The sequence below is a fragment of the Streptomyces sp. NPDC056061 genome, from assembly GCF_042266885.1.
Classification (GTDB): Bacteria; Actinomycetota; Actinomycetes; order Streptomycetales; family Streptomycetaceae; genus Streptomyces.
The window spans coordinates 110,850-168,520 of record NZ_JBHJWQ010000017.1 but is presented as its reverse complement, the minus strand read 5'-3'; the positions used below and the strand labels follow the sequence as shown (position 1 = coordinate 168,520).

50 protein-coding genes, 1 pseudogene and 1 riboswitch (2 of these 52 cut by a window edge) are annotated in these 57,671 nt (G+C 71.4%); of the genes and pseudogenes, 33 read left to right on the top strand and 18 right to left on the bottom strand.

Annotated features, from left to right (window positions below; all coding sequences use genetic code 11):
* From ACFC79_RS23755 to galE, 3 genes are all read right to left on the bottom strand, one after another.
* A protein-coding gene (locus tag ACFC79_RS23755) for a GNAT family N-acetyltransferase (protein WP_376243193.1) crosses the window boundary here: on the bottom strand, positions 1-310 show its beginning. The gene continues 986 nt to the left of window position 1, outside the view; the window shows 310 of its 1,296 coding nt (coding positions 1-310); its start codon is at positions 308-310; its stop codon lies beyond the left edge, outside the window.
* 208 nt (positions 311-518) lie between these two features.
* On the bottom strand, positions 519-1,460 hold the full coding sequence (locus ACFC79_RS23750; RefSeq protein ID WP_376243190.1) for a cation diffusion facilitator family transporter: 942 nt from the start codon (positions 1,458-1,460) through the stop codon (positions 519-521).
* 165 nt (positions 1,461-1,625) lie between these two features.
* Positions 1,626-2,606, bottom strand: coding sequence for a UDP-glucose 4-epimerase GalE (gene galE, locus ACFC79_RS23745; protein ID WP_376243188.1), 981 nt, complete (start codon positions 2,604-2,606; stop codon positions 1,626-1,628).
* 421 nt (positions 2,607-3,027) lie between these two features.
* On the opposite strand from galE, the gene ACFC79_RS23740 reads away from it, so the two are divergent.
* From ACFC79_RS23740 to ACFC79_RS23660, 17 genes are all read left to right on the top strand, one after another.
* Positions 3,028-4,788 (top strand): DUF5941 domain-containing protein, encoded by a 1,761-nt coding sequence (locus ACFC79_RS23740; protein ID WP_376243272.1) that lies wholly within the window; start codon positions 3,028-3,030, stop codon positions 4,786-4,788.
* Entirely contained in the window at positions 4,785-5,522 is a 738-nt protein-coding gene (locus ACFC79_RS23735) for a sugar phosphate nucleotidyltransferase (RefSeq protein WP_376243185.1), read from the top strand. The genes ACFC79_RS23740 and ACFC79_RS23735 overlap by 4 nt, the downstream gene beginning before the upstream one ends.
* On the top strand, positions 5,510-6,571 hold the full coding sequence (locus ACFC79_RS23730; protein WP_376243182.1) for an iron-containing alcohol dehydrogenase family protein: 1,062 nt from the start codon (positions 5,510-5,512) through the stop codon (positions 6,569-6,571). Before ACFC79_RS23735 ends, ACFC79_RS23730 begins: the two co-directional genes overlap by 13 nt.
* Positions 6,549-7,328, top strand: a complete 780-nt coding sequence (locus ACFC79_RS23725) for a CDP-alcohol phosphatidyltransferase family protein (protein ID WP_376243179.1) — start codon at positions 6,549-6,551, stop codon at positions 7,326-7,328. The genes ACFC79_RS23730 and ACFC79_RS23725 overlap by 23 nt, the downstream gene beginning before the upstream one ends.
* 8 nt (positions 7,329-7,336) lie before the next feature.
* Complete coding sequence (locus tag ACFC79_RS23720) at positions 7,337-8,209, top strand: glycosyltransferase family 2 protein (protein ID WP_376243176.1); 873 nt, start codon at positions 7,337-7,339, stop codon at positions 8,207-8,209.
* Between the two features lie 119 nt (positions 8,210-8,328).
* A complete protein-coding gene (locus ACFC79_RS23715; protein ID WP_376243173.1) occupies positions 8,329-9,258 on the top strand; it encodes an ABC transporter permease in 930 nt (309 codons plus the stop codon).
* Positions 9,251-10,039: an ABC transporter ATP-binding protein gene (locus ACFC79_RS23710; RefSeq protein WP_376243170.1), complete on the top strand. Its 789-nt coding sequence runs from the start codon at positions 9,251-9,253 to the stop codon at positions 10,037-10,039. The genes ACFC79_RS23715 and ACFC79_RS23710 overlap by 8 nt, the downstream gene beginning before the upstream one ends.
* Before the next feature lie 446 nt (positions 10,040-10,485).
* Complete coding sequence (hpnC, locus tag ACFC79_RS23705; protein WP_376243168.1) at positions 10,486-11,406, top strand: squalene synthase HpnC; 921 nt, start codon at positions 10,486-10,488, stop codon at positions 11,404-11,406.
* A 29-nt stretch (positions 11,407-11,435) separates the two neighbouring features.
* Positions 11,436-12,356: a presqualene diphosphate synthase HpnD gene (hpnD, locus tag ACFC79_RS23700; RefSeq protein WP_376243269.1), complete on the top strand. Its 921-nt coding sequence runs from the start codon at positions 11,436-11,438 to the stop codon at positions 12,354-12,356.
* 103 nt (positions 12,357-12,459) lie between these two features.
* Positions 12,460-13,863: a hydroxysqualene dehydroxylase HpnE gene (hpnE, locus tag ACFC79_RS23695; protein WP_376243165.1), complete on the top strand. Its 1,404-nt coding sequence runs from the start codon at positions 12,460-12,462 to the stop codon at positions 13,861-13,863.
* Entirely contained in the window at positions 13,860-14,963 is a 1,104-nt protein-coding gene (locus ACFC79_RS23690) for a polyprenyl synthetase family protein (protein WP_376243162.1), read from the top strand. The genes hpnE and ACFC79_RS23690 overlap by 4 nt, the downstream gene beginning before the upstream one ends.
* 107 nt (positions 14,964-15,070) lie before the next feature.
* A complete protein-coding gene (gene shc, locus ACFC79_RS23685; RefSeq protein WP_376243159.1) occupies positions 15,071-17,071 on the top strand; it encodes a squalene--hopene cyclase in 2,001 nt (666 codons plus the stop codon).
* A complete protein-coding gene (locus ACFC79_RS23680; RefSeq protein WP_376243156.1) occupies positions 17,071-17,730 on the top strand; it encodes a 1-hydroxy-2-methyl-2-butenyl 4-diphosphate reductase in 660 nt (219 codons plus the stop codon). Before shc ends, ACFC79_RS23680 begins: the two co-directional genes overlap by 1 nt.
* A 5-nt stretch (positions 17,731-17,735) precedes the next feature.
* Complete coding sequence (gene hpnH / locus ACFC79_RS23675; RefSeq protein WP_376243153.1) at positions 17,736-18,755, top strand: adenosyl-hopene transferase HpnH; 1,020 nt, start codon at positions 17,736-17,738, stop codon at positions 18,753-18,755.
* 285 nt (positions 18,756-19,040) lie between these two features.
* Complete coding sequence (locus tag ACFC79_RS23670; RefSeq protein WP_376243150.1) at positions 19,041-20,438, top strand: aspartate aminotransferase family protein; 1,398 nt, start codon at positions 19,041-19,043, stop codon at positions 20,436-20,438.
* An 86-nt stretch (positions 20,439-20,524) separates the two neighbouring features.
* On the top strand, positions 20,525-21,133 hold the full coding sequence (locus ACFC79_RS23665) for a helix-turn-helix domain-containing protein (protein WP_376243148.1): 609 nt from the start codon (positions 20,525-20,527) through the stop codon (positions 21,131-21,133).
* Between the two features lie 35 nt (positions 21,134-21,168).
* Complete coding sequence (locus ACFC79_RS23660) at positions 21,169-21,336, top strand: DUF6126 family protein (protein ID WP_376243145.1); 168 nt, start codon at positions 21,169-21,171, stop codon at positions 21,334-21,336.
* Positions 21,337-21,361: 25 nt separating this feature from the next.
* Here the strand turns inward: ACFC79_RS23660 and ACFC79_RS23655 are convergent, their stop codons facing one another.
* The gene (locus ACFC79_RS23655) at positions 21,362-22,171 is read right to left on the bottom strand and encodes a tyrosine-protein phosphatase (protein ID WP_376243143.1); all 810 of its coding nucleotides are present in this window, start codon (positions 22,169-22,171) and stop codon (positions 21,362-21,364) included.
* Between the two features lie 226 nt (positions 22,172-22,397).
* On the opposite strand from ACFC79_RS23655, the gene ACFC79_RS23650 reads away from it, so the two are divergent.
* From ACFC79_RS23650 to ACFC79_RS23640, 3 genes are all read left to right on the top strand, one after another.
* On the top strand, positions 22,398-24,494 hold the full coding sequence (locus tag ACFC79_RS23650; RefSeq protein ID WP_376243141.1) for an alpha-galactosidase: 2,097 nt from the start codon (positions 22,398-22,400) through the stop codon (positions 24,492-24,494).
* Positions 24,495-24,797: 303 nt separating this feature from the next.
* Positions 24,798-24,956: riboswitch (cyclic di-AMP (ydaO/yuaA leader) on the top strand.
* A gap of 5 nt (positions 24,957-24,961) precedes the next feature.
* Positions 24,962-25,897, top strand: a complete 936-nt coding sequence (locus ACFC79_RS23645; protein ID WP_376243138.1) for a peptidoglycan DD-metalloendopeptidase family protein — start codon at positions 24,962-24,964, stop codon at positions 25,895-25,897.
* Between the two features lie 286 nt (positions 25,898-26,183).
* Positions 26,184-27,029: an SGNH/GDSL hydrolase family protein gene (locus tag ACFC79_RS23640; protein WP_376243135.1), complete on the top strand. Its 846-nt coding sequence runs from the start codon at positions 26,184-26,186 to the stop codon at positions 27,027-27,029.
* 67 nt (positions 27,030-27,096) lie between these two features.
* On the opposite strand, the pseudogene ACFC79_RS23635 reads toward ACFC79_RS23640, so the two are convergent.
* From ACFC79_RS23635 to ACFC79_RS23610, 6 genes and pseudogenes are all read right to left on the bottom strand, one after another.
* A pseudogene (locus tag ACFC79_RS23635) lies at positions 27,097-27,998 on the bottom strand (STM4011 family radical SAM protein); the annotation flags it as partial.
* Between the two features lie 7 nt (positions 27,999-28,005).
* Entirely contained in the window at positions 28,006-29,370 is a 1,365-nt protein-coding gene (locus tag ACFC79_RS23630; RefSeq protein WP_376243132.1) for an STM4012 family radical SAM protein, read from the bottom strand.
* Positions 29,367-30,182 carry an STM4013/SEN3800 family hydrolase gene (locus tag ACFC79_RS23625; protein ID WP_376243266.1) on the bottom strand — a complete coding sequence of 272 codons (816 nt, stop codon included), beginning with the start codon at positions 30,180-30,182 and terminating at the stop codon, positions 29,367-29,369. The genes ACFC79_RS23630 and ACFC79_RS23625 overlap by 4 nt, the downstream gene beginning before the upstream one ends.
* A gap of 61 nt (positions 30,183-30,243) precedes the next feature.
* The gene (locus ACFC79_RS23620) at positions 30,244-31,404 is read right to left on the bottom strand and encodes an STM4014 family protein (RefSeq protein WP_376243130.1); all 1,161 of its coding nucleotides are present in this window, start codon (positions 31,402-31,404) and stop codon (positions 30,244-30,246) included.
* Positions 31,385-32,353: an STM4015 family protein gene (locus tag ACFC79_RS23615; protein ID WP_376243128.1), complete on the bottom strand. Its 969-nt coding sequence runs from the start codon at positions 32,351-32,353 to the stop codon at positions 31,385-31,387. The genes ACFC79_RS23620 and ACFC79_RS23615 overlap by 20 nt, the downstream gene beginning before the upstream one ends.
* A 6-nt stretch (positions 32,354-32,359) precedes the next feature.
* Positions 32,360-33,316 (bottom strand): STM4015 family protein, encoded by a 957-nt coding sequence (locus ACFC79_RS23610; RefSeq protein WP_376243126.1) that lies wholly within the window; start codon positions 33,314-33,316, stop codon positions 32,360-32,362.
* A gap of 199 nt (positions 33,317-33,515) precedes the next feature.
* Between ACFC79_RS23610 and ACFC79_RS23605 the strand changes: the two genes are divergently transcribed.
* Positions 33,516-33,842: a hypothetical protein gene (locus tag ACFC79_RS23605; RefSeq protein WP_376243124.1), complete on the top strand. Its 327-nt coding sequence runs from the start codon at positions 33,516-33,518 to the stop codon at positions 33,840-33,842.
* 81 nt (positions 33,843-33,923) lie between these two features.
* Positions 33,924-34,925: a DUF6745 domain-containing protein gene (locus tag ACFC79_RS23600; protein ID WP_376243263.1), complete on the top strand. Its 1,002-nt coding sequence runs from the start codon at positions 33,924-33,926 to the stop codon at positions 34,923-34,925.
* Positions 34,926-35,189: 264 nt separating this feature from the next.
* On the opposite strand, the gene ACFC79_RS23595 is transcribed toward ACFC79_RS23600, so the two are convergent.
* Positions 35,190-35,780 (bottom strand): carboxymuconolactone decarboxylase family protein, encoded by a 591-nt coding sequence (locus ACFC79_RS23595; RefSeq protein WP_376243123.1) that lies wholly within the window; start codon positions 35,778-35,780, stop codon positions 35,190-35,192.
* Between the two features lie 161 nt (positions 35,781-35,941).
* On the opposite strand from ACFC79_RS23595, the gene ACFC79_RS23590 reads away from it, so the two are divergent.
* The 7 genes from ACFC79_RS23590 (at position 35,942) to ACFC79_RS23560 (ending at position 42,517) form a co-directional block, all read left to right on the top strand.
* Positions 35,942-36,382 (top strand): PPOX class F420-dependent oxidoreductase, encoded by a 441-nt coding sequence (locus tag ACFC79_RS23590; RefSeq protein WP_376243121.1) that lies wholly within the window; start codon positions 35,942-35,944, stop codon positions 36,380-36,382.
* 99 nt (positions 36,383-36,481) lie between these two features.
* Complete coding sequence (locus ACFC79_RS23585; protein ID WP_376243119.1) at positions 36,482-37,726, top strand: MBL fold metallo-hydrolase; 1,245 nt, start codon at positions 36,482-36,484, stop codon at positions 37,724-37,726.
* Between the two features lie 591 nt (positions 37,727-38,317).
* Positions 38,318-40,273: an ATP-binding protein gene (locus ACFC79_RS23580; protein WP_376243117.1), complete on the top strand. Its 1,956-nt coding sequence runs from the start codon at positions 38,318-38,320 to the stop codon at positions 40,271-40,273.
* A gap of 7 nt (positions 40,274-40,280) precedes the next feature.
* A complete protein-coding gene (locus tag ACFC79_RS23575; protein ID WP_376243115.1) occupies positions 40,281-40,715 on the top strand; it encodes a roadblock/LC7 domain-containing protein in 435 nt (144 codons plus the stop codon).
* A gap of 2 nt (positions 40,716-40,717) precedes the next feature.
* Positions 40,718-41,089, top strand: a complete 372-nt coding sequence (locus tag ACFC79_RS23570) for a DUF742 domain-containing protein (RefSeq protein WP_376243113.1) — start codon at positions 40,718-40,720, stop codon at positions 41,087-41,089.
* Positions 41,090-41,372: 283 nt separating this feature from the next.
* Complete coding sequence (locus ACFC79_RS23565; protein ID WP_376243260.1) at positions 41,373-41,933, top strand: ATP/GTP-binding protein; 561 nt, start codon at positions 41,373-41,375, stop codon at positions 41,931-41,933.
* Positions 41,930-42,517, top strand: coding sequence for a GAF domain-containing protein (locus ACFC79_RS23560; RefSeq protein ID WP_376243111.1), 588 nt, complete (start codon positions 41,930-41,932; stop codon positions 42,515-42,517). Before ACFC79_RS23565 ends, ACFC79_RS23560 begins: the two co-directional genes overlap by 4 nt.
* Positions 42,518-42,599: 82 nt before the next feature.
* On the opposite strand, the gene ACFC79_RS23555 is transcribed toward ACFC79_RS23560, so the two are convergent.
* The 5 genes from ACFC79_RS23555 to ACFC79_RS23535 form a co-directional block, all read right to left on the bottom strand.
* Entirely contained in the window at positions 42,600-44,510 is a 1,911-nt protein-coding gene (locus ACFC79_RS23555) for a DUF2264 domain-containing protein (RefSeq protein ID WP_376243109.1), read from the bottom strand.
* A gap of 92 nt (positions 44,511-44,602) precedes the next feature.
* Positions 44,603-47,035, bottom strand: coding sequence for a polysaccharide lyase 8 family protein (locus ACFC79_RS23550; RefSeq protein WP_376243107.1), 2,433 nt, complete (start codon positions 47,033-47,035; stop codon positions 44,603-44,605).
* A gap of 22 nt (positions 47,036-47,057) precedes the next feature.
* Positions 47,058-48,497: a M60 family metallopeptidase gene (locus ACFC79_RS23545; RefSeq protein ID WP_376243105.1), complete on the bottom strand. Its 1,440-nt coding sequence runs from the start codon at positions 48,495-48,497 to the stop codon at positions 47,058-47,060.
* A 158-nt stretch (positions 48,498-48,655) separates the two neighbouring features.
* A complete protein-coding gene (locus tag ACFC79_RS23540; protein ID WP_376243103.1) occupies positions 48,656-49,750 on the bottom strand; it encodes a LacI family DNA-binding transcriptional regulator in 1,095 nt (364 codons plus the stop codon).
* 62 nt (positions 49,751-49,812) lie between these two features.
* The gene (locus tag ACFC79_RS23535) at positions 49,813-50,799 is read right to left on the bottom strand and encodes a hydroxyacid dehydrogenase (RefSeq protein WP_376243101.1); all 987 of its coding nucleotides are present in this window, start codon (positions 50,797-50,799) and stop codon (positions 49,813-49,815) included.
* 339 nt (positions 50,800-51,138) lie between these two features.
* Here ACFC79_RS23535 and ACFC79_RS23530 point away from each other — a divergent pair, with 339 nt between their 5' ends.
* The 4 genes from ACFC79_RS23530 to ACFC79_RS23515 all read left to right on the top strand — a co-directional run bounded on the left by ACFC79_RS23530 (position 51,139) and on the right by ACFC79_RS23515 (position 56,340).
* On the top strand, positions 51,139-52,152 hold the full coding sequence (locus ACFC79_RS23530) for an ABC transporter permease (protein WP_376243099.1): 1,014 nt from the start codon (positions 51,139-51,141) through the stop codon (positions 52,150-52,152).
* Between the two features lie 82 nt (positions 52,153-52,234).
* Positions 52,235-53,095, top strand: a complete 861-nt coding sequence (locus tag ACFC79_RS23525) for a carbohydrate ABC transporter permease (RefSeq protein ID WP_376243257.1) — start codon at positions 52,235-52,237, stop codon at positions 53,093-53,095.
* 105 nt (positions 53,096-53,200) lie between these two features.
* Complete coding sequence (locus ACFC79_RS23520) at positions 53,201-54,874, top strand: extracellular solute-binding protein (protein ID WP_376243097.1); 1,674 nt, start codon at positions 53,201-53,203, stop codon at positions 54,872-54,874.
* Complete coding sequence (locus tag ACFC79_RS23515; protein WP_376243095.1) at positions 54,871-56,340, top strand: M1 family metallopeptidase; 1,470 nt, start codon at positions 54,871-54,873, stop codon at positions 56,338-56,340. Before ACFC79_RS23520 ends, ACFC79_RS23515 begins: the two co-directional genes overlap by 4 nt.
* A gap of 327 nt (positions 56,341-56,667) precedes the next feature.
* Here ACFC79_RS23515 and ACFC79_RS23510 read toward each other — a convergent pair whose 3' ends face one another.
* Positions 56,668-57,570 carry a transketolase family protein gene (locus ACFC79_RS23510; RefSeq protein ID WP_376243093.1) on the bottom strand — a complete coding sequence of 301 codons (903 nt, stop codon included), beginning with the start codon at positions 57,568-57,570 and terminating at the stop codon, positions 56,668-56,670.
* An 89-nt stretch (positions 57,571-57,659) separates the two neighbouring features.
* Positions 57,660-57,671: the final stretch of a transketolase gene (locus tag ACFC79_RS23505; RefSeq protein ID WP_376243091.1), read on the bottom strand. The gene runs 690 nt beyond the window's last position; only the last 12 of its 702 coding nucleotides appear in the window; the start codon falls outside the window, past its right edge; its stop codon occupies positions 57,660-57,662.

Below are 57,671 nucleotides of genomic sequence, written 5' to 3'. Positions count from 1 at the left end.
CGTCGAGCCCGCGGGCACGGGCCGCCTCGCGCAGTTCTTCGAGGAACGGCTCGTGGAGGTCGACGGCGGTCACCTCGGCACCTGCCTCGGCGGCGAGCAGCAGCGAGGCGCGGCCGGGCCCGCAGCCCAGGTCCAGGACGCGCGGACGCCGCGGCAGCGGGCCGGTGAACTCCAGCAGCCCGCGGGTGGTGGCGTCGGAGCCGGGGCTCTGCCGGGGCAGGCCGTGGTGCAGGGAGAAGAAGGCCGCAGTACGCACGGCGTTCTCATCGGTGGTGTGCGTGGTACGAGTGGTGCGGTCGTTGTCGGTCAACGTGGAAAACCCTTGTGGACGAGGGCTTCGGCCGACGGGTCGACCCGGTACGGACCGGGGCGCTAGCCGAGAGCCCGGGAGACGAGGAGGGATCGGATGCTGCGCCGGGCAGGCGCCGTCGCGACGGTCATCGACCTCAGCTCCACTCTCGACAGGGGAGGCCACTCGCCTCGCCGGACACCCTACACCGGCCGTACCGGCCCGGCCCTCAGTGGCAGAGCCCCGCCTCGTGCTCGGCGTGGCCGCTGGGTTCCAGCTGGAACGTGCAGTGCTCCACGTCGAAGTGGGTGCCCAGACACCCCTGGAGGTCGTGGAGCAGCTTCTCGTGACCGATCGAATCCAGCACGTCCCGGCTGACCACCACATGGGCGGAGAGCACCGGCATCCCCGACGTGATCGTCCAGGCGTGCAGGTCGTGCACGTCCAGTACGCCGGGCAGCGCGGTGATGTGGGCGCGCACCTCCCCGATGTCCACGCCCTTCGGTGCCGCCTCCAGCAGCACGTTGAGCGTCTCCCTGAGTAGTTTCACGGTCCGGGGGACGATCATCAGGCCGATCACCAGCGAGGCGATCGGGTCGGCGGCCTGCCAGCCGGTGGCCAGGATGATGCCCGCCGAGATCAGCACGGCGACGGATCCGAGGGTGTCGGCGAGCACCTCCAGATAGGCGCCGCGCACGTTGAGGCTGGCCTGCTGCCCGCGCAGCAGCAGCGACAGCGAGATCATGTTGGCGACCAGGCCGACCAGGGCGAAGACGATCGTCAGACCGCCGTCGGTCTCGGCCGGGGTGATGAACCGCCCGATCGCCTCGACCAGCAGGAAGCCACCCACGCCGAGCAGCAGCAGGCAGTTCGCCAGGGCGGCCAGGATCTCGGCGCGGGCGAAGCCGAAGGTGCGGTTGAGCCCGGCGGGCCGGTTGGCGAAGTGGATCGCCAGCAGCGCCATGCCCAGCCCCAGCGCGTCGGTCGCCATGTGCGCCGCGTCGGCGATCAGGGCGAGCGAACCGGCGAGCAGTCCACCGACGATCTCCATCACCGTCACGGTGAGCGTGATGCACAGCGCGATGCGCAGACGCCCCCGGTACGCGGCGGCCGCCGTGCCGGTGGGCGGCGGCCCGTTATGCGTGTGTCCGTGATCGTGCCCTGCCCCCATGGGGACGCCTCCCGGTCGTCTCGCGGACTCGGGCGCGGTCGGCCCGAGCACTGCCAGTGAACTACGGGTGGGGGGTATGGGGCAACACGGTACTGAACACCGTTGTCATCCCCCTGACCTGCGGAAACGTTCGCAGATCAGGGGGATGGGAGTGAGCCTCGGCCGTTAGTTCGTGCGCGCCTCGGGATGCTGGAGACACCAGCCCTCCCAGGCGGACGCGACCATGTCGCGCACCCCGCGCCGAGCCGTCCAGCCGAGCTCCCGGGAGATTCGCTCGGCGGATGCCACGGCCCTCGCGGCATCGCCGGGGCGCCGCGCCTCCACCACGGGCTCCACGTGCCTGCCGGTGATCTCGCCCACCAGATCGGCGAGCTCGCGCACCGAGACCCCCGTGCCGCGGCCGACGTTCACGGTAAGGTCGCCGCCCGCCCACCCGGCAAGCACCCGGGCGACGGCGAGGTGCGCGTCGGCGAGATCCGCGACATGGACGTAGTCGCGGACGCAGGTGCCGTCGGGCGTCGGGTAGTCGTCACCGAAGATCCGGGGGGCCTCGCCCCGGGTCAGCCGCTCGAAGAACATCGGAATGACGTTGGCGGCGCCCGTGTCCGACAGTTCCGGCGCCGCGGCCCCGGCCACGTTGAAGTAGCGCAGGCATCCGGTGGACAGCCCGTGCGCCCTCCCGGCGGCGCGGACCAGCCACTCCCCGGCGAGCTTCGTCTCGCCGTAGGGGTTGATCGGGAGGCACGGGGTGTCCTCGGTGACGAGTTCTCCGCCCGGTACCCCGTACACCGCGGCGGAGGACGAGAACAGGAAGCGGCGCACCCCGGCGGCGACGACCGCCTCCAGGAGGACGGTCAGCCCTGCCACGTTCTCCCGGTAGTACAGCAGCGGCTTCTCGACGGACTCACCGACCTGCTTCTTCGCCGCGAGATGCACCACACCCGTCACATCGTGTCGCTCCAGCACCCGGTCGAGCAGCGCGCGGTCGGCGCACGAGCCCTCGACCAGCGGCACATCGGCCGGGAGCCGTGAGGTGACCCCGCTCGACAGGTCGTCGAGGGCAACCACCCGCTCACCGGCACCTCTCATGGACCGCACCACGTGTGCGCCGATGTATCCCGCCCCACCTGTGATCAGCCATGTCATACGAGTCAGCCTAAGGGCTGCCCCGTGATCCCCGACGGGCCACGGATCACGGCACGGCCCTCGGGCCGTGCTCCCGGAACGCCGTCCTCGGCCCGGGGCGGGCGGCCGGTCGCAGGCCCTGCCCGAATGGGGCGGAAGGGCCCGGAAGGACCGGGGCGGGGCCCTCGCGTTTTGTCAGGCGGGGCGGGGATCGACGATGATGATCGCGGACGGCGCGGCAGATGCCGGTCCGCCCCGAGCGGAGCGCAAACAGGCAGTGAACTCCCGCTTCCGTTCATCCGATAGCCTCTGCCGACGTGCCGCCGGCCCGCCGAGGGCCGTGCCTTCGCGCGCCGACCCCGTCAGCACCAAGGAGTGAGTTCGTCTGTCGACCGCCATTCTCACCGGTGCTCCGGTACCCGGATCGTCGCTCGCCGACGATCTGCGGTCACTGGGCTTCGACGTACAGGTCGCCGCCGATGTGACCGAGGCCGCACGGCTTCTCTCCGCCGCCCCGGCCGATCGCCGCGTCGCACTGGTCGACCCCCGCTTCGTCGGTCATGTTCATGCCCTCCGGCTCGGACTGACCGACCCGCGCTTTTCCGCCGCCGCCGTACCCGGAGCGCTCACCGCGCAGCCGGAGGCCAGGCCCGCGCTCGTCCGGGCCCTGGACGCCGCGGCAGCGGACGACGGCATTCCCGCGGAACCGGGTCCCACCGCCGCCGACGGAACCGTGCCCGGCCGGCTCGCCGTGGTCATGGACGCCGGGGGCACCCCCGTGCAGCGCCCCGAGCTCGGGTCGCTGGTCGCCGCGGTGCCGACCGACGCGGCCTCGCGCGCGGCGGCGGAGAGCGGCCTCGCCGCGGTCGACGACGAGGCGGTGCGGCTGCGCAGCGCCGTGAAGGCGCACGACGGCTTCTTCACCACGTTCTTCATCAGCCCGTACTCCCGCTACATCGCGCGCTGGTGCGCCCGGCGCGGCCTCACCCCGAACCAGGTCACCACCGCGTCCCTGCTGACCGCGCTGATCGCGGCCGGCAGTGCCGCGACCGGCACCCGCGGCGGCTTCGTCGCCGCAGGCGTGCTGCTGCTCCTCTCCTTCGTCCTGGACTGCACCGACGGGCAGCTCGCCCGTTACTCGCTGCAGTACTCGACGCTGGGCGCCTGGCTGGACGCCACCTTCGACCGGGCCAAGGAATACGCGTACTACGCGGGCCTGGCCCTCGGCGCCGCCCGCGGCGGCGACGACGTCTGGGCCCTCGCCCTCGGCGCCATGGTGCTCCAGGCATGCCGCCACGTCATCGACTTCTCGTTCAACGAGGCCAACCACGACGCCGTGGCGAACTCGAGCCCCACGGCCGCACTCTCCAGCAGGCTCGACAGCGTCGGCTGGACGGTCTGGCTGCGCCGGATGATAGTGCTGCCGATCGGGGAGCGCTGGGCGATGATCGCGGTGCTCACCGCGGTGACCACCCCTCGGATCGTCTTCTACGCGTTGCTCGTCGGCTGCTCCTTCGCGGCCTGCTACACGACCGCGGGACGGCTGCTGCGTTCGTTGACCCGCAAGGCCGAGCGCACCGACCGTGCCGCCCGGGCCCTGGCCGATCTCGCCGACTGCGGTCCCCTGAACGAGGCCGTCGCCACGTTCGGACCCCGGCTCGGCGGCAGCTGGAGCGCCCCGGTCACGGCCCTGCTCGCCGGAGCGCTCATGATCGCCTCCGCGCTCTCGCAGCCCTTCGGCAGCTGGCACACCATCCTGGCGGCGGTGGTCTACGCGATGTTCTCCGGCATGGCCGTCTCCCGCCCCCTCAAGGGAGCGCTGGACTGGCTCGTGCCCCCGATATTCAGGGCGGCCGAGTACTGCACCGTCCTGATCCTCGCCGCCCGCAGCGACGTGCCCGGGGCACTTCCGGCGGCGTTCGGGCTGGTCTCGGCCGTCGCCTACCATCACTACGACACGGTGTACCGCATTCGCGGGGGCACCGGTGCGCCGCCCCGGTGGCTGGTACGCACGATCGGTGGCCACGAGGGCCGCACCCTGGTGGTGACCGTACTCGCCGCCGTATGCGCCCGGCACACGGCGTTCACCGTGGCACTGACCGCGTTCGCGGCGGCCGTGGCACTGGTGGTGCTCGTGGAGTCCATCCGCTTCTGGGTGTCCTCCGGAGCACCCGCCGTTCACGACGAAGGAGAACCCGCATGATCGGCCTCGTACTGGCAGCCGGTGCCGGACGGCGACTGCGCCCCTACACCGACACGCTCCCGAAGGCCCTCGTGCCTGTCGACGGCGAGAAGACCGTCCTGGACCTCACGCTGGCGAACTTCGCGGAGATCGGCCTCACCGAGGTCGCCGTCGTGGTCGGCTACCGCAAGGAGGCCGTGTACGCCCGCAAGGCCGAGTTCGAGGCGACGTACGGCGTCACCCTCACCCTGATCGACAACGACAAGGCCGAGGAGTGGAACAACGCCTACTCCCTGTGGTGCGCCCGTGACGTCCTGACGCGCGGCGTCATCCTGGCGAACGGCGACACCGTCCACCCGGTCTCCGTCGAGCGGACCCTCCTGGACGCCCGCGGCGACGGGCAGAAGATCATCCTCGCGCTGGACACGGTGAAGAATCTCGCCGACGAGGAGATGAAGGTCGTCACCGAGGACGGCAAGGGTGTGCGACGCATCACGAAGCTGATGGACCCGGCCGCCGCGACCGGGGAGTACATCGGCGTCACCCTCATCGAGCCGGAGGCCGCCGCCGATCTCGCCGACGCCCTGCGGACGACGTTCGAGCGCGACCCGGACCTCTACTACGAGGACGGCTACCAGGAACTCGTGAACCGCGGCTTCGCCATCGACGTGGCGCCCATCGGCGACGTGGCGTGGGTCGAGATCGACAACCACGACGACCTCGCGAAGGGCCGTGAGATCGCGTGCCAGTACTGACCCGGCTCATCCCGTCCCCGGTCGTCGTCGACATCAGCCGCGGAGCCCTGGACGAGCTGGCCGGCCTCCTCGCCGACCAGCGGATCTCCGCATCGGGCAAGCTCGCCGTCGCGATCAGCGACGGGTCGGGGCGCGCCCTGCGCGAGCGGCTGGCCCCGGCGATGCCCGGAGCCCACTGGTACCCGGTCGCCGACGGCACCCTCGACTCGGCGGTCAAGCTCGCCGACGACATCAAGGGCAACCGGTACGACGCCGTGGTCGGTCTCGGCGGCGGCAAGATCATCGACGTGGCGAAGTACGCCGCCGCGCGCGTCGGGCTGCCGATGGTGGCGGTGGCGACGAACCTCGCCCACGACGGGCTCTGCTCGCCGGTCGCGACCCTGGACAACGACAACGGCCGCGGTTCCTACGGGGTCCCCACCCCGATCGCCGTCGTCATCGACCTCGACGTCATCCGCCGGGCCCCGGCCCGCTTCGTGCGCTCCGGCATCGGTGACGCGGTCTCCAACATCTCCTGCGTGGCCGACTGGGAGCTGGCCCACGAGGTCAGGGGCGACGAGATCGACGGACTTGCCGCGGCCATGGCCCGGCAGGCCGGCGAGGCCGTGCTGCGCCACCCCGGCGGGATCGGCGACGACGGCTTCCTCAAGGTGCTGGCCGAGGGCCTCGTGCTGACCGGCATCTCCATGTCGGTGGCAGGCGACTCCCGGCCCGCCTCGGGCGCCTGCCACGAGATCAACCACGCCTTCGACCTGCTGTACCCCAGGCGAGCCGCGAGCCACGGCGAGCAGGTCGGCGTCGGCGCCTGCTTCGCCATGTACCTGCGCGGCGCCCGCGAGGAGTCGCTGCTCATGGCGGCCACCCTGCGGCGCCACGGTCTGCCCGTCCTGCCCGGAGAGATCGGTTTCACCACCGACGAGTTCGTCCGGGCCGTCGACTACGCCCCGCAGACCCGGCCGGGACGCTTCACCATCCTCGAACACCTCAACCTGTCCACCGACCAGATCAGGGACGCGTACGCCGACTATGCAAAAGCCATCCATAGCTGAACTCCGCCCGGTCGTGCACCCCCCGGGCGTGAAGGACCGGCGCAGTGGCGAGCACTGGGCGGGTCGGCTCTACATGCGCGAGATCTCCCTGCGGGTGGACCGGCACCTGGTGAACACCAGGATCACGCCCAACCAGCTGACCTACGTGATGACCGTCGCGGGCGTGCTCGCCGCGCCGGCCCTGCTCGTGCCGGGCATCCCCGGGGCACTGCTCGGCGTGCTCATGGTCCAGCTCTACCTGCTGCTCGACTGTGTCGACGGCGAGGTGGCCCGCTGGAAGAAGCAGTTCTCACTGGGCGGGGTCTACCTGGACCGGGTCGGCGCCTACCTCTGCGACGCGGCCGTGCTGGTCGGCTTCGGCCTGCGCGCCGCCGACCCGTGGGGCTCCGGGCGCATCGACTGGTTGTGGGCCTTCCTGGGCACGCTCGCGGCCCTCGGCGCCATCCTGATCAAGGCCGAGACCGACCTCGTGGGCGTGGCGCGCCACCAGGGCGGGCTGCCGCCGGTCAAGGAGGCCGCCTCCGAGCCGCGCTCGTCCGGCATGGCGCTCGCCCGCCGGGCCGCCGCCGCGCTCAAGTTCCACCGGCTGATCCTCGGCGTCGAGGCGTCCCTGGTCGTCCTGGCGGCGGCCGTCCTCGACGCGGTGCGGGACGACCTGTTCTTCAGCCGTCTCATGGTCGCGGTCCTGGCCGGCATCGCCCTGCTGCAGACGCTCCTGCACCTCGTGTCGATCCTCGCGTCGAGCAGGCTGAAGTGAGCACCTCCATGAAGCTCGGCGCAGTCATCATCACGATGGGCAACCGGCCCGCGGAACTGCGTGCCCTCCTCGATTCGGTCGCCGGGCAGCAGGGTGACCGGATCGAGGTGGTCGTGGTCGGCAACGGCGCCCCCGTACCGGACGTCCCCGCCGGGGTGCGCACCGTCGAACTGCCCGAGAACCTGGGCATCCCCGGCGGCCGCAACGTCGGCATCGAGGCGTTCGGCCCGTCCGGCACCGACGTGGACGCCCTGCTCTTCCTCGACGACGACGGCCTGCTCCCGCTCTCCGACACCGCGGAGCTGTGCCGGCAGGCATTCGAGGCCGATCCCGAGCTGGGCATCATCAGCTTCCGCATCGCCGACCCGGACACCGGGGTCACCCAGCGCCGCCACGTACCGCGCCTGCGCGCCTCCGACCCGATGCGCTCCTCGCGGGTGACCACCTTCCTCGGTGGTGCCAACGCCGTGCGCACCAAGGTCGTCGCCGAGGTCGGACCGTTGCCCGGCCAGTTCTTCTACGCGCACGAGGAGACCGACCTCGCCTGGCGCGCGCTGGACGCCGGCTGGATGATCGACTACCGCGCCGACATGGTCCTCAGCCATCCGACCACCGCCCCGTCGCGGCACGCGGTCTACCACCGCATGGTGGCGCGCAACCGGGTGTGGCTGGCCAGGCGCAACCTGCCCGCGCCGCTGGTCCCCGTCTACCTCGGGGTGTGGCTGCTGCTGACCCTGCTGCGCAAGCCCTCCGGCCCGGCCCTGAAGGCGTGGTTCGGCGGCTTCAAGGAGGGCTGGTCCACGCCGTGCGGCACCCGGCGTCCGATGAAGTGGCGGACGGTGTGGCGGCTGACCAGGCTCGGCCGACCTCCTGTGATCTGAGAGCCTCTTCTCTGAGAGCATGGGACGTGATTCCTCTGCATCACCTTCTCCACGGGACCTGTCCGCTCCGAGCCGCGCCCGCGACCGGCCGCGCATCTTGAATACGAGAGTTTCATCTGGTGAGTGACACAACCCACGATGGTGCGGTCGCGCTGAGCACCGCACGATCCGCCGACGAGGGCCTGAGCGCGGCCGAGACCGCCGCCAAGTACGGCTTGGCGGTGAGCGGCGCCCGGCCCGGGCTCGTCGAGTACATCCGCCAGCTCTGGGGCCGGCGCCACTTCATCGTGGCGTTCTCCCGGGCGAAGCTGACCGCCCAGTACAGCCAGGCGAAGCTGGGGCAGCTGTGGCAGGTGGCCACCCCGCTGCTCAACGCCGCGGTCTACTTCCTGATCTTCGGGCTGATCCTGGGGACCAGGAAGGGAATGACCCAGGACGTCTTCATCCCGTTCCTGGTGACGGGTGTCTTCGTGTTCACCTTCACCCAGAGTTCGGTGATGGCGGGCGTGCGGGCCATCTCCGGGAACCTGGGACTGGTCCGGGCCCTGCACTTCCCGCGCGCCTCGCTGCCGATCTCGTTCTCGCTCCAGCAGCTCCAGCAGCTGCTGTACTCCATGATCGTGCTCGCGATCGTCGCCATCGCCTTCGGCAGCTACCCGGGGCTGTCCTGGCTGCTGATCATTCCGGCGCTGGCCATGCAGTTCGTCTTCAACACCGGACTGGCGCTGATCATGGCCAGGCTGGGCAGCAAGACGCCCGACCTCGCCCAGCTGATGCCGTTCATCATGCGGACCTGGATGTACGCGTCGGGCGTCATGTTCTCCATCCCGGTGATGCTCAAGGACAAGCCGGCCTGGATTGCCGACGTGCTCCAGTACAACCCGGCGGCCATCTACATGGACCTGATGCGCTTCGCGCTGATCGACGGCTACGGCTCCGAGAACCTTCCGGCGCATGTCTGGGTGATCGGGCTGGCCTGGGCGGTCCTCATCGGCGTGGTGGGATTCGTGTACTTCTGGAAGGCAGAGGAACGGTACGGCCGTGGCTGAGGACAACACTTCGGGACGCGTCCCCACCGTCATCGCCGACGACGTGCACATCGTGTACCGCGTCAACGGCGGCGGCGGAGGAGGCAAGGGGAGCGCCACCGCGGCGCTGAGCCGGATACTGCGCCGCGGCAAGGGCGAACCGCGAGGGGTGCGGAAGGTCCACGCGGTGCGCGGCGTCTCGTTCACCGCGTACCGCGGCGAGGCGATCGGCCTCATCGGGACCAACGGCTCCGGCAAGTCGACCCTGCTGCGGGCCATCGCCGGTCTGCTCCCCACCGAGAGCGGCAAGGTGTACACGGACGGGCAGCCGTCGCTGCTGGGCGTGAACGCGGCGCTGATGGGCGATCTGACCGGGGAGCGCAACGTGGTGCTCGGCGGCCTCGCGATGGGCATGTCGCGCGAGGAGATCCGCGAGCGCTACCAGGACATCGTCGACTTCTCCGGCATCAACGAGAAGGGCGACTTCATCACCCTGCCGATGCGGACGTACTCCTCCGGCATGGGGGCCCGGCTCCGGTTCTCGATCGCGGCGGCGAAGAACCACGACGTCCTCATGATCGACGAGGCGCTGGCGACGGGAGACCGCAAGTTCCAGATCCGCTCCGAGCAGCGCATCAGGGAACTGCGCAAGGAGGCCGGCACGGTCTTCCTGGTCAGCCACAGCAACAAGTCCATCAGGGACACCTGCGACCGGGTGCTGTGGCTGGAGAAGGGCGAACTCCTGATGGACGGCCCGTCGGACGAGGTCCTCAAGGCGTACGAGCGCGAGACCGGCAAGTAGCCCGTCACCGGGTTCCGCGACACCGGCGCGGCCTTCGCAGGAGTCTTCCGGCGGAGGCCGCACCGGTGTCCGGAGAGCGGACGCGCCGTGGCGTTCTGCACGCCCGGCGGTATGCGCGGGACAAGATCTCCTCCCGTCGGATGAGGCCAATTTCCTTGCGCACGGGGAAAGTTGACGGGGTGGAGCGCGTTGCGGGACAGGGCGCGGCACCCCGCCGTATCGATGAGCGTTGTACAACGTAAGCTGTACCGGTGCTGATTCGTTGCAAGTGGGGCGATACTGCCGGGCCGTACGGCCCGCGGGTGTGCTCCGCACTCGGCAGAGCGGGCGGCGTGTCCGGAATGGGATGTTTTGGGTCAGCAGTGTAGAACGGGAGATGTGACGGCAATGACGGAAGATCTCCAGCTCCGAGGTGCCCACGCCGTCCCAGTACCGGGTGGTCAGCGGTGACCGCCTCCCCGCAGGCGCGGCTCGACGCGGTCGTGCCCGCCACCCTCGACAAGGCCGCGCACGAGAACTTCCCCGTAGCCCCCTTCTTCCTCCCGCGAGCCTGGCGGGACGACCTGATGGCCGTCTACGGCTTCGCCCGCCTCGTCGACGACATCGGCGACGGCGATCTCGCCCCCGGCGGTGCGGACGCCCGCCATCTGGGACTCGACCCGGAGTCGGCCGACGACCGGCTCGCCATGCTCGACGCTCTGGAGGCCGACCTGCGCCGGGTCTTCGCGAGCACGGGCGACGGCCCGGGCCACCCCCTGCTGCGGGTGCTGCGCCCCACCGTGCGACGCCGCGCCCTCGGCCCCGAGCCCTTTCTCGGTCTCATCGAGGCGAACCGTCAGGACCAGAAGGTCCGGCGCTACGGGACGTACGACGAGCTGGCGGCCTACTGCGAGCTCTCCGCCAACCCCGTCGGCAGACTGGTCCTGCAGATCACCGGGACCGCCACGCCCGAACGCGTCCGCCGCTCCGACGCCGTCTGCACGGCCCTCCAGATCGTCGAACACCTCCAGGACGTCGCGGAGGACCTCGGCCGCGACCGGATCTATCTGCCCGCGGACGACATGGCCCGGTTCCACGTCCGGGAATCCGACCTCGCCGCCCCTTCGGGGGGTGCAGCGGTGCGTTCACTGGTCGCGTACGAAGCGGAACGTGCCCGGGAACTGCTGGATGAGGGCGCCCCCCTGGTGGGCAGCGTCCACGGCAGACTCAGGCTGCTTCTCGCCGGATTCGTGGGAGGAGGGCGTGCTGCCCTCACCGCGATCGCGGCCGCCGGGTTCGACGTACTGCCCGGCCCGCCCAAGCCCACCGGGCCGGGCCTGCTGCGCGAAGTGGGAGTTGTCTTGCGAAGAGCGCGGAGAGAGGGGTGAGCCGGACCGTGGAGGGACAGACGACGTACATGTCGGCACCGGTACAGGCCGCATACGGGTACTGCGAGGCGGTCACCGGACAGCAGGCACGCAACTTCGCCTACGGCATCAGACTGCTGCCGGCCGAGAAGCGGCAGGCCATGTCGGCGTTGTACGCCTTCTCCCGTCGTGTCGACGACATCGGTGACGGCGATCTGGCACCGGAGACCAAGCACAAGCGCCTGGAGAGCACCCGCACGGTCCTGGACCGGATCCGCGACGGCGCGATCGACGAGGACGACACCGATCCGGTGGCCGTCGCGCTCGCCGACGCCGCGCGGAGGTTCCCGCTCCCGCTCGGCGGGCTCGACGAGCTCATCGACGGCGTGCTGATGGACGTGCGCGGGGCGACGTACGAGACCTGGGACGACCTCAAGGTCTACTGCCGCTGCGTCGCCGGCGCCATCGGCCGACTCAGCCTGGGTATCTTCGGCACCCAGCCCGGCGCCCCCGGAGCCGACCGCGCCGCGGAGTACGCCGACACGCTGGGGCTCGCGCTCCAGCTGACGAACATCCTGCGCGACGTCCGCGAGGACGCGGGCAACGGGCGCACCTACCTGCCCGCCGACGACCTCGCCAAGTTCGGCTGCTCGGCAGGCTTCCACCGGTCCACCCCGCCCGCCGGCGCCGACTTCGCTGGGCTGGTCCACTTCGAGGTGCGCCGCGCCCGCACGCTGTTCGCCGAGGGGTACCGGCTGCTGCCGATGCTGGACCGGCGCAGCGGCGCCTGCGTCGCGGCCATGGCGGGCATCTACCGGAGGCTGCTCGACCGGATCGAGCGCGACCCGGAGGCGGTGCTGCGCGGCCGGGTCTCGTTGCCCGGCCACGAGAAGGCGTACGTGGCGGTCCGCGGCCTCTCCGGTCTCGACACCCGGCACGTCTCCCGACGGACGGCCGGGAGGCGCGTCTGATGCGCCGCACGGACATCTCACGCACCATGTGCATCACGGACGAGCCTTTTGACCGGCGGTCAACCCTCCGGCGCAAGGACGCGTCCTTGATCGAAGTGACCCGATGAAAGGAGGGCGCGTGACGGACGACGCCCTGCGCTCCTCCCGTGCGGTGGTGATCGGCGGCGGAATCGCCGGCGTCACCGCGGCGTTGCGTCTCGCGGACGCCGGACTTGACGTGACCCTGCTGGAAGGGCGGCCGCGGCTCGGCGGACTCGCCTTCTCCTTCCGGCGCGGGGAACTGGCGGTCGACAACGGACAGCATGTCTACCTGCGCTGCTGCACCGCCTACCGATGGTTCCTGGACCGCGTCGGCGCAACGAGCCTGGCGCCCCTGCAAAACCGTTTGGACGTGCCCGTTCTCGACGTCGGCCGGATCGCGGGACCCCGGCTGGGACGGCTGCGCCGCAACGCGCTGCCGGTGCCGTTCCACCTCGCGGCCGGACTCGCCGCCTATCCGCACCTCTCGCTCGCCGAGCGGGCGAGCGTCTCGCGTGCCGCACTCGCGCTGGGCCGCCTGGACCCGGACGATCCCGCACTCGACACCGTCGACTTCGGCAGCTGGCTCGCCCGGCACGGCCAGTCGCCCCGCACGATCGAGGCCCTCTGGGACCTCGTCGGCGTCGCCACCCTCAACGCCACCGCGCCGAACGCCTCGCTCGCGCTCGCCGCGAAGGTCTTCCGGACCGGGCTCCTCTCCGAGCCCGGCGCCGCCGACATCGGCTGGGCGGGCGTGCCCCTCGGCGAGATTCACGACACGCTGGCCCGCACGGCGCTGGACGCCGCCGGGGTCCGCACCGAACTGCGGACCAGGGCGACCTCGCTCACCCGTACGGAGCAGGGCGGGTGGACCGTCGGCACACAGGGCGAACGGATCGACGCCGACACCGTCGTCCTCGCCGTTCCGCAGCGCGAGACCCACGACCTGCTGCCCGTGGGAGCGCTCGACGCCCCGGAACGGCTGCTCGACATCGGCACCTCGCCGATTCTCAACGTGCACGTCGTCTACGACCGCAAGGTGCTGCGCCGTCCGTTCTTCGCCGCGCTCGGCTCCCCGGTCCAATGGGTCTTCGACCGCACGGAGGCATCCGGGCTCACCGGCCCCGGACAGTACCTCGCGGTGTCCCAGTCCGCAGCGGGCGAGGAGATCGACCTCCCCGTCGCCGAACTGCGCGCACGGTACCTGCCCGAGCTCGAACGGCTCCTCCCGGCTGCCCGCACCGCCGGGATCAGGGATTTCTTCGTCACCCGGGAACGCACGGCGACCTTCGCCCCTGCGCCCGGCGTCGGCAGGCTGCGTCCCGGAGCCCGGACCCGGGCCGAGGGCCTGGCCCTGGCCGGCGCGTGGACGGCCACCGGCTGGCCCGCGACGATGGAGGGTGCCGTCCGCAGCGGGTTCAGCGCCGCGGACGTCGCTCTGAGGGCGCTGGGCCGCTCCCATGAACATCCGCTGCAGGAGGCGGCATGAGCAGTACCACCGGAACAAGAGGAGAGTCAGTGACCCCGGCGAATCCGGCTTTCGACACCGTGGCCGACACCACGGACGTCACCGCGCTTCTGGAGCGCGGGCGGGCCCTTTCCACGCCGGTGCTCCGGGCCGCTGTGAACCGGCTCGCACCGCCCATGGACACCGTCGCCGCCTACCACTTCGGCTGGATCGACGCCCAGGGACGGCCCGCGGAGGGCGACGGCGGCAAGGCCGTCCGTCCGGCGCTGGCCCTGCTGTCCGCGGAGGCGGCGGGCGCCGTCCCCGAGGCGGGCGTCCCCGGCGCCGTGGCCGTCGAACTCGTGCACAACTTCTCGTTGCTGCACGACGATTTGATGGACGGCGACGAACAGCGCCGCCACCGCGACACCGTCTGGAAGCTGCACGGCCCCGCCCAGGCGATCCTGGTCGGCGACGCGCTCTTCGCGCTCGCCAACGAGATCCTGCTGGAGCTCGGCACCGTCGAGGCGGGCCGGGCGGCACGCCGTCTGACGGTCGCCACCCGCAAGCTCATCGACGGGCAGGCCCAGGACATCTCCTACGAGCACCGCGAGCGGGTCACCGTCGAGGAGTGCCTGGAGATGGAGGGCAACAAGACCGGGGCCCTGCTCGCCTGCGCCTGCTCCATCGGTGCGGTCCTCGGCGGCGCCGACGACCGCACCGCCGACACCCTGGAGGCGTACGGCTACCACCTCGGCCTCGCCTTCCAGGCGGTGGACGACCTGCTCGGCATCTGGGGCGACCCCGAGTCCACCGGCAAGCAGACCTGGAGCGACCTGCGCCAGCGCAAGAAGTCGTTGCCGGTCGTCGCCGCGCTCGCCGCGGGCGGAACGGCCTCGGAGCGGCTCGGCGACCTGCTGGCCGCCGATGCCAAGAGCAGCGATTTCGACAGCTTCTCCGAAGAGGAGTTCGCCGCCCGCGCGGCGCTCATCGAGGAGGCGGGCGGCCGTGAGTGGACCGCCCAGGAGGCCCGTCGGCAGCACGCGGTCGCCATCGAGGCGCTGCACCGCGTCGACATGCCGCAGGCCGTGCGGGCGCAGCTCACGGCGCTCGCGGACTTCGTCGTCGTACGAAAGAGATGATCACCATCTGGTCCATATGACTCGCAGTCGCCGGCCGGCGCCCCCACCGGGCGCCGGCCGACGGAGACCCCAGCACAGCAGAGGAACCACTGCACGAAGGGGAAGCCATGACAGCGACGACCGACGGAAGCACCGGGTCCGTGAATCCCCGTGCAGCCGCGGCCAGCAATCCGACCGACACGACCCTCGCCGCGGACGATGTGCTCAAGTCCGCGCGGTACGCCGCGGAGCGCTCGGTGGAGCACCTCCTCGGCAGGCAGGACGAGCAGGGCTGGTGGAAGGGCGACCTCGCCACCAACGTCACGATGGACGCCGAGGACCTGCTGCTCCGTCAATTCCTCGGAATCCAGGACCCGGCCGTCGTGGAGGCGGCCGGCCGCTTCATCCGCGGCGAACAGCGCGGCGACGGCACCTGGGCCACCTTCCACGGCGGGCCCGGCGAGCTCTCCGCCACCATCGAGGCGTATGTGGCCCTGCGACTGGCCGGGGACGGGCCGGACGAACCGCACATGGCCCGCTCCGCACGCTGGATCAGGGAGCGGGGCGGCATCGCCGAGAGCCGCGTCTTCACCCGCATCTGGCTCGCCCTCTTCGGCTGGTGGAGCTGGGAGGACCTGCCGGAGCTCCCGCCCGAGCTGATGTTCTTCCCCAAGTGGGTTCCGCTCAACATCTACGAATTCGGCTGCTGGGCGCGCCAGACCATCGTGCCGCTCACCGTCGTCTCGGCGAAGCGGCCGGTGCGCCCGGCCCCGTTCCCGCTCGACGAACTGCACACCGACCCGCGCCGTCCGAACCCGCCCCGGCGTGCCGCACCCGCCGCCAGTTGGGACGGGGTCTTCCAGCGCCTCGACAAGGCCCTGCACCTGTACCACCGGGTGGCCCCGCGCCGCCTGCGCCGGATCGCCATGAACGCCGCGGCCCGCTGGATCGTCGAACGCCAGGAGAACGACGGCTGCTGGGGCGGCATCCAGCCGCCCGCCGTGTACTCCATCATCGCCCTGCACCTGCTCGGCTACGATCTGGACCACCCGGTGATGCGGGCGGGCCTCGCCTCGCTCGACCGGTTCGCCGTCCGGCGCGAGGACGGTGCCCGGATGATCGAGGCATGTCAATCCCCGGTCTGGGACACCTGCCTGGCCACCATCGCCCTGGCCGACGCGGGGGTGAGACCCGACCACCCGGCCCTGGTGCGGGCCGCGGACTGGATGCTCGGCGAGGAGATCGACCGGCCCGGTGACTGGGCCGTGCGCCGTCCCCGGCTCCAGCCGGGCGGCTGGGCGTTCGAGTTCCACAACGACAACTACCCGGACATCGACGACACCGCGGAGGTCGTCCTCGCCCTGCGCCGGGTCCGCCACCCCGACGCCTCGCGCATCGAGGCGGCCATCGGGCGCGGCGTGCGCTGGAACCTCGGCATGCAGTCCCGCAACGGGGCCTGGGGCGCGTTCGACGCCGACAACACCAGCCCGTTCCCCAATCGGCTGCCCTTCTGCGACTTCGGCGAGGTCATCGACCCGCCGTCCGCCGACGTCACCGGGCACGTGGTGGAGATGCTCGCCGTCGAGGGACGCTCCGGGCACCCCGCCACCCGGCGCGGCATCGCGTGGCTGCTCGCCGAACAGGATGCCTGCGGCGGCTGGTACGGCCGCTGGGGCGTCAACTACGTCTACGGCACGGGATCGGTGGTGCCCGCCCTGGTCGCCGCCGGACTTCCCGCCGCACACCCGGCGATCCGCCGCGCGGTCGCCTGGCTGGAGTCCGTGCAGAACGACGACGGCGGCTGGGGCGAGGATCTGCGTTCGTACCGCGAGGACAAGTGGATCGGCCACGGCGCCTCCACCGCCTCCCAGACCGCGTGGGCGCTGCTCGCCCTGCTCGCCGCGGGGCGGCGGGACAGCGTGGCGGTGCGCCGGGGAATCGCCTGGCTCACCGACACCCAGCGGGCCGACGGTTCCTGGGACGAGCCGTACTTCACCGGCACCGGCTTTCCCTGGGACTTCTCCATCAACTACCACCTCTACCGGCAGGTCTTCCCGCTCACCGCACTCGGGAGGTATGTGTACGGCGAACCGTTCGCCGACCGCACGGCCGGCCGCAAGGGCGCCTGATGGGCGATGGTCCAGGGCACGCCGGTCCCGCGACCCCGCTGCTGATCGCCTGCGCGCTGGGGATCGAACAGTTCGCCCTGCGCAGCGGCAGGCGGAGGGCCGGCGCGGCTCCCGGCCCGGTGACCGTTCTCCGCACGGGCATGGGCCCCAGGGCGACCGAGGCAGCCGTGTCGCGGGCACTCGGCCGGGACCGGGCGCCCGGCACCGCGGTCCTCGCCTCCGGCTTCTGCGCCGGGCTGTCACCCGGCATGCACCCCGGCGACCTGGTCGTCGCCGACGAGACCCGGGGCGCCGGTGCCCCGACGCCCTGCACCGGCACGGGGCTGCTCGCCGAAGCCCTCGCCCGGGTGGTGCCCGGCCGCACTGTCCACATCGGCCCGCTGACCGGCTCCGCCCATGTCGTGCACGGGCAGGAGCGGGCCGAGCTGCTGGCCGCCGGAGCCATCGCGGTGGACATGGAGTCCGCCGCCACCCTCGACGCGGCCCTGCGGTCCGGGCCGCGCCCGGTCGCCGCCGTACGGGTGATCGTGGACGCTCCGGAGCACGAGCTCATCCGTATCGGCACGATACGCGGTGGAATATCGGCTTTCCGTGTTCTCCGTGCCGTCCTGCCGGCTTTCTATGAATGGCACCGATCCTTGCTGCTCCCCAGGAGGTGAGCCAGATGGCCATGCCGCTCCGTCAGTCCATCAAGGTTGCGACGTATCTGATGGAACAGAAGCTCCGCAAGCGGGACAAGTTCCCGCTCATCGTGGAACTGGAGCCGTTGTTCGCCTGCAATCTCGCGTGCGAGGGCTGCGGGAAGATCCAGCATCCGGCAGGAGTGCTGAAGCAGCGCATGCCGGTCGCCCAGGCGGTGGGCGCCGTCCTCGAATCGGGTGCCCCGATGGTCTCCATCGCCGGTGGCGAGCCGTTGATGCATCCGCAGATCGACGAAATCGTCCGGCAATTGGTGGCGCGGAAGAAATACGTGTTCCTCTGCACCAATGCCATGCTGCTGCGGAAGAAGATCGAGAAATTCACGCCCTCCCCGTTCTTCGCCTTCGCCGTGCACATCGACGGACTGCGCGAGCGGCACGACGAGTCCGTCGCCAAGGAAGGCGTCTTCGACGAGGCGGTGGCGGCGATCAAGGAGGCCAAGCGGCGCGGTTTCCGGGTCACCACGAACTCCACCTTCTTCAACACCGACACCCCGCAGACCGTCATCGAGGTCCTCAACTACCTCAACGACGAACTGAAGGTCGACGAGATGATGATCTCGCCCGCCTACGCGTACGAGAAGGCGCCCGACCAGGAGCACTTCCTCGGTGTCGAGCAGACCCGCGAACTGTTCAAGAAGTCGTTCGCGGGCGGCAACCGGCGGCGCTGGCGGCTGAACCACTCGCCGCTCTTCCTGGACTTCCTGGAGGGCCGGGCGGACTTCCCCTGCACCGCGTGGGCCATCCCGAACTACTCGCTCTTCGGCTGGCAGCGGCCCTGCTACCTGATGAGCGACGGATACGTGCCCACGTATCGCGAACTCATCGAGAAGACCGACTGGGACAAGTACGGCCGCGGCAAGGACCCGCGGTGCGCCAACTGCATGGCGCACTGCGGCTACGAGCCCACCGCCGTCCTCGCCACCATGGGATCACTGAAGGAGTCCCTGCGCGCCGCGCGCGACACCGTCTCGGGGAACCGCTGACACACGGCCGGCCGCCGGGGAACCGGCCGTCGGCCCGGGGCAGGGAGGACGCGGGAACCCCGTCGGGGGGTTCCCGCCGTCACCGTGAGCCGATCAGGACCGGAGAGGGGGCCGGGCGTGACGATTCCCGACAGCATCCGGGGGTCGCACGATCTTTGGGCGGCGGACCGCGAGGAGCCGACGGACATTCGGACTCGTCCCGGTCGGGACCGCCGGACGGACCGGCGCCGATCCGGACACCGGGCGAACGGCACGACGGAGCGAGGAGAGCGAGGAGAGCGTGGGATGAAGGACGACGGACCCAGGGGTTTCGACCTGGCACAGCTTCTCGCGGAGCGCGGCGCCGAGCGCTACGAACTGCACACCAGGCACCTCAACCACCAACTGCCCCGGATGCTCCGCACGATCGGCTTCGACAAGGTCTACGAACGGGCCGAGGGCGCGTACTTCTGGGACGAGGAGGGCAACGACTACCTCGACATGCTCGCCGGATTCGGCGTGATGGGCCTCGGTCGCCACCACCCCGTCGTGCGCAGGGCGCTGCACGACGTCCTCGACGCCTCGCTCGCCGACCTGACCCGCTTCGACTGCCAGCCGCTGCCCGGACTGCTCGCCGAGCGCCTGCTCGCGCACAGCCCGCACCTGGACCGGGTCTTCTTCGGCAACAGCGGCACGGAGGCCGTGGAGACCGCGCTGAAGTTCGCCCGGTACGCCACCGGCCGCCCCAGGATCCTCTACTGCTCCCATGCCTTCCACGGGCTGACGACCGGCTCGCTCTCGGTCAACGGCGAGAGCGGATTCCGGGACGGCTTCGCCCCGCTGCTGCCGGACACCGCCGTCGCGCTCGGCGACCTCGACGCGCTGGCGCGGGAGCTGCGGCGCGGCGACGTCGCCGCGTTGGTCGTCGAGCCGATCCAGGGCAAGGGCGTCCATGCCGCGCCGCCCGGCTACCTGCGGGACGCGCAGGGGCTGCTGCACCGGCACGGGGCGCTGCTGATCGCCGACGAGGTGCAGACCGGCCTCGGCCGGACCGGGGACTTCTACGCGTACCAGCACGAGGAGGGCGTCGAGCCCGACCTGGTCTGCGTCGCGAAGGCCCTCTCCGGCGGCTACGTGCCGGTCGGGGCGACGCTCGGCAGGGACTGGATCTTCAAGAAGGTCTACTCCTCGATGGACCGGGTCCTGGTCCACTCCGCGAGCTTCGGTTCCAACGCCCAGGCGATGGCGGCGGGGCTCGCGGTCCTCGCGGTGATGGAGGACGAGGAGATCGTCGCGGGCGCCCGCCGTACCGGTGATCTGCTGCGTGAACGGCTCGCCGCGCTGGTCGACCGGTACGAGCTGTTGCACGAGGTGCGCGGGCGTGGGCTGATGATCGGCATCGAGTTCGGCAGGCCGTCGTCGTGGAGGCTGCGCAGCCGCTGGGCGATGCTGCAGGCGGCCCGCAAGGGCCTCTTCGCGCAGATGGTGGTGGTGCCCCTGCTCCGCGAGCACCGCATCCTCACCCAGGTCTCGGGCGACCACCTGGAAGTGATCAAGCTGATTCCGCCCCTGGTGATCGGGGAGCCGGAGGTCGACCGGTTCGTCACGGCGTTCACCGCGGTGATGGACGACGCCCACAGCGGCGGCGGGCTGATGTGGGACTTCGGGCGGACCTTGGTGAAACAGGCAGTCGCCCACCGCTGACCGCACGGCGGGGTGGCGCGGACGAGATCTTTTGCCTCACAGGCAAGGGATTTGCCTGTGAGGAAAGATTTTGGCTCAATGGAGTCATGAACACTCCAGACGGAGCGGTGGCCGACGAGCTGCCCGAGGTCGCGCCGAGGCTGCGCGACCTGCGTCGGGGCCGCGGTCTCACCCTGGAGGCCGCCGCCCAGCGGGCCGGGCTGTCGCCCGCCCATCTCTCCCGGCTCGAAACGGGCCGTCGGCAGCCCTCGCTGCCGATGCTGCTCGGTCTTGCCAGGATCTACGGTACGACGGTCTCCGAGCTGCTCGGCGAGACACCCCCCGAACGGGAGGCGATCATCCGCGGCGGAGCGTTCGAGGGCGCCGAGGCCGATGGCTGGCTGTACCAACGGACCGGTGGCTCCGGCCGGGCGATGCAGGCACTGCGCGTCCGGGTGCTGTACGGCGCGCAGAGCGACCTGGTGCGGGTGCACCCCGGCGAGGAGTGGCTGTACGTGCTCGCAGGCCACTTGCGGGTCACGCTCGGGGACACCCTGCACGATCTCGCCCCGGGCGACAGCGCGCACTTCGACTCGCTCACCCCGCACCGGATCTCCGCCGTCGACCGTGACGGCGCCGAACTCCTCTTCGTCCACACCCTGCTGCAGAGCCCCGCCGCCGAGCTGTGCCTCGGCGGCGGCATCCACCGTCACTGAGACCGGCTCGCGGCCGGTCACCAGAGAGGACTGTCATGTCCGATTCGGAAAACTTCGACCCGCTCGGGTCGACCAAGAAGTACGAGGCCCAGGAGCGGAAGTTCCCGCGCGGCGTGGTGATCCGGCTGTTCGCGTATCTCATCGCCGGACATGTCTTCGCGGCCTTCCTCTACCTGCTGTTCGCGGTGGCCGGCAAGGGCTGACCGCCGTCGCCGCGGACGGCTGACGTCAGACCGTGTCGAGCAGCCGGTCGCGCAGCCGCTCACGGGTCCCGGCGGTGAGACCCAGGCCCTCGGACAGATAGCGCTCCGTACTGCCCCAGGTCTCCTCCATGGTGGTGAAGGCGGCGGAGAGGTAGTCCGCGTGGGCGCCGAAGAGCGGATTGAGCAGTTCCAGCACCTCGGCGGACATGCCGTCCGCCGAGGTGTCGTTGCGACGGATCCGGTACCGGCGGTGCGCGTCGTTGGACTTCAGGTAGTCGGCCTCGATGGCTTCGCGCTCGACGCCGACCGCGAGCAGGGACACGGCGATCGACAGCCCGGCCCGGTCCTTGCCCGCGGCGCAGTGCATCAGCGCCGGGACGCTGTCCTCGGCAAGGGCGTGCAGCACCCTGCTGTGCTCGGCGGTGCGCTCCAGGACGATCGAACGGTACGAGGCGATCATCCGGTTCACCCCCTTGCCGTCGGCGAGGAGCGAGCGCAACTGGTCGAGGTCGCCGTCGCGCACCATCCGCCAGAACTCGGCGCCGTCGGCCGGGTCGGAGAGCGGAATGCTCAGGTTGCGAACGCCCGGCAGCTCCACGTCGAGACCGTCGAGTCGGCGGTCGGCCGCATTGCGGAAGTCGAAGATCGTGTGCAGCCCGAGACCGCCGAGGAAGGCGGTGTCCTCGGCCGTGGCGTGCGCGAGGTGCCCGCTGCGGAAGAGCCTGCCGTACCGCACCCGCCGTCCGTCCGCGGTGGGCAGTCCGCCCACGTCGCGGAAATTGCGGACGCCCGCCAGTTCGGGTTCCGTCGACGGGATCTGCGGCTGCTGCGGCACGGTGACTCCTGGGGTGTCTGGCGTCGACGCGAGTCGCCGACAAGGCCACCCCCGCGACGATACGACATCGGTTCCTCAGGCAATCATCTCGTCCCATTCCCTGTCGAGACCCCGGCCAATTCCCGTGCCGCGGCCGTGAGTCCGTCGGTGGATCACTCGCCGCAACCGTTGCCCCGCCGACGGCGATGGTCGATGATGTGCGGAACTGTTGGAATGTGGGGATGCGATGATCGAGACGGGCGACACCGGCCGGACCTGGCTGCTCACCGGGGCGAGCAGCAGCTACGCACTACAGCTCACGGAGCGGGACGAACTCGTCCATCTGCACTGGGGGCCGCAGATCTCCCTCGCGGCGGCCGAAGCCCTGGCCGCCGCGCCTCAGCCGCCGCCCAGGGGGTTCGAGTCCGCGCTCGACGGCCGCGAGGAGTATCCCGTCGAGGGCGGCCCCCGGTTCGTGCGCCCGGCTCTGTCGGTACGCACCGAGGAGGTCCGCGGCACCGAGTGGGTCCTCGCCGGTGCCGCGGTGGACGGTGACGAGCTGCGGATCGGTTTCACCGACCCGGTGCACCGGCTCGCCCTCGACCTGCACTACCGGATGCGGGACGACTCCGACGTGATCGAGCGCTGGGCCACCGTCGCCCACACCGGGCCGGACGGACCGCCGCTGGAACTGCTGCGCGCCGACGCCGCCGCCTGGACGCTGCCCGCCCGGGACGGCTGGCGGATGAGCCGGCTGCACGGCCGATGGGCGGCGGAGACACAGATCGCCCGGACGGAGCTGACCTACGGCGAGAGCGTCATCTCCAGCAGGCGCGGCCACACCGGGCACCAGCACCTGCCCTGGGTGGCCCTGGACGCGGACGGCACGGCCACCGAGGAGCACGGCGAGGTCTACGGCTGCGCGCTCGGCTGGTCCGGATCGTGGCGGATCTCCGTACAGCAACTCCCCGACGGGATCGTGCAGATCACCGGAGGAGCCGGCCACGACGACGCGGGACTGCTGCGGCTCGCGCCGGGGGAGTCGTACACCACCCCCGTCTTCGCCGGCCTGTGGAGCGGGGCGGGCTTCGGCGGGGCGAGTCGCGCCTGGCACGCCTGGCAACTGGCCCACGTCGTCCCGGACGCGGAGCGGTTGCGACCGGTGCTCTACAACTCCTGGGAGGCGACCGGATTCGACATCTCGCAGGACCAGCAACGCGCCCTGGCCGAGCGCGCGGCCGCCATGGGAGTCGAACTGTTCGTCGTGGACGACGCCTGGTTCGGGCGGCGCACCGACGACCGGGCCGGTCTCGGGGACTGGACGCCGAATCCGGACCGCTTCCCCGCCGGGTTGAAACCGCTCGCCGACGAAGTGCACGGCCTCGGTATGCAGTTCGGCATCTGGGTCGAACCGGAAATGGTCAACCCCGACAGCGATCTTTATCGCGCGCATCCCGACTGGGTTCAGCATTTCCCGGGGCGTACGCGGACCGAGTTCCGTCATCAACTGGTTCTCAATCTCGCCCGGAACGATGTGCGCGAGTATCTGTGGGAACAACTGGACGCCCTGCTGACCAGTGCTCCGATCGACTATGTGAAATGGGACTTCAACCGCAGTTTCACGGACGCCGGCTGGCCCGGTGAGGAGTATGCGCAGAAACTCTGGGTCGAGCATGTCGACGGCCTCTACGCGTTGATCGACCGATTGCGGGCCGCGCATCCCTCGGTGGCGTTCGAATCCTGCTCGGGCGGCGGCGGCCGGGTCGACCTGGGCATTCTCTCCCGTACCGACCAGGTGTGGACCTCGGACAACACCGATCCGCTCGACCGCCTCGTCATCCAGGAGGGCTTCAGTCAGATCCATCCGGCCCGGGTGATGGCCGCCTGGGTCACCGACAGCCCGAACGTGCAGCTCAACGACCGGGTCAGCTCGCTGCGCTTCCGCTTCGTGAGCGCGATGGCCGGGGTGCTCGGCGTGGGCGGGGACCTCACCGAGTGGAGCGCGGAGGAACTGGCCGAGGCGCGGAGCTGGGTGGACCTCTACAAGGAGATCCGGCCGCACGTGCAGCGCGGGGCGCTGTACCGGCTGCGCGCCCCGCGCGGCGGTCTGAGCGCGGTGCAGTACGTCCACGGCGAGGAGACCGTGGTCCTGGTGTGGCTGGAGGCGCAGCGGTACGGCGAACGGCCGCCGGCCCTGCGGCTGCGCGGACTCGACCCGACGGCGACGTACACCTGCCTGGACACGGGTGCGGTGCACCACGGTTCGGTGCTGCTCCACCAGGGCCTGCACACGGGCCTGCGGGGGGACCTCGACGCGCGGGTGCTGAGGCTGCGGCGCGCGTGACCTCCCGCCGCCCTCTCCGCGGTGTCCGTAATGGGCATTTTGGTGGCTTATGTGGTGAATGATCCCGTCGAGGGTTTCGTGCTCGTGAGCGGGATCATATCCGTGACCGTACGTGCCGGCGGGCGCGTCGCGTATTCCCCGTGCGGTGCGGAAATTCAAGATCCGTAATCCACGGAGGGTGACCGGAATTCCGCGCCGAATTCACGGCGCGGAATCCGTCGCGGAATCGACGGCTTGTTCTCGTCGTCCCGATTCGCTTACGGTCACCGTCATTCCGGACGGACCGCCCAATCCTGCCGCCGACCGGATATCGCACCCACTCATCGTGTGGCAGGAGCGGGGGAACCAGGTAGTCCGCCGAACGGAGAAATCCGGTCGGCTCGGGGTGAAGTCGCGCACCGCGCGACCGGGCATCTCCAGCCCGAACCCGACAGCTCACCTCGCAGGCGCCGGAGAGGAAGCACGTCATGCCCATTTCGGGTAAGCACCGTCGTATCAGGACCGGCGCCGTCGCCCGCGGTGTCGCCGCGGTGAGCGCCGGCGGCGCCGTCATCGCGCTGCCGCTGCTCGGTGCCACCGGCGCCCACGCCGCCGAACAAGCGGCCCCGGCCTCCGCCGCGCACACCGCCCCGGCCCGTCCGGCTGCCCAGGCGCAGGCCGCCACGACGTATTCCGTCGTCGCGGGCGACTACCTGTCGAAGATCGCCGCCGAGCACAAGGTCGACGGCGGCTGGCAGAAGCTGTACCAGGACAACCGCGCGGTCGTCGGCGACGACCCGAGCCTGATCTTCCCGGGCATGAAGCTGACGCTCGGCGCCGAGGTCTCCGGCACCTCCGCGCCCGCCGGCGCGGGCGCGGGCTCCTCGCTCCCGTCGAAGGTCCCCACGGCGCCGTCGGCGGTCGTCGAGAAGTCCGCCCCGGCCAAGACCGCGTCGGCCGCCAAGCCCCTGACGGTCACGGAGGCGAAGACGTCTGCCCCGGCCGCCGGGAGCAGCGCCTCCGGTTACGTCCACCCCGTTCCCGGCAACCACACCACCGGGTACCGCGCGTCCGGCTCCAACTGGTCCAGCGGCAGCCACACCGGGATCGACTTCCCCGTCTTCACCGGCACCGGCGTGAAGGCCATCACCTCCGGCACCGTCGTCACCGCCGGCTGGGGCGGCGCGTACGGCAACCAGGTCGTCATCAAGCACGCGGACGGCCGCTACTCCCAGTACGGCCACCTGTCCTCGATCTCGGTCTCGGCGGGCCAGTCCGTGGGCGCCGGTCAGCAGATCGGTCTCTCCGGTTCCACCGGCAACGCCACCGGTCCGCACCTGCACTTCGAGGTCCGCACCGGCCCGGCGTACGGCTCGGACATCAACCCGATCGCCTACCTCGCGGCGCACGGCATCTACGTCTGATCCGAGCGGCCGGACGGCCGAAGTGACCGGGGGCGACCCGGGCGAGACCGAAGGGGCGGTGCGCGGCGGCGCACCGCCCCTTCCGCTCACGACCCGAGGGGCGAGAGGAGGCGGGCTCTCGATGCCCCGCGACTGCGCCTCCCGGGTCGCCGGTCGTGAGGCCACCCTCTATTGCCCCAGGCCCTATTCCCTCGTCGCGGGCACTGACCGGGTGGTTTATCTCACCACCCGTCAACCCCTTATTACGGTCGCGTAGGTCACATTCGTCGGTGCAGGATAAGCCCTTGTGGCAGACGATTCGAGAAACAACCAACGTGACGTCAACGACCGACAGGACGTCATCGGGTCGTACGCGGCGATCGGCGACAGCTTCACCGAGGGAGTCGGAGACCCCGGCCCGGACGGGACCTACGTCGGCTGGGCGGACCGTTTCGCGGTACTCCTCGCGGACCAGCTCCCGGAACCCGACGCGGCGACGCACCCCGAAGGCCCCACGCACGCGGACTTCAGGTACGCCAACCTCGCCGTACGCGGACGCCTCCTCGACCAGATCGTCGAGGAGCAGGTGCCGCGCGCCAAGGAACTGGCACCCGACCTGGTGACCTTCTGCGCGGGTGGCAACGACATCATCAGGCCCGGCACCGACCCGGACGACGTGGCCGAGCGCTTCGAACGCGCGGTCGCCGAACTGGCCCGGTCGGTCGGCACGGTCATGGTCACCACCGGCTTCGACACCCGCGGCGTTCCTGTGCTGCGCCACCTGCGCGGCAAGATCGCCACGTACACCGCCCATGTGCGGGCCATCGCCGACCGCTACGACTGCCCCGTTCTCGACCTGTGGTCGCTGCGGTCCGTCCAGGACCGGCGTGCCTGGGACGACGACCGGCTCCACCTGTCCCCCGAAGGACACACCCGGGTCGCGCTGCGCGCTGCTCAGGTCCTCGGGCTGGAGGTGCCGGCCGACCCGGACCAGGCGTGGCCCCCGCAGGACCGGCGCGGCACGCTCGAAGTGCGCCGCGACGACATCCACTGGGCGCGCGAGTACCTGGTTCCGTGGATCGGCCGACGGCTGCGCGGCGAGTCCTCCGGCGACCACGTCGAGGCGAAGCGACCGGACCTGCTTCCGCTCTGAGGGGCGTTCCGGCAGGCCGCGGGCACGCGCCCGCGGATGCCGTCCGTCGGCACGACGCTCCCGCCCGCCGGGCCGGTCCCGGGGGCGGGACCGGCCCGGCAGTGCTCAGGCGGGTCCGGCGGGCGCCGGTATCCGCTCCAGCACCCCGCCTGCGAACACGTCGTACAGCGGCAGTGTCTCCAGGTGCACATAGCCGATGTGGCAGTCGCACGCGGCCAGCGGACACGCGCGCGGCGCGAGCGCTCGACGGTAGCTCCCGTCGTAGAGGTTGCCGAGCTCCGCCGGGACGAAATGGCAGCGCCGCACCGTTCCGTCGCCGTCGACCGAGATCACCGACTCGCCCGTCCGGCAGGGCAGACCGGCCGAGCGGTGCGGATGCCGGCTGTACGGGAAGAGCGGATCGAGGGCCGTCCAGCGATCCGCCTCCCGGTCCGTGTAGGTGTGCCCCTCCGCGGCGTTCACCCAGAGGTAGACCTCCTCCGGAAGGGCGGCGCGCAGCCGCCGCGCCTCGTCGAGATGCTCGTCGAGCCCGACCACACCGACACTGTGGCGAATGCCGAGCGCCGACAGCTCCCGGCACTTGCCCAGGAACCGCTCGTACGGCGTCTGCCCCGGGTGGTACGTGCACCAGAGCGCGATCTTCTCCCGTCCGGCGCCACCCGCCTCGGCCAGCCACCCGGTACGGCTGCTGAGATTGGTCTGGATCGCGACCCGGCCGACGTGCGGCAGCTGCGCCAGCTCCACCAGCGCACGGCGGTACCAGGAGCGGACGAGCCCCTCGCCCCACGGCGTGAACAGCACCGAGATCCGGTCGCCGGTCTGCGCCGACACCCACGCGGTGAACCGCTCCAGCGCCGCCCGGTCGGCTCGCAACTGCTCCGGGCTGTCGCGCCGCTTGGCGAACGGGCAGTACGGACAGTCGTAGTCGCAGGACGCGAGCGGGCCCCGGTAGAGGATGGTCAGGTCCATGGTGCGCTCACTTCAGCTCGTACGCGGCCATCGAGGCCCGGACGCGGGGGGAGAAGAGTTCTGGGCCCAGCGCGTCGGAATGGGCGAGGCCCTCCGGGGAGAGCCGGAGCAGGCCGGAGGCCCCGGCCGCCGCGTCGAGCCAGCCGCGCTCCTCGAACCGGGCAAGCTCGGCGGGGAAGTCGTCGGCGGGGGCACTGCCGAACCGTTCCCGGTAGTCGGCCAGGCACAGCCCCTCCGCCTGGAGGACCGACTGCAGGAGGTGGCGCCGCCGGGCCTCGTCGCCGTCGACGTACCGCCCGACCTCGGCGCGGGAGAAGTCCTCGGCGGCGGTGTAGCCGTCGATGATCGCCCGCACCTCGCGCATCTCCACCGCGTAGTCGAAGGAATAGTGCAACCGGCTGGTGTACGAGCGGGCCCCGCACCCCAGCCCGATCATGCCGTCGGTCTGGCAGGCGTAGTCGTCGGCGCCGTCCGTGCGGGGCGCGTCGGCGCGGCGGAACATCCGCATCGACACCTGCTCGTAGCCGTGGGCGAGGAGATGGTCCCGGCCCGCGCGGTACAGCCGCAGCCGCTGCTCGTCCCACGCGGCGTCCGCCGCCTCCTCCCCGTCCGTCCCGAGTCTTCCGAGGCCGGTCAGCGGGCGGACGTACAACGGGTAGAGGTACAGCTCCTCCGGCCGCCACCGCAATGCCGCGTCCAGCGATGTGCGCCAGCTGTCCTCGGTCTGGCCGTCGATGCCGTAGATCAGGTCGATGTTGAGGACCGGGAACCCGGCTTCGCGGATCCGGTCCAGCGCCGCGTCCACGTCGGCACGCCGCTGGGGCCGCACGGCGGCACGTGCCTCCGACTCGACGAAGCTCTGCACCCCGATGCTGACCCTGGTCGTGCCCCGGTCGGCGAGCACGGCCAGCCGGTCGGCGGTCGCGGTCGACGGCGATGTCTCGACGGACAGCGGAACGGCCCGCAGGTCGGCGCCCATCCGCTTCTCCGCGATGTCGCAGAGCCGCTCCAACTCCGCCGCGGTCAGGAAGGTGGGCGTGCCCCCGCCGAACGCCGCCGCCGCGAACCGCACCGGACCGTCGTCGCCCAGCGCGTCCCGGACGGCGGTGGCCTGCCGGTCCAGCGCGTCGAGGTACCGGGTCGTCAGCTCGTCGGGGGCGCCGATCCGGGTGAAGAGATTGCAGAAGCCGCAGCGGACCTCGCAGAACGGTATGTGGAGGTAGAGCGAGAGCGCGTCCTTGCGTTCGCCGGCCCACAGCTCGCGCAGCGCGGGCCGCTCCGCGAGCGGCCGGTAGGCCGTCTTGTGCGGATAGGCGTAGACGTAGCTCTGGTACGGGCGGACGGCCCTCGCGGCCGTCGTGGTGCGAGTCATGACGCGGTGGCCCCCGGTTCCAGGAAGAAGTGCGCGTACGGGACCGTCCACACGGACTCGTGGCCGATCCGGTGACCGGTGTAGCCGTCGTCCCCGTACGCGGTGCCGTGGTCCGAACAGACGACGGCGAAGCAGCGGCGGCGGCTGCCGGCGGCGGCGAAGAGGCGGCCGATGTGGGCGTCGACGTACTCCAGGGCCGCCGCATGCGTCTCGCGCGAATCGCCCGCCTCGCGCGTGGCCCCCGGCAGGTGGAACCAGTTGGGCTGGTGCAGTGCGGAGACGTTCACGAAGAGGAACAGCCGCTGCTCCGCGGGGAGACCGGCGACGACCTGCTCGGCGCGGGTCACCTGCGCCTCGAAGGAGGTCGGCGAGGCGACACCGAATTCCGGCTCCCAGTGGCTCTCCCGGAACAGGCCCGGCAGAACCGATCCCAGCGGCCCCTGCCGGTTGAAGAACCCCACGCCGCCGATGCACACCGTGTGGTATCCGGCCGCGGCGAGGCCGGACGGCAGATCGGGGGTGTCGAAGACGAAGGTGCCCGACGCCGTGGACTCGCTGCCCGCGAATCGGGCCGCGAACAGCCGGGGATGCGGTCCCGGACCCGCCGGTGTCGGCAGGAACCCGGCGAACATCGCCTGGTGGGAGGCGTAGGTGAAACTGCCGGGCGCATGCCGCTTCTCCCAGACGCCGCCCGGCAGATGACGTGCCAGGTGGGGGATGCGTCCGGCGGCCGCGAGCTCCGTCGCCACGTCGTGGCGCAACGTGTCGAGGGTGACGAACAGCAGATCATGACTGCCCACCACCTCGCTCATGTCGGGGTTCTCGCACGTGCCGGGGGTGTCGTCCCCGACCGGGGGCTCGGCGGACACGATGTCAGTGAATGGCGGTTGCACGGGGGTTCCTTGCTCTGTTCAGTACGGCGGCGACCTGCGCCGCGTAGGTGTCCAGCCCCTCGGCGCCGCCGCCGGGAAGGCCGGTCAGCCGCGGCAGCAGGTCACCGAAGGCGTTGACCTCGCAGACCGCGAAGCGCCGGAGGTCGGACGAGGGCAGCAGATCGACGCCCACGCACAGCGTGTTCGGGAAGCACGCCGCGGCGCGTTCGCACACGGCGAGGGCCTCGGCCCAGTCGCCGCCCGCGGCCCGGACGGCCGCACGGAAGTCGTCGAGACTGCCGCGCGTGCCGCCGAGGTGGAGATTGGTCATGGGGGAGTGGCTGGTGCGCACGACGGCATGGGTGGCCCGGCCCGCCACCACCACGACCCGCAGATCGGCAGCCCGGCCGTGCCGGGTCGCCTTGGGCAGCCAGCGTTCCACGTGCAGTCCGTCCGGCGCGAGTGCGTCGACGATCGCCGAGACCTCCCGCTCCGTCGTGCAGCGGCGCACCCGCAACGAATTGAAGAGCCGCCCGTCCGCGTCGCGTTCCACCGAAGTGGTGGCCCGCACCCGGCCGGAGCCGTCCGTCTCGACGGCAAGGACCCCCGAGGCGGACGAGCCGTGCGCGAGCTTCACGAAGGCCCTGCGCATGCGGTGCGTCTCCATGCGCTCGCGGACGTCCGCCCAGTCGCGCACCGCGGGAGCCGCCGGGCCCGAGGTCGGTGACGGGGGGACCGGAATCCCCGCACGGTCCAGCACGGCGTGGCACAGCCGCTTGTCGAAGAGCACGGCGATGTCGCCGGGGGCGTCGAGCAGCACGGCACCGGACTCGCCCGCCGCGCGTGCGACCGACCGCACGGCCGCGGTGAACCGGGCGTACCAGAGGGCCGTTCCCTCCACCCTGGTCGGGTCGTCGACCGCTCGCAGCCGCCGTTCCACCTCGGTGTCCTCGCCCGGTGAGTCGACACGGACGGTCTCGCCCGGCCGGAAGACCGCCCCGCCGCACAGGACGTCCAGCCAGGGGACGACCCGCGCGGGCGGCAGCCCGGCGGCGCGCACGGCGTCCTGGAAGAGCGCGACCCGGCGGTTGCCGGGCACCCCCACGACGGCGAAGCGCGTCGCCGGACCGGACGGCTCCGGACTATTCGCTGACGGCGACATAGCGGAATTCGTCCACCTCGGGATCCCAGTCCTCGACCTCGTCGATGTCGCAGTTCACCCGGTCGCCCAGCAGATTCCTCAGACGCTCCACCAATGCCTCGCCGGCGTAGTGGTGATGCAGATCCAGAGAGGCGAGATGGGTGAGCGGCTGGCCGGAGAGCAGCGCCTCGACCCCTTCGTCGCCCAGGGTTCCCATCGCGAGCGAGAGCGACGTCAGCTGCGCCACGACCGGGGCGGAGGCCACCGCGGCCGCGATCTCGTCCTGGATCTCGCTGTTCTGCAGCCCGAGATGGCGCAGCGCGGGGAGCGCCGCACCGGAGAGCAGCGGAGCGAGGTCCTCGACACCGGCGTTCCCGCCGTACTCGGAGGTCCCGAGCCAGAGCTCCAGATGCTCCAGCGCGGGCAGCTCGGACGCACCGACCGCCCGCACGACGTCGGAGGGCAGGCCGCCCGATTCGAACCGCAGCGTTCTGAGCGAGGTGTGCCGCACCGGGCGCAGGTCGAGCCGTGTCCGGTCGCCGTAGTCGTCGCCGCACCCCCGTACGGTCAGCTCCTCCAGCTTCCCGAACGCCTCGACGACCGGGGTGATGTCGGCCATCTCCAGCCAGGACAGCTCGCACTCCTCGCCGACCACGTCGGCGAGGAAGAGCGCGCGCAGGCTCGGAAAGCGGTCCGCGTCGGCGGTCAGCAGGTCGACGACCGGGGCGAAGGACTGGTAGTCGTCCTGCCACCAGGGACCGATCAGCAGGGCCCGTACCTTCGTCGTGTCGACGCTGTCGAGGAAGTGCTTCCACAGAGCGGCGAAGGTCAGGTCGCCCCGCCAGGCGCTCTCCAGCCGCCATGCGACCGTGTCCGCGGCGGGGAGGGGAACGCCGTCCGGATCACCGGGATCCGGCAGGGTCAGGACCGGAAGGCCGTGAAAGGTCTCGGGGTGATCGATGCCGGTCATCGCACCTCACTCCGAGACCGCGGTGTAGCGGCCCTCGGGGCCGCCGTCGTTCCACGGCTTCTCGCGTTCCGACACGTCGACCCGCACGCCGTGGGGCTCCAGGGCCTGGACGACCCGGCGCTCCATGGGCTCGGTCATGAAGTGGTGGTGCAGGTCCAGCCGTTCGAGATGGGTGAGCGGCTGACCGTCCAGCAGCGCCGCCGCGCCCTCGTCGCCCAGTGTGCCGTTCGACAGGTCGAGGACCCGGAGCCGGGCGACGACGGGGGCGGAGGCGACGGCCGTCGCGATCTCGTTCTGCAGCTCGCTGTTGCGCAGGCCGAGGTGCGTGAGCGCGGGGAAACGGGTGCCGGCGAGCAGCGGGGCCAGGTCCGCCACATCGGCGTCGCCGCCGTACGCGGAGACGCCGAGCCAGAGATCGAGCCGCTCCAGCGCGGGCAGCTCGCTGTCCAGAACACCGCGCAGCGCACCCACCGGCAGGCCGCCGGTCTCGATGGTCAGCGCCCGCAGCCGGTCGTGCTTGCAGGCCGGGAACACCAGCTCCGAGCCACCGCGCACGCCCAGCTCCAGCAGGCCGGGGAACGCGTCGAGCAGCGCCGTGACATCGGACTGCTCGATCCAGGAGATTTCGTTCTCCTCCATGGTCATGTCTCCGACGAAGACGGCCTGGAGCGAGGTCAGCCGGTCCGCGGCGGCGGTCACCAGCCCGATCGGATAGGACGAGGTCTCCTCGTACGACTCCCCCCACTGACCGATGATCAGCGCGCGGACCCCGGCGGGGTCGACCCTTTCGAGGAAGGCGTGGAACGCCTCCTCCCAGGTCGTCTCGGACTCGTCGTCGTACGGATCGACCGAGATGCGCCAGGCCGCCGCATCGGCTGCCTGAGCGGGCGTTTCACGCGTCGTGTGCTGGAAGTCGACGGCGGGCAGGCCGAGCAACTCGTGCAAATGGTCCACACCGGACATGGCCCTGTGCTCCTGGTACTGGGGAACGGCTGATGTCCGCAAGGTCTATCAAGCCGCACTGACAACCGCGCGACCGGGGACCGTCCGGCACGTGACCGTCGGGGCCCGCGACGCGGTCACCGGCCGATTGTCAGACCCTCCCCCTAGCGTTTTTCCCGTGGCCGTCACAGCGAGTGCGGCCCATCGAGGGGAGAGGTCTGTGTACCGACAGGGCGATGTACTGATCATGCCGCTGGAGACGTCGGCGGTGCCCGCGCATCTCGTCGAGGCGCCGGGGGAGCCCCGGGACGGCCGGGGGCGCATGGTCCTCGCGCTGGGGGAGGTCACCGGTCACGCCCATGCGGTCCAGGGGCCGGGCCGGCTGATGCGCGAGGCGGGTCCCTTCGGGCCGATGCTGCTGCACCTTCCCGAGGGCGGGCGAGTGGTGCACGAGGAACACGCGGCGATACCGCTGTCGAAGGGCTGGTACCGCGTGGTGCGGCAGCGGGAGTACGCGCCCGGCGCGGTCCGCATCGTCGCCGACTGACGAGAACATCCCGCGGTGCGCGAGCCCCGCGGCGCGGCACACGAGAAGACCGAACAGCGAATCAGGGGATGGGGCAGAACGATGCAGTACGTGGACTCATGGCGGCGGGTGGCGGCGGCGACGGGCGCGGCGGACCGGGACGCGGCCGAGGAGGGACTGCGGCTCGCCTACCGGCGTGCGGGGCTCGCGGAGCCCGAGCGGATCGTCTGGGTCGAATCGCCCAGGGCCGCGGTGGAGACCGTCGAGAAGCTCGTCGACGCCGGCCGCTCGGTGCGGGACGAGGTACGGACCCGGCCCTGGGCGCAGGAACGGCGCCGGATGTACGACGAGTTGGGCCCGGCCGGCTGGGCCGCACTGTGGTCGGCCACGGGTGCCCAGCTCTGGGAGACCACGGCGGCGCTCGCCGAGCGGATCAGGTCCGGCGTGGTCGCCGACCTCGCGAAGCGCCCCGAGGACGAGTCGGCTGTCCGACTCGTCCTGCTCGACGCCGTGCTGGGTCAGCACGACGCGGCCTGGCTCGCCGCGTTCGACGGCCGGGGCGACCGGCTGGACGGCCTCGCCGAGGTGGCCAGGAACGCGGGCTGGTGGTGGCCCTACGAGCGCGTGGTGGTGGTCAGTGAGCGCCCGGAGGCACTCCACCGGGACGAGGCGGGCCGGCTTGACCGCGGGGACGGCCCGGCGCTTGCCTACCGCGACGGGTTCTCCCTCTACGCCTGGCGCGGCATGCCCGTGCCCGCCGAGTTCCTGGAGGACCTGAACGCCTTGACCCCGCGGCGCATACGCGAGGAGGAGAACGCCGAACTCCGCCGTGTGATGCTGGAGTTCTACGGGTACGACCGCTACCTCTCCGAATCGGGCGCCGAGCCGGTCCACCGGGACGAGACGGGGATACTCTGGCGCATCGCGCTCGACGGCGACGAGGACGTCGTGATGGTCGAGGTGGTCAATTCCACCCCGGAGCCCGATGGGACCCACCGCACGTACTGGCTCAGGGTGCCGCCGAGCACGCGGACGGCGAAGGCGGGCGTGGCGTGGACCTTCGGACTCGACGGGGACGCGTACGCACCCGTGCGCCAGACCTGACGTGCCCGGCCCGGTGGACACGGGCGGTGCGCCGCACCGGCCGGACTCCGCTCCCGCCGCCGCACCGCACCGGCGGGGCGGCGGGAGCGGGGTCCGGAGGAACCGCGGACACGGGTGCCCGTGTCCGGGGCCGGTAGGGCGGCCCCGATGTCCGGTCGTCGAGCGATGGCGGAGACAACGGGCGTCGGTGCCGTCGTGTTCCGCGCCCCGCCCGGGGGATCGGCCGAACGGCTCGCCGTCACCCCCGGCGCGGTTGCCGCCGCATCAGCGGTCGGAGACCGGACTGCGCCGGTCCTCGGCCACGGGCCGGTCCACGTCGCACCTGTCCTTGAAACCCTGGCTGGTGAGGCCGAGGGCGGAATTGGTGCGGGAACGCATGTTCTCCACCGAGATCATGGTGGTGAGCTCGACGAGCGCCGCCTCACCGAGCGAGGTCCGCAGGCGCTCCACGAGTTCGTCCCCGACCTCGGGCGGTGTGACGGTCATCGCCTCCGCGTACGCCAGGACGTCACGCTCCAGTGATGTGTACACATCACTCTCGTGCCAGACCGGCACCTCCCGCAACTTGCGTGGATCCATGCCATGACGGTGGTTCTCCCAGTGGCCGAAGTCGATGCACCAACTGCAGCCGACCGTGGCCGCCGCGCCCATCACGGCGAGCGCCTTGAGCTGCGGGTCCAGCTTCTTCCAGCGGCCCAGCGCCAGTTCGAATCGGGCCCCGGCCCACAACACCCCGGTGTGGTGGGCGGTGGCCCGCAGCGGATCGATGACCTTGCCGAACGCGCGGTTCGAGTACCACGACACGGCGCGGAAGAGGAGGGTGCGGGGCGCGTCGAGCGAGATGCGTGCGGTCATGACCGGTCTCCTTCGGTTACGGCTCGGTTCCCGTCCGGCAGTGTTGCGGACACCGTCGGACGGCTGCGTTCACGGGTGTGACGGGCGGGGACGGCCCGGATGTGACATGGGAGGGCGGCCGGACGCGGAATCCTGCACGGGGCACGGGCGTTGGACCGGGCATGACGGAAAACGACGCACGGCACGACGCGCTGCTCCGACTGCTCGGCGAGGAGAACGGCGGTGTGCTCGTCACGCTCAGGCGGGACGGCAGGCCCCAGCTCTCCAACGTCAGCCACTTCTACTACCCCGACGAGCGGATCGTCCGTGTCTCGATCACCGAGGACCGGGTGAAGACGAAGAACCTGCGTCGGGACCCGCGGGCCACCTACCACGTCACCAGCGCGGACCGCTGGGCGTGGACGGCCGTGGACGGCACGGCCGAACTCTCCCCGGTCGCGGCCGATCCGCACGATGCGACGGTGGAGGAGCTGATCGCGCTCCACCGCGACGTCCGGGGCGAGCACCCCGACTGGGGCGACTACCGCGCCACGATGGTCCGGGACCGCCGCATCGTGCTCCGACTGCACATCGATCGCGTGTACGGGCAGCCGCGTGGCTGACGGCGCACCGACCGGGCCTCAGCCACTCGGCCGTTCCGCGCTCGCGCCGTCCGGCCCCCAGCCCATAATGAGACGACACCGACTCCCTCAGGAGATGCTGTGACCGGCGCCGCCCCCTTGCCTCCGCTCCGCACCCGGCTGCGATCGCTGCGCCCCGCCGCATTCGGCGCCGATCCGGCCGGTGCCCGCATGGAGCGCATCCGTCGCTCGCCGCACTTCTCCGACGGTGTCTTCCAGAACCCCGTGGGGGCGCGGACCAGGCCCTCCGGGTCGGCCCTGGAGTTCGCGAAGACCTATTTCCGCAAGGAGGATCGCGCGCTCAGGGCGCCGGTCGGCACCGTCCCCGTTCACGCCACCACGTACGCCGATCTCGCGAAGCCGCCCGCGTCCGGACTGCGGCTCACCTGGATGGGCCATTCCAGCGTGCTCGCCGAGATCGACGGCCGACGGGTGCTCTTCGACCCGGTGTGGGGCGAGCGCTGTTCGCCCTTCGCCTTCGCCGGGCCCAAGCGGCTGCACCCGGTGCCCCTGCCGCTGGCAGCGCTCGGCCCCGTCGATGCGGTGGTCATCTCCCACGACCACTACGACCACCTGGACCTGCCGACGATCCGGGCCCTGGCGGGTACGGGCACGGTGTTCGCCGTCCCGCTCGGCGTCGGCGCCCATCTGGAGCGCTGGGGTGTGTCCGCCCACCGGATGCGCGAGCTCGACTGGCACGAGACCACAGAGATCGCCGGGATCCGGCTGACCGCGACCCCGGCCCGGCACTTCTGCGGTCGTGGTCTGCGCAATCAGCAGCACACGCTCTGGGCGTCCTGGGTCGTCGCGGGGCCCGAGCACCGGATCTACCACAGCGGTGACACCGGATATTTCCCGGGCTTCGAGGACATCGGCGCGGCACACGGTCCCTTCGACGCGACCATGATCCAGGTCGGTGCGTACTCCCAGCACTGGCCCAAGGGCCGCACGGAGCCCACACCGCTCCCGGGAGCCTGGCCGGACATCCACATGACACCCGCCGAAGGCGTCGAAGCCCACCTCGACCTCCAGGGACGCAAGCCCCACGGCGTTCTGCTGCCGATCCATTGGGGCACCTTCAACCTGGCCTTCCACGCGTGGGCGGAGCCGGGCGAATGGACGGTGGACGCCGCCGCGGACGCGGGGCAGCCGGTGGCGGTTCCCCGGCCCGGCGAGCCCTTCGAGCCCGCCGGTATCCTCCCCACCGATCCCTGGTGGCGCCCGGTGGCCCCGCCGATCGCCCGCCCCTGGCGCCGCCCGGAGGCGACGGCCGCCGTGTCCGACGCGGTGTCCCGCGGCGATCTCGATCTGGCGCGGGAGCGTTGACGGCGAGTCGTACGACTCCGTCCGGGCGGGACGGACGCCGTTCGGCGAGATGACGGGCCGGCGCGCTTGAGCCACGCGGTGGGGCGGGCCGACGGCCCGCCCCACCGCTCGTCCGGCTCGCCTCGTGGGACCGGGAGGCCGGAGCGCGGTCCGCCCGAGGCCCTTCCGCGGTCCCGTCCCCTGCGGTCCGGGCCCGGACACGGAACCGGCTGCGGTTCCGCGGCCCGGCGGACCGTTCCTCCTCGACCCGGCTGTCGAACCGTCAGCTGCTCCTTCGACGCACACCGACGCATCGGGCCGTCCCATGGTCAGGGGTTCGCCCCCGTAGCCCGTTCGGGTGTCCACCGGCCCGGTGGCCCGCAAGAATTAATCGAGCCTGCGTGCGATGCCTCATACCGGAGTGGGACGGTTGGCGGGCAAGTTCGACAACTGCCCGTCGCGCATACGTGAGTGACGACTACCGTGTGTGTCCGGTGATCAACGGTGGGCTCCTCAGTCGAGCCCTTCCGGTGATGAACCGCGTCTGACCGACCACCGTAGGCGCCACCACATGGGCGCCGATTCCTGGTGCCCCACGTACCGAGGACACTGATGTCTCAACTTCGCGCCCCCGACGCGCGACCGGAACGCCGAGAGGGCGGACGGCACGGCCGTCCGGGAACCCGGTCGCATTCGGGCCCGGCGAGGCCACGTGCCGCCCACCCGCCCACCGAGGCGCGCATACGACCCCAGATGCTGCGCAGCGCGGTGCTGCCGGCCGTCGCCGTGGCGCTGTGCGGTGCCGCGGCGGTCATCTGCACGGTCCGTTCCACCGGAGCCGGGCCGTCCACCGAACTGTGGATCGTGCTCGGCGGGGCCGGCGGGCTGGCGCTCGCCGCCGTACTCGCCGCGTACCTCGCCGCCAACCGGGTAGCCACCACCGTCTTCGGCCGCTGTCTGGCGCTGCGCCGGACCAGCGCCCAGGGCCAGGCGGAACTGCGCCGGGTGGTGGACCACCTCCGCCGGGGCGAGACGGTGCCGGCACGGAGGGCCGCGCAGCCCACCGCCCCCGGCAGCGATCCGTTCGAACTGCTCGCGCAGGAGATGGGCCGCCACCAACACGCCGCCGTCGTCGCCGTCGTGGAGGCGTCGCAGCTCTCGGACCACACCGGGGAGGAACAGCGGGTCGAGGTCTTCGTCAACCTCGCCCGGCGGCTGCAATCACTCGTGCATCGCGAGATCCAGCTGCTCGACGAGCTGGAGCACGAGGTCGAGGACCCCGATCTGCTCAAGGGCCTCTTCCACGTCGATCACCTCGCCACCCGCATCCGCAGGCACGCGGAGAACCTCGCCGTGCTGGGCGGGGCCGTCTCCAGGCGGCAGTGGAGCAACCCGGTCACCATGACCGAGGTCCTGCGCTCGGCGATCGCCGAGGTCGAGCAGTACCCGAGGGTCAAGCTCGTCCCACCGATCGACGGCACCCTGCGCGGGCACGCCGTCGCCGATGTGATCCACCTGCTGGCCGAACTGGTGGAGAACGCCACAGTCTTCTCCGCCCCGCACACCCAGGTACTGCTCCGTGCCCAGCAGGTCACCGCCGGTCTGGCCCTGGAGGTCGAGGACCGCGGGCTCGGCATGCCGGGCGACGAGCAGCAGCGGATGAACGCCCTCCTCGCCGATCCCGACCAGGTCAATGTGGCCCGCCTCCTCCAGGACGGCCGGATCGGCCTGTTCGTCGTCGCGTCGCTGGCCCGTCGGCACGGCATCGCGGTCCGCCTGCAGAGCAACATCTACGGGGGTACACAGGCCGTACTCGTCCTCCCGCAGAACCTGTTGGGCGCGGACGAGGACGCCCCGGCCGGCGGTGAAGCGATCCCGGTGTCGCCACCCGGCCCCGCGCACCGCGCCCCGGCCGGCCACGACGCCGACGCCCACCACCGGCCGCAACAGGGGCCCGGCCGGAGCCACGGCCCGAACCCCGTCGCCGGGCTCGCCCCCGGCCCCACGGACTCGCGGCCGGGCGCGAATCGACAGCCGTACGTCCCGAGTCAGCCGCTGGGCACACATCAGTCGCCCCAGCAACAGGGGCCCCAGGGCGAAGCTCCTCCGCTTCCCCTGCGCACCGCGCACCCGGGCCGCCCCGCCCAGGCCCAACCCCACCCCGGGCCCCGGCACGCGGACGACCGGGGCTCCGGGGCCGGGCACGGCACCGGGGACCGGCCCCGGCTTCCCCGGCGTGCCCATCAGGAACACCTCGCTCCTCAGCTCAGGGAAGCACCGGTTCCGCGCACGGAGGACGAGTACGCCCTGCACGATCCCGGTCTCATGGCGGCCTTCCGGCGCGGCATCGATCTCGCCGAGGCGCGCAACGAGTCCGAGGCGGACGGCGGCGCGGACCAGGGCCGCGACGGGACGGGCACACCGGCCTGGCAGGCCCGGACGCCGCCCGCACCGCTGCCGGTGCGGGGCCGGACGGCGCCCCCCACCCAGCACCGCGCCGTCCCGGAGCCGGGCACGTCCCCCGCCCCGGCCGCCGATCCCCTCGAAGCGAACATCCCCAAGGAGTAGATGCCCCATGGCGACCGATATGCCGTCCGGTCAGGTCTCGGACCTCGACTGGTTGCTGAGCGGACTGGTCCAGCGTGTTCCGTACACACGGAGCGCAGTTCTCCTCTCCGCCGACGGACTGGTGAAATCTCTTCACGGCATGGACGCCGACAGCGCCGATCACATGGCCGCGCTCGCCGCCGGTCTGTACTCGCTCGGCCGCAGCGCCGGCGCGCGCTTCGGCGACAACGGCGACGTGCGTCAGGTGGTGGTCGAGCTGGACTCGACACTGCTGTTCGTCTCCACCGCCGGATCCGGCACCTGTCTCGCCGTTCTCGCCGGTCGCGAGGCGGACGCCGCGGTGCTGGGCTACGAGATGACCATGCTGGTCAAGAGCGTCCGTCCGTATCTGATGACCCCGGTCCGACAGTCGGCGGGGGCACCGGGCACCACGGGGCTGTGAGGGTGGCGCTTTCGCAGGACGGGCCGTTGCTCGACGACGCGGCCGGCCGGCTCATCCGCCCGTACACCGTGAGCAACGGCCGCACCCGCCCGACGGCCGTGCTCGATCTGCTCTCCCTGGTGATGGCCACGGGGGCCGAACCGCAGGCCGCTCTCGGCCCCGAGCACTCCGTCGCCCTGGGGCTGTGCGGCGGACCCACCTCGGTTGCCGAGATCGCCGCGCATCTGCGACTGCCCGCCGTCGTCACCAAGGTACTCGTCTCCGACCTGGTGGACTGCGGGGCAGTCACCGCACATCCGCCCGCCTTCCACGACATGCCCACCGACCGATCCCTGCTGGAGGCAGTGCTCGATGGCTTACGACGACAGCTCTGACGGCTTCGGCAGCTCCGCCGCGTACGAGAACAGCGCAGGCCCCGAAGGCCACGGACTCTTCGGAAGCCACGGAATCCAGGAAGCCCGCTGTCTGGGCGAGGGCTTCGGGAGCCACGGAATCCCGGAGGGCCCCGGGGTCGCCGGAATCCATGACGTCCCCCCGAGCACCGTCCGTCCGCAAGGGTACGAAGGACCCGGCCACCTCCACGATCCCGCCGGAGCCCCAGGATTCGACGGGTCCTACGGCCCCGGTGGGCCCGAAGGGTTTCCCGTCGCGCTCAAGGTGCTGGTGGCGGGCGGGTTCGGTGTCGGCAAGACGACCTTCGTCGGCGCGGTCAGCGAGATCGCACCACTCAGCACGGAAGAGCTGCTGACCCAGATCAGCGCCGCGACCGACAGTCTCGACGGCGTCGAATCCAAGACGTCCACCACCGTGGCCATGGACTTCGGCCGGATCACCCTCGACGAGCAGCATGTGCTCTACCTGTTCGGCACACCCGGTCAGGAGCGGTTCTGGTTCATGTGGGACGAGCTCTCGCAGGGAGCGCTGGGAGCCGTCGTGCTCGCGGACACCAGACGGCTCGCCGAGTGCTTCGCCGCCGTCGACTTCTTCGAACGCCGCGGCATCGGATTCGTCGTCGCGGTGAACGAGTTCGACGGGGCCCACCGCTATGCCCCCGAGGAGGTGCGGGCCGCACTGGATCTGGGGCCGGACGTGCCGGTCGTGCTGTGCGACGCCCGGATCGCCAGTTCCGGCACGGGAACGCTGGTCACACTGGTCCAACACCTGATCAACGCCACCTCCGCCCCGGCCCCGTTGACCGGATTCGGAGCCCGTCCGTGACTCGGCACGCCGCCGACCGGCTCCTGCTCACCCCCGTCGACCGGGACGCCGTCGTCCGTACCCGGCGACTGCGGACGCTGGACCTCGGGGAACGCGCCGATGCCTCGTTCGACAACTTCGACGCGTTCGCCGACCGGGTGGCCGAGGTCACCGATGTGCCCTTCTCGATGGTCAACTTCATTGACGGGAACCGGCAGTTCTTCGCCGGACTGCACACCCCGAACGGCGCGCAGAAAGGGTCCGACCTGGGCGCCGCCGCGGCGGGCAGCAGCCGGGCCGGCCGGTACGTGGCCCTGGACCGGGGCTACTGCCCGCATGTCGTCGTGCGCCGCAAGGCGCTCGTCCTGGAGGACGTCTGCGACTACCCGCGGTTCGCCGGCAACCCCGTGGTCGACGACATAGGAATCCGCTCCTACCTCGGCGCACCGCTCATCGACCGCACGGGTGTGGCGCTGGGAGCCGTCTGCGCCGTCGACACGGTGCCCCGCACCTGGGGCAGGGCCGGGCTGGACACGATCAAGTCCCTGGCACGGGAACTCGTCGGTCACATCGATCAGCGGGAGGGCAACGGCACCGGGCACTGACCGGACGGCCCGGTGGCCGCACGGTTGCAGGAGCGACACCACGAAGCCTCGCGCCCCGACGGCCCTTCGACCACGACTGCCCTCAGACCTCGACCGTCGTACCGTCCAGGAACGTCAGGACCACCGAGTCCGCAGCCACATGCACCCGCACCGCGTCGCGCAGCGCCTCCGGGTGCACGGCGTCCCGGGAGAGGGCGACCAGCGAGACGTGAATGCTGTGCCCTCCCGGGTGCGGTCGGCTGCGCAGGTACGGGACGGCGGAGTGCGGGCCGAAGGCGTTGGACTGGACATCTCGTGCCACGTCGGCCCCGTCGCCGCGCCCGTCCCAGCCGTGCAGCGCGACCAGCGCGCTGGTCAGGCCGTCCGCCGTGCGGGCGAGCGCCCAGTCGGGCCCCGACCGGGCGAACGGGCTCCGCGCATGGGCGACCGCGTGACCCCCCTCCCGCACCACCGCCCCCGCAGGCGCTTCGACCCGGTGCACCCGGACCTCCCACGGGCCGTGCAGCACGCTCGTCGTCTCGATCCGGTACGCCCGGTCGTCGCCGGGCAGTTTCGCCGCGTACCAGGAGGCGGCCACGCGGTCCTCGCAGCGCAGCGGATGGATGCGCCGGCGCGGCGACGGGGTGCCGTCCGGTGCCACGAGAGCCAGATGTCCGTCGAGGGAGCGGGACACGGCGTGCGGGGCTGCCTCGGGCGCGGTCGCCGTCGAGTAGGCGAACTTCGCGTAGTGCGGGTCGTGCGTGCCCTCCGACGGGTCGGCGGTGTCGTCGCAGGGCGGATTGTGGTCGCTGCCGTGGTTGATCAGCCGCACGATGCCGTCGTCCCGGGTGCCGTGCAACAGCCAGCCGGGTGCGGGGAGCGCCGTGTACTGGTCGGACTCCTCGACGGGCAGCGGGAGTTCGCGTGCGGTCCACACCGGGTGGTCGGCGGGCAGCAGCAGCCCGAGGAATCCCTTGCTCGCCCAGTACGGCGACGCGGGACCGGAGTAGGGCTGGGTGGTCGGCAGGAACGTGTCGTACCAGCCGAGGGTGAGCAGACCGCGCTCGTCCGGCACCCCGCGCTCCACGAAGTGCCGCAGCGTGCCCGAGGCGAGGCGGCGGGTGAGCCCCGGCGCGAGCGGGGTGCAGTCCGCGAGCGCCCCCATCCACACCGGCGCAAGTGCGGCGAACCGGTACGCCAGCGAGCGGCCCTGGTGGACGGGGGCGCCGTCGGCGCCGAAGAAGTGCGGGTAGTCCTTCAGGAAGCGGCTCAGCCGCTCACGGTGGACGGCTGTGCGGCCCCCGTCGTCCGCGCCCGCGATCCGCGACCACAGCAACGGGTACAGGTGCATCGCCCAGCCGATGTAGTAGTCGAAGTTCCGGCCGTCCCCGTCGGTGTACCAGCCGTCCCCGACGTACCAGTCCTCGATCCTGTCCAGGTTGTTCTCGATGTCGGCCCGGCTGTACGGGGCGCCGACCGAGGCGAGGAACTGCTCGGACACCACCTGGAAGAGCCGCCAGTTGTTGTCCCAGGTGCGGCCGCCGACGAACCCGGAGAACCAGTCGACGACCCGCTCCTGCACCCGTGCGTCCAGCCGGTCCCAGATCCACGGACGCGTCTCGTGCAGTGCCACCGCGACCGATGCCGCCTCCACCATCTGCTGGGAGCAGTCGGTCAGCCTCGGCCAGGCCTCCGGGCTGTCCGGGTCGGTGCCCGCCGCCAGGCCCGCCGCGTACCGATCGACGAGTGCCGGATCGACCGCCCCGCCCGCGCCCGCGATGCGGAAGGCGGCGAGCAGGAACGACCGGGCGTACCCTTCGAGCCCGTCCGAGACGACCCCCGACCAGCTGCCACGGCCGGGCAACCGGTACTGGGCGAAGCCGGGGGTCGCGTACGGCACCAGCGCGTCCAGCATCCGGTCGGCCGTCGCCTCCCAGTGGGCCCTGGTCCAGCCGGTGCGGGACGACAGGAGCCGGTCGGTCGGGGGCAGGTGCAGATGCGGGGCGACGGACATGGTGGTGCTGCTCCTCGGAACGGGAAGGGAAGGGAAGGGAAGGGAACGCGAGCGGGGGAGAACGGGGGCCTGGGCGGGGCCGGGCCGGGCGGCTACCGGACGAGTTCCGCCCGGTGGGTGTGACCGCGGGAGCCGCCGACGGCGACGGTGAGTACGGTCCGGCGGCCCGGTACGACGCCCACCGTGCCGTCCGCCTCCGCCACCGACCGGACGCGGAAGGGAAGTTCGACCGAGAGTGTGTCCAACGTCCGGCCGGGGTCGGAGACCGCGACGGAGATCCGTGCGCCTCGGCGCCGGACGAGAACGGAGGCGGGTCCGGAGGAGGCGATACCGGCTGTGTGCCCGGCCTGCCAGAAGTTCACCGCGGTCAGACCCGCGCGGCGGACGTCCACGGCCTGCGCGGTGGCGTCGTTGGCGACGATGCGGACCGGCCGGGAACGCGACCACGCCGAGGTCGCCGCGGCCGAGGCGCCGGGCAACAGCACATAGGCGTACCCGGCGTCGGTGGGGGAGGTGCCGTGGCCGATCCGGAGCGTGAGGTAGCGCCGGGCGACGGGGCCGGTGCTGCCGCCCGTGTCCGCACCGGTGTTGATGGCCCGCCAGGTGCCGGTGCGCTGCTCGCGCACGGCGTGCAGCGCGGCGCCCTCGGGGAAGACGTAGCCGCCGACCCCGTCGAGATGCGCCCATCGGGCCCGTGCGAAGTCCTGGGACCAGCCCTGTTCGAGGGGGCGCGGGAGGCCGTCGACGGTCAGCCGGTGCCGGCCGTCCGCGCCGAGGTTGCGGTTCTCGACGACGGTCTCCACCTCGTGCCCGTCGCTCGCGGTGATGCCCGCGCCGAGGGCCACCACCGCGTCGTCGAGCAGGAACCACGACTTTCTGGCCCTCAGCGTGGTGTCCGGGGCACCGATCAGCTCCATGGCGGCGGCCGTGTACCGGTCGTCCAGCACCGCCCCGCCCGCGACGGCGTTCGCCGGGCGGTGGGTGGAGGTGCCGGCGCCCGTTCCGAGGTCGGTCCGCGGCCGGGTGTCCACCGTGGTGCCGGGCAGCCGGTACGGATCGACGGTGGGCCAGAAGCCGTCGTTGAACTGCCCGAGGTCGTCTCCGGAGTACAGGTACATCATGCCGTCGCCGGTGTACCAGCCGTGCAGGTTCTCGCCGTTGCCCGCCTCGTACGCGGAGATCCGTCTCGACGACAGCGACAGCGCACAGGCCCAGCCGGGTCGGCGGTGCACGACCCGGTCCATGTCGGCGAAGACGAAACTTCCGGTGCTGCGCGGTTGTGCGGTCACCGAGGAGTCGTTCAGTACGGCCTTGGCCAGGGCGAGTTGGGGAATCGTGGCGAGGGCGGCGAACGGGGTGGTGCGGTTGCGGGTGAGCCATCCCTTGACCAGGGACCGCCAGCGGTCCGCGTGCTCGGCGGGTGCGCCGGACGCGAGCAGCAGGATGGCGCCGACTGCCGTCGCGCCGTCGCGGTGGTCACCGGCGCGCTCCCGGGAGACGGCCCGGCCGCGCACGGAGTCCATCATCAGCCCGTCGAAGACCACCGGTGCGAAGGTCCGCCCCACCGCCTCGTACATCACCGAGACCTGCGGATCGGTGACCGCCCACGCGGAGCCCGCGAGCAGCGCCAGCAGGTAGGCGGTGCCGCCCAGCAGGACGACGCCGTACGAGCCCGTGTAGGCGACCACCTCGTGCTGGACGAAGGAACCGTCCTGGTAGAAGCCGTCGCCCGAAGTCACGTACCGGAAGAGGCTGCTGCGGCCGGAATCGCGGACGTCCGAGAGCGCGTCGCGGGCCGAGGCGAGTGCGGCGGAGTCCCGGCCCAGCAGCCCGCGCAGCGCCACGACGACGGCCTTGTCGGTGCGGTTGGCACCGGTCTCGGCGAGGGTGGGGGAGTTGGTGCGGCGGTCCGCGTCGGGACAGAACCGGGCGACGACCGCCAGGTAGTCCGCCAGATCTGCCGCCGGGAGCCGGTCGCGCAGGATGACGCAGCAGTCCATCAGGGCACGCGGGGCGCCGATCTCCCAGAACCACCAGTTGCCGGTCTCCTGGCGGGCCGGGTTGTACGCGACGTCGTGGGTGAGACGCAGCGCGGCGACCAGGGCGTCCGCCACGTTTCGGTTCCCGGCGAGGGAGGTGCCCTCGGTCGCCCAGGCTGTCGCCAGGGTGCGCAGCCGGGTGTAGCTCTGACCGAAGTTGCCCGGGTCGGTGAGCGGGGTGAGGTCGGGCCAGAGCGCGGTCCGGCCGGTGCTCCGGTCGAGCGTGTCCCAGAGCCCCGCGGCAGTGGTGTCCAGGGCGGTCACGGCGGCGGTGAAGTCGGGGTCGGCCGGGTCGAATCCACGGCCGGTGAGCAGTGTTTCGGCCCGTTGGAGCAGGGCGTCGAAGTCCGTGCCCGTCGACGTCCCGATGGGCGCGGCTGTCACGGTGTCGGCACGCGCCGGGCCGACACCGGCCCCGAAGGCCGTCGCGGCCGTGACGGCCGTGGCCCCGCCCGCCGCGATGAGGGTTCTTCTGCTGAGGTGCATGATGGCTCCCGGTTCGCCGCGGTCAGTCGGTCAGCGTCGACGGGTCGACAGGCGGCTCGGGCAGGTTGAGCGCCGCCAGTTCGGCCCTCCCGGCGGCGTCGATCGGGAACGCCCAGGTATGGATGAAGAAGTCCGTGAGGTCGTGGCCGGCCACACGGCTGGAGTACGTGGCGAGGGCCCGGTACCGCTTGGCGTCCTCCGTGTACGAGGACTGCGGGTTCTCCTCGCGCACCAGCCTGTGCAGCCGGGGCCAGAAGTCGTCGCCGAAGGCCAGCTCCAGCTGGCGCAGCGGGACGAGCTTCTCGTAGGCGCCGAAGGACTTCTCGTACGTCAGCCCGGCGGTGCCGAACTTCTGCCGCGCGGTCTGGAAGGCGGTGAGACCGGTCGTCGGGTCGACGGTGAGGAGGTTGGACGGCTGCCCGAGGGTGCGCTGCGCGGCGAGTGAGTAGATGTTGACCGTGACCTCGGTCATCCCGGCCGGCTTGTAGGCGAACTGCTGATGCAGGTGCCCGAGTTCGTGATAGAGCCCCCAGCCCCGGGTGCGCAGCCCCTCCACGGTCGTCGCGCGGTCGAGATAGGCCCGCGGGAAGCCGTTGTAGCCGTGGGTCGCGTACGCGCCGACACCGGAGGGGACCTTGCTGACCTCCGTGAAGTGATACGGGCCCGCCTTGCGCCGGTGCACCGGCCGGGAACCGTCGAGGCCGCTGATCCGGGCATGGGAGTCGATGATCGTCTCCACGAGTTCGAGCAGTGCGGCGTGATCCTCGTCGCGGTACAGCAGCGCGCCCTCGCGGGTGAGCGTCATGATCGTGTTCGGAGCGTGCAGTTCGACGTACGGCGATGCCGTGAGCGTGTCCAGCTGCCGCTGGTAGTCGGCCTCCGTGGTGCGGCCCAGGGCGAAGACCGGCATGGCGACCGCTCCGGAACGGACCAGTACCCCGGCCCGTTCACCCCGGCCCGTCAGGGTGAGGTGGACCGGACCGCCGTGCGGGTCCGTCACGGTGTTCGCCCCCGCGGTCAGCGGGTAGGAACGGGGCTCGGTGATGTCGCCGTAGTAGTCCCAGGCGCCGATCCAGAGGGTGGGCAGCACACCGTCGTGCGGCTGGACGGTGAGGGAGAGAGCGGTGCCGGGCGGGACGTACAGGCCGGTGGCCCGGAACTCCGAGCCCCGCAGTGCCTGCCCGAGCCGCAGCCGTTCGGCCTCGGCGGCGGGGCGGGCCGTCAGCGCGATTCTGACCGGGGGGCCGCCGTGCGGACCGGCGGAGGCGTGTGCCGTCGCCGCCCGGGCGGTGCCGCTGCCCAGGGTGAGCGCCGCCCCCGCGGCCGCGGTGAGGGCGAGCACCGAACGTCGGCCGACGGGGGAGCCGGGCGAGTCCGTGCCGGACGTGGCGGATGCGTCGGCGGACGACGCGAAGGAGGTGCTGGGGACGGAGGAACCGGCGGGGTCTGTGGGCATGCGCATGCGGAACTCTCCCTGCGGAAACGAATGAGGGGCGAAGGCGTGCGGATCGGGTCCTGCTCGGCCGCCAGCATGTAAGCGGTTGCTATGAAGCCGCAAGAGGGGAGGTCGAGTTACTGTGATTTTCTATGGTCGACTGTGGACGGGGTGGGAGTAACCGGTCACATCCTGGTGGACCGTCCGAGCCGTGACGCGACGGAATCGCGTACCACGATGTGGGTGCCGAGCCGCAGCGTGCCCCTGGTCGGCTCGCGCCACTCGTCCTCGTCCCCGCCGTTGACGGCGAGCCGCACCGCCTGGCGCCCCATCTCCTCCAGCGGCACGTGGACGGTGGTCAGCCGCGGCCGCAGTTCCTGGGCGACGGGGATGTCGTCGTATCCCACCAGGGACACGTCCTCGGGCACCCGGACCCCCGCCTCCTCCAGCGCCTGCGCCGCGCCCGCCGCGACCATGTCGTTGGCGGCGAACACCGCCGTGAAGTCCGGTCCGTCCCGCAGCAGTTCCGCCATCCGCCGGTATCCGAAGCCCCGGCTGAAGGCGCCCGGATGGACGAGTCCGGGGTCCGGGGCGACACCGCGCAGTTCCAGGGCGCGGCGGTGTCCGGCCAGTCGGTCGCGGGTGGTGGAGAGCTTGGGCGGTCCGCCCAGGTAGAGGATGCGGTCGTGCCCCTGCATCAGCAGATGATCGGTGATGGCGAAGGCGCCGCCCTCGTTGTCGTACTCGACCGAGGCGGTGGGGACGTGGTCGCCGATCGGTGGCCTGCCGCACAGCACGAGCTTCGATCCGCCCGCGTCCAGGTCGTGGGCCCTGCGGGCCAGTTCGCTGGTGTAGCCGCGGTCCGCGAGGGAGCCGCCGACCACGACCACCGCGTCCGCCCGGCGCTCGTGCATCAGATCGATGAAGGCGAGCTCGCGCTGCGGGTCGCCCTGGGTGCAGCACACCAGGCAGAGCCGTCCGCCGAGCGCCGCCTCGCGTTCCACACCGCGCGAGATGTACGCGTAGAACGGGTCGATGAGCTCGTTGACGATGATGCCCACGGTGCGGTTGGACACTCCGGCAAGCGCGCGGGCGTGGGCGTTGACCACGTAGCCGAGTTCGCGCATCGCGGTCTCGACCCGTTCCCGAGTCGCCTCGGCGACGGGGTAGTTGCGGTTGAGCACGCGGGAGACCGTGGCCGTCGAGACCCCCGCGCGTCGTGCGACATCGGTGACCGTCGCACGGCGTTGTCCGTCCGCGGCTGTGCTCTGCCGGCGCATCCGGCTCACCCCCTGGTGGCTGTTGTGTGACGCCGAGCCTAGAGCCTGCGCGGGGCCGGGTTTCACGCGATCCTCCCCAGGTCCGCCGGGTGCACCGGGTGGTCGAAGGATGCCCCTCGCGCGTAGCGTGCCAGTTCCTCCACGGCGAGTGCCCCGAGTCGGCCCACCTCGTTGCCCTGGGCACCTGCCAGGTGCGGGGTGAGGAACACGTTCGGCAGGTCCCACAGCGGGTGGTCGTCGGGCAGCGGTTCGGGCGAGGTCACGTCGAGCACCGCGTCGAGCCGCCCGCTCACCAGGTGGCCGGTGAGTGCCTCGGTGTCCACCAGGGGGCCGCGGGCCGTGTTGACCAGCAGGGTTCCCGGGCGCATCAGACCGATCCGCCGGGCGTCGATGATGCCCCGCGTCTCCGGCGTGTCCGGGGCGTGGACCGTCACCACGTCGCTGGTCGCCACCAGGGTGTCGAGGTCGGTCGGGGTGACGCCGAGGAGTTCGGCCTCCGCCGCGTCGATGTACGGGTCGTACAGCAGCACCTCCGCGTCCAGGACCCGCAGCAGCTCGACGACCCGGCGGCCGATCCGCGACGCCCCGACGACGCCGACGGTCAGGCCGTGCGTGCCGAGCCAGTGCTGGCGGTCGAGGTCGGCGCCGGTCCGGTGGGTGCGCCTGGCGCGGAAGAGCCCGGCCAGCGGGAAGACGCGCTTGGCGCCCATGATGATGGCGGCCAGGGTGAATTCGGCGACCGGTACGGCGTTGGCGGCGGCGGCCGAGGAGACGACGATTCCGCGGTCGAACGCGACCGGGGACAGGAACGTCTTCACCGTGCCGGCGGCGTGGACCACGGCCCGCAGCGCCGGTGCCCGGTCCAGCAGCGCGGCGTCGACGGGCGGGCAGCCCCAGCCGGTGAGCAGAACCTCCGCCGCGGCAAGCACCTCGGCGGCCTCCGGCGAGTCGAACTCGCTGATCACGGATGGCTGGAGGAGGTCGGCGACCTCCTCCAACCGAGCCCGCACCGGTGGCGGAAAGACATCGTCGAGGAGCCGCGGGCTCATGACCAGGGCCGTGCGAGGCCGACGCGGGGGCGGTGCCGCAGCATCGCTGCCGGAATGAGCCGGTGCCTCTTCGGTGGTTCGCACCCTGCCTCCGGATAGTAATCGCGTTCTATGGGATGACCGGAACGCTAGGGAGCATGATGGGCGACCGTCAAGCTCGTACCTCGGGCAACTGCCCGAGTGCTGAGCATTTTTTACGTTTTCGTCGCCGTGGATTTGAGTGAGGAGCGCTGTTGGCTCGGTGTTTTTCAGTCGATCTCTTGACGCTTGGGTTAACCGCTTACTAACTTGCGGCCCCAGAAGGCTCACCATGCGCCACCCAGCCGAACAGGACGCTCCATGGCTGAAACAGCACCCCCCTTGCCGCGGGAGAAGCGGCGGCAGAAGGCCGAGACAACCTCGCCGCCCACAGGCCCGGCTGCCGTCGTACAGCACCGGCTGACGCTCCGGCAGCGGCTGAAGCGTGACCGGGTGATGCTGCTGCTCACCCTGCCCGGCCTGCTGTACTTCGTCGTCTTCCACTACGTGCCGCTGCTCGGTTACGTCGTGGCGTTCCAGGACTACCAGCCGTACCTCGGCTACATGCACAGCGTCTGGGTGGGCTTCGCCAACTTCTCCGCGGCGTTCGGTGAACCGGCCTTCTGGTCCGCGACGTTCAACACCCTGGAGATCGCCCTCATCCAGCTGGTGTTCTTCTTCCCGATCCCGGTCGCGCTGGCCCTGCTGCTCAACAGCATCGCCAGCGACCGCATCCGGCGCTTCGTGCAGAGCGTCGTGTACCTGCCGCACTTCATCGGCTGGGTCATCATCGTCTCGATCTTCCAGCAGATCCTGGGCGGTGCCGGCCTGCTGCCCGATGTGCTCGACGGTCTGGGGCTGCCGCGCTACGACATGATGAGCGACCCCGACGCCTTCCCCTGGCTGCTGACCCTCCAGGTGGCCTGGAAGGACGCCGGCTGGGGCACGATCATCATCCTCGCCGCGCTGCTGAACATCGACAAGCAGCAGTACGAGGCCGCCGCGATCGACGGCGCGGGCCGGATCCGCCGCCTGTGGCACGTGACGCTGCCGGGCATCGCCCCGGTGCTCATCCTGCTGCTGATCCTCAACCTCGGCCAGATCCTCTCCGTCGGCTTCGAGCAGATCCTGCTCCAGCGCGACGCGGTCGGTCCGGACGCCGGTGAAGTCCTCGACACCTACGTCTACTACCACGGCATCAAGGACAACGACTGGGGCGTCGCCGCCGCCGTCGGACTCATCAAGGCGGTCATCGGCACCGCACTCGTCCTGGGCGCCAACAAGCTCGCCCACCGACTCGGCCACGAAGGGGTGTACCGCGGTGCTGACCGCTGAGAAGACGCGCGCCACGACGCCAACCACCGCACCGGGGCCCCCGGCCCCCGCCGCCCAAAAGTCCGACGGCCGCCCGCCGTGGATGGAACGGCCCACCCGCGTCGGACAGATCGCCAAGGCGGTCGCCATCGTCGTGGTCGTCCTTGCCGTCGCCTACCCGCTGGTCGGCGTCATCGGCACGAGCTTCGCCTCGCAGACCGACATCATCAAGAGCTCCGGCCTCGTCCTGTGGCCGGACCACCCCACCCTGGACGCCTACCGCACCATCTTCACCGGCGGAGTCGTCACCCGGGCCCTCATCGTGTCCGTCGGCATCACCGTGTTCGGCACCCTCGCCAGTCTGTTGGTCACCGTCGGCATGGCGTACGGCCTCTCCCGCCGCGACGTCACCGGCTCCCGCTTCATCCTGATGACGGCCCTGTTCACGATGCTCTTCAACGCGGGCATCATCCCGAACTTCCTGCTGGTCAAGGGACTCGGCCTGTACGACACCTACGCGGCGCTCGTCATGCCCACCCTGGTCAGCGCCTTCAACCTGGTCGTCCTGCGGTCCTTCTTCATGAACCTGCCGGAGGAGCTGTACGACGCCGCGAAGGTCGACGGCGCCGGGGACTTCCGCATCCTGGTGCGGATCGTGCTGCCGCTGTCCAAGGCGGTCCTCGCCGTGATCAGCCTCTTCTACGCGGTGACGTACTGGAACGCCTTCTTCAACGCGCTCCTGTACCTCAACGACTCCGACAAGTGGCCGCTGCCGATGGTGCTGCGCACCTACGTCCTCCAGGGCCAGAGCCTGAACGCGGCCTCGGCCGGCGAGGTGCTGGCCCCGCAGCAGGCCGTCCAGATGGCGGTCCTGGTGATCGCCGTCGTCCCCATCCTCTGCGTCTACCCGTTCCTCCAGCGCTACTTCACCAAGGGCGTGCTCACCGGCGCCGTCAAGGGCTGAGCACCCCCCGCACCCTCACGGACTGATCGTGGCCCCACCCCTTTCACGGGCCGATCACAGCCGCCGCCCCCCACTCCTTCCTTCCCTTCTTCCAAGGAGACCCAGGTGTCGAGCTCCACCCCCATCAACCGCCGCGCACTGTTCCGTCTGGGAGCGGGCGTCGGCCTGGGACTGGCCGCCGCACCGCTGCTCGCGGCCTGCGGCGACGGCGGCACGACCGCGAAGGCGGAGGCCAAGAGCGCCTCGCTGCTCCCCAACACCGCGATCCGCAACATCGGCCTGAAGCCCGATCTCCAGGGCACCGCCGCAGGCGTCCCGCAGGGCTTCTTCCGCTACCCGGCCAAGCCGCTGCGCGCCACGAAGGACACTCCGCTCAAGGGCGCGAAGCCGATCAGCGCGACGATGGAGACCTTCTCCCCGCCGCCGCCCGCCCGCGGCAAGAACGCCGCCTGGCAGGAGATCGAGAAGCTCCTCGGCGGCAGGGTCGACATCACCGCGGTCCCCGCCGACGACTACGGCACCAAGTTCTCCACCATGGTCGCCAGCGACAGCCTGCCCGACCTGTTCATGTACCCCGAGGTCGGCGGTGTCGACAACAAGGCCGCCTTCCTCCGGGCCACCTGTGCCGACCTGACCCCGTACCTCGCCGGGGACAAGATCAAGGACTACCCGAACCTCGCCGCGATCCCGAAGGGCGCCTGGCAGGCGGCGATCTTCGGCGGCAAGCTCTACGGCATCCCGATCGCCCGCACCGGCACCGGCGGTGCCGGTGTCTACCGCCACGACCTGTTCGAGGAGGTCGGCGTCACCAGCCTCGATCAGATCACCGACCTCGACCGGTTCGTCGAGGTCTGCAAGGAGCTGACCCGGCCCAAGCAGGACCAGTACGCCATCATCGCCGGCGCCACCACCATGCTCGCCATGTCCGCGGGCGCGCCCTCCGCCTGGCGGCTGGACGAGAAGACCGGCAAGTTCACCTCCGACCTGGAGACGCCGGAGTACCGCAAGGCCGTGGAGACCGCCCGACTGCTGTACAAGGCCGGCTGCTTCTACCCGGGCACCCTCCAGATGTCCGGGGCGCAGAAGGCCCAGTACACGGACATGTTCAAGAACGGCAAGGGCGCCTACGTCTACGACGGCATGCCCACCTACCTGGCACCCGGCGTCGGCTACATCGCGGCCATGGCGGCCATCGACAAGAAGTACGACCCGAGGCCCTTCGTCCCGGTGGGCAAGGACGCCATCGCCTGGATGGACAACGTCAAGCTGGAGAACACCCACGTCAAGAAGGCGTCCGAGGAGCGGGTCAAGCAGGTCCTCGCGCTCGCCGACTTCGCCGCCTCGCCGTTCGGCAGCCAGGAGTACACGCTCATCAACTACGGCGTCGAGGGCAAGGACTTCACCCGCGACGCCAAGGGCAACCCGGCGCTCACCAAACAGGGCACCCAGGACGTCACCGTGCCCTGGAAGTTCATGGCCTCCGGCGTCCCGGCCATCTTCAGCGCCGACTCGGAGCAGGGCGTCCGCCACGTCCACGACGCCTTCACCAGGATGATCCCGATGATGGAGCCCGACCCGACGCTCCGGTACTCCTCGCCCACCTGGGACTCCAAGGGCTCCGGCAGCCTCTACACCCTCAAGCAGGACGCGCTGAAGGGCATCATCGCGGGCCGCAAGCCGATGTCGGCCTACGACCAGCTCATCAAGGACTACCTGGCCAAGGGCGGCGAGAAGGCCCGCGGCGAATTCGAGGAAGCCTTCCAGAAGGGGAAGAAGTGACGACGACACGACGCACGGTTCTCCAGCTCGGCGGCGCGGCGGCAGCGGCCGCCGTCGCCGTACCCGTCCTCGGCCCGCCCGCCGTCGCGCAGCCGCACGGCTTCGACCCGAAGCCCGGCTCCGACGGCGTCGGCGACCCGCTCTTCCCGACCCTCGGCAACGGCGGGTACCAGGTCCTCCACTACGACCTCGCCTTCGACTTCACGCCGGTCACCTACGACTTCACCGCCGTCGTGAGGATCGACGCCAAAGCCACCCAGGACCTCTCCGCGTTCAACCTGGACACCGACGGCCACACCATCGACGCCATCACCGTCGCCGGCCGCCCCGCCCGCTGGGAGCTGTCGCCCGGCCAGAGCGGCCAGGAACTCACCGTCACCCCCGCCCGTCCCCTCCACCGCGGCCAGGCGTTCACCACCGAGGTGCGCTACCGGGGAAACGGCAAGGCACCCCGACTCGGCCTGACCGGCTGGAAGTTCGGCAGCGACGGCGGATTCGCCTCCGCCGCCCAGTCCTCCCGCGCCGACACCTTCCTGCCCTGCAACGACACCCCGTCCGACAAGGCGACCTGGACCTTCCACATCAGTGCCCCCCGGGGCTACGTCGCCACGGCCAACGGCGAACTGCTGTACAAGTCCCCGCGCGCCGACGGCTCCGCGGTCTGGCACTTCGCCCTGCGCGAGCGGATGGCGACCGAACTCATCGGCATCGCCGTCGTCAAGGGCACCTACCTGTACGGCACCGGCCACCGCGGACTGCCCCTGCGCCACATCGTCCCGCAGGGCCAGGAGGACACGTACGCGCCGATCGTCGCCCGCACCGCCGACCACCTTGCCTGGCTGGAGGCCAAGTTCGGCCGGTACCCGTTCTCCGTCTACGGCGTTCACATCTACGACGGCTACACCGACGCCCTGGAGAACCAGACCCTCTCCCTGTTCTCCACCAACTGGTTCAAGCCCGACGCCAACGGCCGGCCCGGCTACGAGACCACCATGGTCCACGAGCTCGTCCACCAGTGGTTCGGCGACTCCGTCACCCCGAACGACTGGCAGCAGGCCTGGCTCAACGAGGGCCCCGCCGTCTACTACGCCGCCCTGTACGCGGAGGAACGCGGCTGGTCGGTTCTCGCGGACAAGATGAAGGCCACCTACGGCAAGCTCGACGCCGTCCGCGCCACCGACGGCCCGCCCGGACTGCCCAAGGCGCTCGGCGGCACGAACATCTACGACGGCGGAGCCCTGGTCCTCTACGCCCTGCGCATGCGCGTCGGACAACGGGCCTTCGACACGGTCATGCGCGAGTGGGTGAAGCGCTTCAAGGACTCCACCTACACCAGCGAGGCGTTCATCCGGCACACCGTCGACGTCACCCGCGACCGTTCCCTCGACCCGTTCCTGCGCGACTGGCTCTTCGGAGCCGTGAACCCGCCCATGCCCGGCCACCCCGACTGGAGGGCAAGCGCGTGAACGCCGCACGCCGAACGTCGCACGGGGAACCGCCGCCACCACTGCCGTCGCCGCCGTCCTGACCGCTCTCCTCGCCGCCCCGACGGCACAGGCCGCCCCGGCGTCCGCACCCTGTACGCGGCCCCGGACGGACACGGCACCACCTGCACGGTGACCCGCCCCTGCACCCCGCAGGGCGCCCGCGACCGGGCCCGCACCGAGACCGGGCGCGACGTCCGCGTCCTCCCCATGAGGTGAGCGGGGGAGGGGATTCGGCAGTCTCCGGAGGCCGCCGGTCGACCCGACCGGCGGCCTCCGGACACCCGGCACCCCACCCGGGCCCTCCGGTCATCGGTGCAGAAAGACGCCGATCCGCTCCCGCAGCCCGCGCGCATCCAGCCCGTGGGCGGCCAGGTGCTCGTCCATCTCCCCGTACGCGCGCAGCTCCGCCCGTCCCACCCCGAGCCCGAGCACCCGGTGCGGCAGATCGGCGAGGGCGTCATGGGCGACGGCCGCGGACGTGCCCGCGAGATACGGTTCGACGACCACCACATCGGCCGCCCCGCGGTCACCCACCGCCCGCCGCACCCCGGCCGAGTCGAACGGCCGGACGGTCGTCGCGTACAACACCGTCACATCGAGACCCTCGGTCGCTGCGAGCACGTTGTCGAGCATCGGGCCGACCGCGACCACGGTCCCGCGTGCCCCTTCCCGCACCGCGGTGAACCCGCCCCCTTCCCCGACCGGACGGGCCCGGTCGTTCGACTGGAGCGACAGCCGCACATACACCCGGTCGTCCCCGCCCGCCGCCCGCCGGAGCAGCGCCTCGGCCTCGTCGGGATGGCCCGGGACATGGATCGTCCAGCCCTCAAGGGTGTCCAGGAGGGCGACATCGCCCGGCGACATATGCGTGAAACCGCCGGCCGGCCAGTCGTACGAGGCTCCGGCGCTGACCAGCACCCCGCCCACTCCCTGATGGCCGAAGTCCAGCTTGACCTGCTCGAACGGCCGCTCCACGAGAAAGCTGGCGAAGGTGTGCACGATCGGGCGCAGCCCGGTGAGCGCCATTCCCGCGCCGGCCCCGACGAGCAGCTGCTCCCTGATCCCCACGTTGACGACCCGGTCCGGATGGGCGCGCTCGGCCGCTGCGAAGCCGTCCCGACTGATCTCCGCCAGCACCAGTGCCAGGCGCGGGTCCTCGTCCAGCATCCGCGTCACGGTCGTGATGAAACGGTCACGCATCGTGTCCATATGGGCTGTCCTTCTCTCGTTTCGTGGTTTCCGCGCCCGCACGGTCGCCGTGTCCGCGGCCTCGGACGCCTCGGATCGCGTCCGTGCGGTCACTGCTTGGG

Excerpts from the sequence above, each read along its gene's own strand:
- ACFC79_RS23750 (WP_376243190.1), bottom strand. The coding sequence starts at position 1,460 with ATGGGGGCAGGGCACGATCACGGACACACGCATAACGGGCCGCCGCCC.
- galE (WP_376243188.1), bottom strand. The coding sequence starts at position 2,606 with ATGACATGGCTGATCACAGGTGGGGCGGGATACATCGGCGCACACGTG.
- ACFC79_RS23735 (WP_376243185.1), top strand. The coding sequence starts at position 4,785 with ATGATCGGCCTCGTACTGGCAGCCGGTGCCGGACGGCGACTGCGCCCC.
- ACFC79_RS23725 (WP_376243179.1), top strand. The coding sequence starts at position 6,549 with ATGCAAAAGCCATCCATAGCTGAACTCCGCCCGGTCGTGCACCCCCCG.
- ACFC79_RS23720 (WP_376243176.1), top strand. The coding sequence starts at position 7,337 with ATGAAGCTCGGCGCAGTCATCATCACGATGGGCAACCGGCCCGCGGAA.
- hpnD (WP_376243269.1), top strand. The coding sequence starts at position 11,436 with ATGTCGGCACCGGTACAGGCCGCATACGGGTACTGCGAGGCGGTCACC.
- hpnE (WP_376243165.1), top strand. The coding sequence starts at position 12,460 with ATGAAAGGAGGGCGCGTGACGGACGACGCCCTGCGCTCCTCCCGTGCG.
- ACFC79_RS23690 (WP_376243162.1), top strand. The coding sequence starts at position 13,860 with ATGAGCAGTACCACCGGAACAAGAGGAGAGTCAGTGACCCCGGCGAAT.
- shc (WP_376243159.1), top strand. The coding sequence starts at position 15,071 with ATGACAGCGACGACCGACGGAAGCACCGGGTCCGTGAATCCCCGTGCA.
- ACFC79_RS23680 (WP_376243156.1), top strand. The coding sequence starts at position 17,071 with ATGGGCGATGGTCCAGGGCACGCCGGTCCCGCGACCCCGCTGCTGATC.
- hpnH (WP_376243153.1), top strand. The coding sequence starts at position 17,736 with ATGGCCATGCCGCTCCGTCAGTCCATCAAGGTTGCGACGTATCTGATG.
- ACFC79_RS23670 (WP_376243150.1), top strand. The coding sequence starts at position 19,041 with ATGAAGGACGACGGACCCAGGGGTTTCGACCTGGCACAGCTTCTCGCG.
- ACFC79_RS23665 (WP_376243148.1), top strand. The coding sequence starts at position 20,525 with ATGAACACTCCAGACGGAGCGGTGGCCGACGAGCTGCCCGAGGTCGCG.
- ACFC79_RS23660 (WP_376243145.1), top strand. The coding sequence starts at position 21,169 with ATGTCCGATTCGGAAAACTTCGACCCGCTCGGGTCGACCAAGAAGTAC.
- ACFC79_RS23650 (WP_376243141.1), top strand. The coding sequence starts at position 22,398 with ATGATCGAGACGGGCGACACCGGCCGGACCTGGCTGCTCACCGGGGCG.
- ACFC79_RS23645 (WP_376243138.1), top strand. The coding sequence starts at position 24,962 with ATGCCCATTTCGGGTAAGCACCGTCGTATCAGGACCGGCGCCGTCGCC.
- ACFC79_RS23630 (WP_376243132.1), bottom strand. The coding sequence starts at position 29,370 with ATGACTCGCACCACGACGGCCGCGAGGGCCGTCCGCCCGTACCAGAGC.
- ACFC79_RS23625 (WP_376243266.1), bottom strand. The coding sequence starts at position 30,182 with ATGAGCGAGGTGGTGGGCAGTCATGATCTGCTGTTCGTCACCCTCGAC.
- ACFC79_RS23620 (WP_376243130.1), bottom strand. The coding sequence starts at position 31,404 with ATGTCGCCGTCAGCGAATAGTCCGGAGCCGTCCGGTCCGGCGACGCGC.
- ACFC79_RS23615 (WP_376243128.1), bottom strand. The coding sequence starts at position 32,353 with ATGACCGGCATCGATCACCCCGAGACCTTTCACGGCCTTCCGGTCCTG.
- ACFC79_RS23610 (WP_376243126.1), bottom strand. The coding sequence starts at position 33,316 with ATGTCCGGTGTGGACCATTTGCACGAGTTGCTCGGCCTGCCCGCCGTC.
- ACFC79_RS23600 (WP_376243263.1), top strand. The coding sequence starts at position 33,924 with ATGCAGTACGTGGACTCATGGCGGCGGGTGGCGGCGGCGACGGGCGCG.
- ACFC79_RS23595 (WP_376243123.1), bottom strand. The coding sequence starts at position 35,780 with ATGACCGCACGCATCTCGCTCGACGCGCCCCGCACCCTCCTCTTCCGC.
- ACFC79_RS23590 (WP_376243121.1), top strand. The coding sequence starts at position 35,942 with ATGACGGAAAACGACGCACGGCACGACGCGCTGCTCCGACTGCTCGGC.
- ACFC79_RS23580 (WP_376243117.1), top strand. The coding sequence starts at position 38,318 with ATGTCTCAACTTCGCGCCCCCGACGCGCGACCGGAACGCCGAGAGGGC.
- ACFC79_RS23575 (WP_376243115.1), top strand. The coding sequence starts at position 40,281 with ATGGCGACCGATATGCCGTCCGGTCAGGTCTCGGACCTCGACTGGTTG.
- ACFC79_RS23555 (WP_376243109.1), bottom strand. The coding sequence starts at position 44,510 with ATGTCCGTCGCCCCGCATCTGCACCTGCCCCCGACCGACCGGCTCCTG.
- ACFC79_RS23550 (WP_376243107.1), bottom strand. The coding sequence starts at position 47,035 with ATGCACCTCAGCAGAAGAACCCTCATCGCGGCGGGCGGGGCCACGGCC.
- ACFC79_RS23545 (WP_376243105.1), bottom strand. The coding sequence starts at position 48,497 with ATGCGCATGCCCACAGACCCCGCCGGTTCCTCCGTCCCCAGCACCTCC.
- ACFC79_RS23540 (WP_376243103.1), bottom strand. The coding sequence starts at position 49,750 with ATGCGCCGGCAGAGCACAGCCGCGGACGGACAACGCCGTGCGACGGTC.
- ACFC79_RS23535 (WP_376243101.1), bottom strand. The coding sequence starts at position 50,799 with ATGAGCCCGCGGCTCCTCGACGATGTCTTTCCGCCACCGGTGCGGGCT.
- ACFC79_RS23530 (WP_376243099.1), top strand. The coding sequence starts at position 51,139 with ATGGCTGAAACAGCACCCCCCTTGCCGCGGGAGAAGCGGCGGCAGAAG.
- ACFC79_RS23525 (WP_376243257.1), top strand. The coding sequence starts at position 52,235 with ATGGAACGGCCCACCCGCGTCGGACAGATCGCCAAGGCGGTCGCCATC.
- ACFC79_RS23510 (WP_376243093.1), bottom strand. The coding sequence starts at position 57,570 with ATGGACACGATGCGTGACCGTTTCATCACGACCGTGACGCGGATGCTG.